Source organism: Mycobacterium sp. D16Q16 (assembly GCF_002013745.1).
In the GTDB taxonomy this organism is placed as follows: Bacteria; Actinomycetota; Actinomycetes; order Mycobacteriales; family Mycobacteriaceae; genus Mycobacterium.
The window spans coordinates 224,777-280,094 of record NZ_MAEY01000013.1; the positions used below are offsets into that span (position 1 = coordinate 224,777).

A 55,318-nucleotide genomic window follows, 5' to 3' on the forward strand; every position below is an offset into this window, starting at 1 on the left:
GGGCTGCAATCCGCCGGCACAAGGATCAACCAACCCATGACCACTCATTCTTTGCTATCGCTCGTCGAATGGCCGTCTGCCCGCATCACTGGGAGGCGTCACGGCCACAACGCCGAGGTGCTCCCACAGCGCCTGACTAGGTACCGCGGGGGCACCTATTCGTCCACCGTGGACGAGGTCGTGTTCACTGACGGCACTTCGGCTCGCACAGATTTAATTCGCCTCAACCCCACCATCGCGGCGTACTCGCTGGATATCGCGGGGATCGCACCCAACCTGCCGTCGGGCTACGCGGTGGCGGACTGGCTGTCGGTGGCGAACCTGCGGGCTCGCACCCGCGAATCGCAGGTCGCCTGGATCTTGGCCAACTCGTTCCCTGCGTTGTCGACGGCGCAGCTGAGTCGCCGGTTGCGCGCGGCCGGATACCTGAGTGAGGCCAATATCAAGGACCACGAGGCCATCGCCGGAACGCAGGCGGCCATCTGGTTCCTCACCAACGGCGTGGAGCTGGACACCGTGGCGCGCAACGTGCCCACAGCGACCCGAAAGTCGCCGTCCTTCATCGAGTTTGAATTCAAGGAACGCCCGCAGCTGGGCGGCCTCACAGTGCGTACCGGTGTGGGGCAGAAGTCGGCCAGCGTTCGGCTGCACGCATCTGTCAATGGCGCTGTATGGCGTGAGGTGTCCTCCTCGGAGTTGAGCTTCGCTCAAGGTGAGGCGCGATACGTCAAGACATTGGGCGTGGGTGCAACGGTCGCCGAAACTCAGCATGGTGCACCGGATCTCGGCTATCGCTTCTATCGCCTGTATGTGCAGGGCGGCACCGATGACGTCGAGGGTGTCGAGTTCTGGCTGCATGATGCGCGCAACCACCGCAACGCCGACCGTGTCGTGCAGCTGTACCAGTACCTATTGGAGCAGTCGCTGATCGCCGCCGGTCAGGTGGGCCATCCCCCCGTGATCGATGACTCGCAGGCGGTCATGGCCGCGGGCCTCATGGGTCCGTTTGTGGTGGATTCGCAGCGCCCGGTTCTGCTTTCACTCTCCGAGGGCGCCAAGGCAATGGACATCTCCGGGGCCGAGCTCACGGGACTGGTGGACTCAGGTACGCGCTTCTATGTGCGTCCCGCGGAGTGCGTTGCCGCGGTGACGGTCTCGGTGGTTGACCCGGTAGCGAGCGCCCGCGTACTCACCGGAGTGGCTGCGGGGCCGTTGACACCGCTGGCATTGGTGCTCCCGGATGCGCGGGAGGTCGTCGAGCTCACCGTCGAGTGGGCCGAAGCAGCACAACTTTCGCGGGTGAGCTAGCGCCAGGCGCGCGCGAATTCAAGGAATGCGTCGTTCTCCTCGGGCGCCCCAATGGTTACCCGTACACCGTCGGTTCCGAAAGGGCGCACGATGATTCGAGCCTCTGCGGAGGCCTGCGCGAACTCTGTCGAGCGTTCGGCCAGCGGTAACCATACGAAGTTCGCCTGCGATGGTGGCACGTCGTACCCTGCCTCCCGGAGTGCACTGGTTACCCGGATACGCTCGGCGACAACATCATTGGTCCGGGTGAGGAGCTCTTCCGCGGCACCGAGCGAGGCCACGGCGGCGGCCTGAGCGAGGCTGGATGCGCTGAACGGTACGTACACCTTGCCCAGCGTGGCGATCACGTCAGGATCGCCGATCGCATAGCCCACGCGCAGACCCGCCAGGCCATAGGCCTTTGAGAAGGTGCGCAACACAACCACATTGGGGTGATCGCGCACCAGTGCGATGCCATCGGTGAAGTCCTCGCGTACGTACTCGATGTAGGCCTCGTCGATCGCGATGAGGATATGAGCCGGCACCGTCTCGACGAACCGCCGCAGATCGGCGGGCGGCACCACGGTGCCGGTCGGGTTGTTCGGGTTGCAGACGAAGATCAGCCGCGTGGCGTCTGTCACGGCGGCGGCCATGGCATCAAGGTCGTAGGTGTAGTCGGTCAGCGGCACCTGGACCGGGGTGGCGCCGGCCACACGCACCACCAGGGGGTACGTCTCGAAGGAGCGCCAGCCGAACAGCACCTCATCGCCGACCGTCGCGGTGATTTGTACAAGCTGCTGGCACAGGCTCACAGATCCGCATCCCACCGCGATGTGTTCGGGCGCCATGTCCACGTGCTTGGCCAGGTGCGAGCGCAGCTCGGCGTACCCGTTGTCGGGGTACCGGTTGATCCGTGCGGTGGCCTCGACGATGGCTGCCCGGACGCTGGGAAGCGGTCCCTGCACGGTCTCGTTACTGGCCAGCTTGATGGCGCCGGGGACGGTGCGGCCCGGGGTGTACGCCGGCAGCTCGGTCAGCTCGGGGCGTAGTCGCGCGGGGACCGATGAGCCGCGTGCGCGACGAGGATCAGACACGGCCATCAGACTATCGGTGCATGTTGGACCGGACGACGACCGACGGCTTTGCCTTCCGGCCGCGCGGGCCTGTACTCTGTGCCCTCGGCGGTTCCGAATCCATTTATGGGTTCGGAGTACCGCTCGGGAAGTTCAGGAGGCGTGCCAGAGCGGCCGAATGGGACTCACTGCTAATGAGTTGTCCCCTTTACGGGGGACCGGAGGTTCAAATCCTCTCGCCTCCGCGTCGGTCTGCAGGCCAAACCTGTTGACCTGCAACAATTGAATAGCACGCGCCCGTAGCTCAACGGATAGAGCATCTGACTACGGATCAGAAGGTTAGGGGTTCGAATCCCTTCGGGCGCACCAGGACTTCTTCTCGAGTGAGTGAGAAGCTATGACACAGGTTCAACGGTATTTCCCGCACCCTCCCCATGATGTGTGGTCGGCTCTCGTCGATCCGGCATCGTGGTGGGGCAAACCTGACACCCCGCCGGTGGACGTCACCGTGGGGAGCACGTTCACGATGACCACCGTTCAGGTGGTGGGAACTCGGTTCACCGGTGTATTCGAGGTCGAGTTTCTCGACGCCGTCCCCTACGAGCATTTGACCCTGGGGCTTCACGCCCACGCCGGCACGGGGCAGTCGGCCCGGTGGACACGTCACGTGGCCTTTCGTGAGCACGAGGGCGGCACGCTGCTGACGGTGACAAACAGAGGTGTCAATCTCGACGACGTCGATGAACGGATTCTGCTTCGGGTCGTCAAAGAGATCCAGGAGACCGAGTTGTACGGCATTGCCAAACTGCTGGATCAGCCGCGCCCGTGATCCCGTGGGCGCGGTGCAGGGGTTCGCTGCGCCTCGCAAGACGGGGCGCTACCTGCGCCGATAGACTTACAGCATGACGGCGGCGCGTACGACGGAGTTAGCTACGTTTGGCGCGAGTCTTCGCGATCAGTTCGATGTGTTCCTCGATGAGCACAGGTCCTTGCTCCACGATTGTCTCGATGGTTTGACCGAGGAGGAGGCCCGGCGCTCGCTGGTTCCTTCCCGCACCACGCTCCTCGGTTTGGTCAAGCATGTGACGTTTGTGGAGGGGGTGTGGTTCAACGAGGCGATCACATGTCGCTCCCGCGCTGATCTGAGACTTCCCTTGACTCCCGACGAGTCGTTTGTTCTGGAACCCGCAGATGACATCCTGTCTGTCCAGCGCCGATACCGCGATGCTTGTGCCGCGTCGAAGCAACGGGTCGCTCCACTTGCCCTGGACGATCTGGTCATGGGCAACAGGCGAGGTCCATTGCCCTTGCGCTGGGTGTACTTGCATGTGCTCAGGGAGTTGGCACAGCATTGCGGCCACGCCGACATCTTGCGAGAGCAGATCATCACGCAGCGGTAGTCCGGTCCCCCCGGCCCGTCATCATGTGACCCATTCCTAGGCCCCAGGCGTCGATAGCCCGCCGCGCAGCTGTCGGAAGCCCTGTCGGACAATCTCTTCGGGTTCTCCCTGCAGTCCCGTATCGGTGCTTGCCAACTGGATGATCGTCGAAAGCACAGCGTAGGCGGCATTGCAGACCAGGCGCGGATACAGGTCGAGGTCGCGGTCCAGGCCGGTGCGCCGCGCGACTTCGGCAAGCACGGAGCCGTCCTCGTTGCTTGGTTCTGCCGCGGCGTGGGCGGCCAATCCGGGGCTCAGCTTGGCGAGGCGCGTGACCGCGACAACGGTATCGATGGCCTCGGAGGTGACCAGGCCCAACATGGTTGCCTCGAGTGAATCGATGATCGGTTCCTCGTCGGGGCGTGAGCACAGCAGCTCCACTCCGGTGTCGCCGTACTGGCGCATCAAGAACAGTACGGCGTCTTCCTTGCTGGTGAAGTAGTTGCGAAAGGTACGCGACGAGACGCGCGCAGCGTCCGCGATCTCGTCGACCGTGACCGCCGCAAGGTCGCCCCGGTCCAGTGCCAGTTCCAGGGCGGCGCGGCTCAGCGCCAGCTTGGTCTCGGACTTTTTCTGCTCGCGCAGGCCGCTGGTCGGTGGCATGTGGCCATAGTAACAAACCTTCCATTTAGGGAAACTTTTCCAAAAAAGGAAACGTTCTAAGGGTAGATCCGGCGTCAGGGTGAGGCCGGGAGCATGAAGAAGAGGCAACTGACATGCGGAAACTACTGGCCTCAGTGGGTATCGCCGCCGTGCTGGCGGCCGGGGGCGTCGCGCTGGCAGGTCCGGCCGCGGCGGCTCCGTGCGGAAACGTTGTGGTGTGGGGTAACGGTGGCGGCGTCTGCGAGTCGGACTACGCGCCCGACGGCAGTTTCACGCGCTGCGACACCGTGTATGTGCTCGGCATCGGCGGGACGAACTGTTACCGGGTGTACCCGTAGACGCCTGCGGGTAACCGTGGCGGTCGCACCTGGGACGTCCCGTACCAGAAGCTTCCCGGCGCGGTGTCCAGTCCGCTACCGTCCCCCACATGGTTGAGGACTTGGCAGCTGACTACGTCATCGTGGGCGCGGGATCGGCGGGGGCGCCGCTGGCCACCCGGCTCTCCGAACGCACCAACGATCAGGTGCTGGTGTTGGAAGCGGGCCCCAAGGACAAGGACATGGGAATTCACATTCCCGCCGCATTCTCGAAGCTGTTCCGCAGCGATGTCGACTGGGACTATCTCACCGAGCCGCAGCCCCAGCTGAACAACCGCCAGATCTATTGGCCGCGAGGAAAAACGCTGGGCGGCTCGTCCTCCATGAACGCGATGATGTGGGTGCGTGGATTCGCGGCCGACTATGACGACTGGGCAGCTGTCGCCGGCGATCAATGGTCGTTCGCGAATGTCGCGCCCTACTTCAAGCGCATCGAGACGGTGGAGGGCGCGACCGAAAGTGACGAGGGCACCGAGGGCGCGCTGAAGATCTCCAAACAGCGCAGCCCCCGCTCCAGCACCGCGGCGTGGCTGGAGGCCGTCAAAGAGGCCGGATTTGATGTCGAGCGGGCCAATACTCCTGAACCCAAGGGGTTCTCGGAAACCATGGTGTGCCAGAGCGGCGGCCGCCGGTGGAGCACCGCGGACGGTTACCTCAAACCCGGCCTGCGGCGGCGCAACCTGAATGTGGTCACGGAGGCCCAGGTACGCCGGGTGCTGTTCGATGGCGCCAGAGCCATCGGTGTCGAGTATGTACGTGACGGCATCACCCATACCGTGCGAGCCCGGCGCGAGGTGATTCTGAGCGGCGGTGCCATCAATTCCCCTCAGCTGCTGATGCTTTCGGGGATCGGTGATGCCCAGCGCCTTGCCGAGCTTGGTATCGACGTGATTGTCGATGCCCCGCAGGTCGGCCAGAATCTGCTCGATCACCTGTGTTGCCCGGTGGGCTATGCGGTGGAATCCGACTCGCTCTACGGCGCGGAAAAACCGCTGCAGCTCGCCAACTACTTCCTGCGCCATCGCGGCATGCTCACCTCAAATGTCGGGGAAGCATACGGATTCCTGCGCAGCCGGGCCGATCTCGCGCTACCCGACCTGGAGCTGATCTTCGCGCCCGCACCGTTCTTCGACGAAGGCCTGGGTGAGGCCACCGAGCACGCCATCGTGATGGGCCCGATTCTGCTCAAACCGGAGAGCAGCGGCGCGATCACCCTGACCTCACCGGACCCGCTGGCCAAGCCGCGCATCGATCCGCGCTACCTGAGCGATGCCGCCGGACAGGACCGCGCCGCCATGATGTTCGGACTGCGGACCACCGCCCGCATCGCCGAGACGCCGTCGATGCGGGCGATACTCGGCAAGATCCTGCGACCGAGAAATCCCAGCGACAACCTGGAGGAGACACTCGTGGCCGCGCTGGAGAACAACTCACACACGCTGTATCACCCTGTCGCTACCTGCCGGATGGGGACGGACGAGGCCAGCGTGGTTGCTCCGGATCTCACCGTGCGTGGTGTGCGGGGACTGCGGGTGGTCGATGCGTCGGTGATTCCGAGCCTCATCCGTGGTCACACGCATGCTCCCTCGGTGTTGCTCGGCGAGAAGGCTGCCGATTTGATTCTTTCTCCACAAGCATGAAACCGATCCGCGTCTCCGAACGTCTGACTGGATAGAGTCATCGATGAGGAGTTAGCGGAGGGAAATCATGAGCGACGAGTTCGGTGTCCGGACCGAGGAACTCGCGGCCATTTCCAAGACGTGGCTGGGTGAGACGCTGCACATCAACGACATGCCGTGGACCTCATTTCAGGACGCTTCGGGTTCGGGAAGTGAAGTGCTGGCCGCCATCCGCGATACCGCATCCCCCGGAATCAAGGCGATGTCCTCGATTGCCCGCCGATTCTCGGATATGGCCGGGCTTGTCGATACCTTCGCCACCAATGTGACGGCGCAAGACGAGAAGACCGCCACGTCGTTCGACGCGCTCAAGCCACGCTGATGCGCCCGACGATCAGTGCACTCCGGGGCTGGAATCTTGACGCGCTCAGCAAGGCTGCTGACATCGCTCGCGACAACGCCCAGACGCTGGACGCGTCGTTGGACTCGTGCGACCGTGTGTTCAACGATGCCTCGGGCTGGTTTGGCAAGACGCACGATGCGGCGCGGTCCAAGGTCGACCAGGAGCTGGACCACGGTCGGGAGGTCCGGAATGTCCTGAACCGGTTATCCGATGATGCCGAGGATGCGGGACGAACACTCAAGCACGCCAAGGAGTACACGCTTCAGGACGTGGACGCCGCTGTCGCCGAGGGATTCACGGTTACCGATACCGGAGAGGTCAGCCACCCGGATTCGACGAAGGCACAGGCCGCCGCCGACCACCAGCGCAGGATTCAGGCGGGTCTGGACGAGGTGGCTCGGCTGGACGAGATGTACGGCAGGAAGCTGCGGGAAGCCGTCAACGATCTGGACGCCATGCGCGACGGGCAGCAGGACGTCACGTTGCCGACGGGGGAGAAGATCGATCCCGACGCGCTCGTCGACCGGGTGCGTGGCATGTCCGAGGAAGAGCGTCGTGCGTTCCTGGAAGGGCTGCCCCCCGAGACGGTGCATCAGATGGTCATCGCCGACCCCGAGTTCATGGGGAACACCAACGGGGTGCCCTTCGATGTTCGTGCGGACGCCAATGAGATCAATATCAGGAGCGCACTCATCGACGAACTGCAGAGGCCCACGCCCGATCAGGCGCGGGTCGATCAGCTCAGGGCGATGCTCGCTCCCATGGATGACCCGTTCGCGACGGTTCCTGCCGGAGGTTCCCCCGCCGACTTCAAGGTCGATCGCAAGTTCGTCATGTTCTCCACGGAGGGCAACGGCCGGATGATCGAACAGATCGGCGACCTCAAACCTGGGGCGCCGGGTGTCGGGGTCTATGTCCCTGGCACCAATACCAACCTCAACGGCAGTAGAAACAACCACGATTCGGCCGTCAATCTGGCGAAACAGAGCGGGTCGCCGGTCTTCCTCTATATGGAGAACGATTTTCCACAGGGGCTGGACAAGGCGACCGACCCGTCGTACGGATTGGCGATGGCACCGCAGCTCGTCTCGTTCGGCAAGGAGCTCGACGCGGAGGTCGCCCGGCAGGCGCCCGGTACGCCCACTACCTACATTGGGCACTCGTACGGCGGATCCGTTGTCGGCACAGCAGAACAGATGGGACTACGCGCCGACCGCGTGTTGTACGCATCGTCCGCGGGCACAGGCATCCTCAGCACCGAGTGGCACAACCCCAATCCAAATGTCCAGCGGTTCTCCATGACCGCGCCCGGCGACCTCATCGGTGCCGCACAACTTGCGCCACGAGACAGCGATATCCCCACTCGATTCTCTCCGTTTCCCGGGGTCAATCTGGACCTTCCGCCGGTGATTCCGCGGGCTCCGGACGGCGATATCGGTAACCCGCATGCGGGTAATCCGCTTGGCGGAGACCCAGATTCGATTCCCGGAGTCACCCGTCTCGATACCGGCTACTACAGCGACGAGAACAAGAATCATCCCGGTCAGGTGGTGTTCGGCCCGAATGGGCACGGTAGCTACTGGGATGATCCGAAGTCCGATGCGTTCCAGAACATGGCGAATGTGATCAAGGGCGGCGAGGTGACCTCCTATGTCGAACGCGGCATTGAGTCGAACAATGTCGACATCAACCTCGGGGACGACAGCAGCTTGAACGAGTCGGTGAAGGACATCGCCAAGGCGTACGGCGATCAGTGGCTGTCCGGGGCCAAGATCGGCCCATTCACGCTGCCGACCAATCCCAAATGGGAAGACCCTTACGGCAATCCGCATGTTACGGACAATCCGGGCCTTGGCCGGAAGGTGCAGGTTCGATGAGGCGCGCATGGACGGCCGCAGTGGCGGGATTGACGATGCTGGTTGCGGTTTCGTGCAATTTCGGTGCGGACAGTGAGCAAGGAGGCAGTAAGAGCATGGAACCCACGTCGGTAAAGATGTCCGAAGCGCTGCGGGTCACGGCCGAGAATCTGGCGTTCGTCACGGCGGAGAAGGTGCAGCCGGGCGTCAACGACGTCGAGCGGATGGGCTGCCGGACGAGCTACAACTCGGCCCTCCCGGAGGGCCCGCCGTGGTGGTTGCGTCTGCAGCGCGATTTCGCAGACCCCACTCCGGAGCTGATCTCTGGCGTGCTGGATCGCCTCGAATCACTGTCGGGCAAGGGATTTCGCCGCCAAGAAAGCAAGCGGCCGGAGCCCGAGCCGCACAACAGCCGGACCTATCGTGATGATGCCGGCTACATCGTGAGCGCACGTGAAGACGTGCGCGGCAATGGGGTCCACGTGTATGTGGTCACCGCGTCGTCCCCCTGCGCCAACGAGGACTAGCGGTAGGTCACCAAATCCCGGTTGCCGCCATCGCCGATCAGATGGGTGTGGTCGTTGAAGGCGAGCAGGCTCACGCCGCGCTTGCCGTTGACCAGCGAGGTGATCGACGAGTTGATGACAACACGTTGTGCGGTAAGCCAATTCGATACGCGCCCGCCGCTATCTGTGGCCCAGAGGTCCGCGACGATCATCCCGATGACTCCGGCGGACGTGGCCACCACGGTGTCACCGTCGCGCTTGGCGGCATCGGCCATGGCGGCCAGCACGCGCTGCTGGAAGCGGGTGTAGCTCTCTGCGTAGCCACCGGATGAATCGGTGCTTGCCCATTTCGCCAGGCCGTCTTCCAGAATGGCCTGGGTGTCACCTTTGGCCAGGCTCTTGACGGTGTTGACCGACGCGAGGCGGCGCATCCGCGAGTTGCCGACAATCTCCTTGTAGTCGTACTCATCCCAACGCTCGTCCTGTTGCGGCTCGGATCCCAGAGCGACCGCGATGGCCTCACCGGTCTGCCGTTGCCGCTTCATCCCGCCATGCAGGAGCCGGGCGCCACTGAGGCCGCGGCGAGCCAGCTCGGCCGCCACGGCGTCGGCCTGTCGCTGTCCGGCGCCGGTCAACGGGCTATCGGGGCTGCTGGAGTAGTTGGCAGCCTGGCCATGCCGGACCAGGTAGATGACGCCCATACAGGGAATCGTATCGACTAGCCGCCGTCGAGGAGTCGCCGCTTCTCTGACTCGAACTCCGCATCGGTCAACGCGCCGGAATCACGCAGGGCAGCAAGAGATTTGAGTTGCTCAATGCGAATTCCATCATCAGTGGGTTCATAGGATGTGCCCGGCTGTGCGGTTACCGGGGGTGATGGGCGGACAGTCCGTGATCTCGTCAGCAGATAGGCGATCCAGCCCAGCGCCGCGGCCCCGAACAATCCGGCGAAGCCCCAGGTGAGAGGCCAATACGGGCTGCCGTGGCCGAAGGCGAGGCGTGGATTGACGAACCCGTTGACCTCGCCCTCGACCTGCACGTCGTACGTACCGGCGGCGGAGATCTGCGCGACCCACACCCGGCGGTGGGCATCGCCGTTCACCGTTGTCGAGCTGCCAATGCTCTCGCGGACCTGGGGTTCTGCCACCCCGTCGGGAGGAAAGATGGACAGGCCAAGCTGGGGGATGAGCAGCCCGTTGTCGCCGGACACCCAGGAGCGGAAGCTGATGGTCACCTCGCCGGCCGGCAGTTCCAGCCGCGTGTTGCCCGGGATCTTCACCTCGCCGTAGGCGTCGTACTCATCGAACACGAACACGTTCAGGATGAGGGACACGATGATGCCGATAACCCCGCCGATGGTCATCGTGGTGAGAGTCAGTACCGAGGCCCGGCGCATGCTCATGTGCCGAAGTCTGTCACGTGCCGCGCCAACCGCCCTAGCATCGGACAGATGGACTTCGCCCCCTCTGCCCGCGCCGCTGAACTGACCGCCGCCGTCCGGGAGTTCATCGACACGGAGATCATGCCGGTGGAGCGCGCGGTGCTGGCCCATCATGACCGGCTGCTGGGTGCGCGCGCCGGCACGACGGCTGAGCTCTGGGCTGTCCCTCCGGAGCTGGACGCGTTGAAAGCGAAGGCGCGCGCGGCGGGGCTGTGGAACCTCTTCCTGCCAGATCCGGAGTTGGGTGGCGGGCTGTCCAACTCCGAGTACGCGCCGCTGGCCGAGCAGATGGGCCGATCGCTCTTCGCGCCCACCGTATTCAACTGCAACGCACCAGATTCCGGGAACATGGAAGTGCTACACCGATACGGTAGCCAGGAGCAGAAGGAGGTCTGGCTCGAACCGCTGCTGGAGGGCGATATCCGGTCTGCCTTCTGCATGACCGAGCCCGATGTCGCGTCCTCCGATGCCACGAACATGGCGGCTACCGCCGTCGTCGACGGTGACGAGGTGGTGATCAACGGCCGCAAGTGGTGGAGCACCGGCGTCGGTCATCCTGATTGCAAGGTGATCATCTTCATGGGGCTGACGGACCCCGCCGCGCATCGGTACGCGCGCCACTCGATGGTGCTGGTCCCGATGGACACCCCGGGCGTCACCATCGAACGGATGCTGCCGACGATGGGGTTCTACGACGAGCCGGGTGGCCACGGCGTGGTGTCCTTCGAGAATGTGCGGCTGCCCGTGGATGCCTTCATCGCGGGACCGGGCAAGGGATTCGAGATCGCCCAGGGACGGCTGGGACCGGGCCGGGTGCATCATGCGATGCGCCTGATCGGCCTGGCCGAGGTGGCGCTGGAGCACGCGTGCCGGCGCGGACTGGACCGCACCGCGTTCGGAAAACCGTTGGTGAACCTGGGCGGAAACCGCGAGCGCATCGCCGACGCCCGGATCGCGATCAACCAGACCCGGTTGCTGGTACTGCACGCCGCCTGGCTGCTGGACACCGTGGGCATCATGGGTGCGTTGTCGGCAGTCTCGGAGATCAAGGTGGCCGCACCGAATATGGCTCAACAAATCATCGACATGGCGATCCAAATCCATGGCGGCGGGGGGCTTTCCCATGATTTCCCGTTGGCGGCGGCCTGGGTGAACGCCCGTGCGCTACGGCTTGCCGACGGTCCCGACGAGGTGCATCGCGGTGTGGTGGCCCGGATCGAACTGGCCAAATTCGCTACCGACTGATGGTGAGCGCGTAACGCATACCGCGGTGCAGGCTCGCTCCTACCAAGAGTCCCAGTGCGATCGAGAAGATCGCCATGCAGGTGTCGAGCAGCGCGGTGAGGTTGGCATGTCCGGTGGCAGCGACCTCGCTGACATTCACGAAGCTCAACGCGCCTGGCACCAGGCACCAGAAAGCGGCCAGTAGCAACACGATTGCGGAAGGCGCGCCCTTGAATCGCGCCGCGAACAGGGCGAAGGGAACGACGGCGACCGCCCCGATGAAGCCGGTCATCGCCGGTGCCAGGAACAGGCCGCCGAGTCGCTGTCCCAACATGGCGACGCCGATCGCCATAATCAGCCAGATGAGCGATCCGCGCGGTGCGGACTTGTACAGGTAGAACCCCACCGCGATCACCGGTACCGCCAGCGCGATCGTCCAGCTGCCCAGCGGCGGCCCCAGTGAAGAGGGCTCCAGGGGCCCAGCCACTTTCACACCGATGACCACGCCGAACGCCAACAGCATCAGCTGTGCGATGCCGTACACGATGCGGGTGGACCCGGCCATCAGCTGGGTACTCGTTAGCTCTAACGCTCCGATGGTGAGGGTCACTCCGGGGAGCACGGCGATCAGAGCCGGCGCCACCACTCGGGCAAGACCCTCGCTGGGCACATTCGCGACGATGAAGGTGCTGATCACCGTCACCACAAAGGCGGCCACGGCGGGCATCGTGGCGGCCAGGGTGGGCATGGGATTGGTCGCCAACATCAGCACGCCGACGATCAGTCCCAGTACCAGGTAGGCGGGCAGTGCCGAGGAGGTCGGCGCCAGCGCGAGTCCGAAGCCGAGGGTCAGAATGGTGTGCCCGACGACGGTGAGGATGGTCCCGAAACGTGGTTTCAAACAGCGGATCTCGTAGATTCTTGCGATGGCCTCCGCTGGTGCGATCGCCCCGGCGGAGGCCATGTCGGCGATGGTGTCGATATGGCCGGCCTGGTCCAACTGTGCTGTGCTGCGGGTGGATTCCTCCACTTCCAGCTGCCCGGTCACGCCGTCGATCTGGATGATCAGCACCGTGGGCAGGACGACGGCGCGTAGCTCCTTATCGGTGTATTGCGGTGCGATATCGTGCAATTTGGCCAACACCAGGTTTGTGGGCTGACCGACCTCGAGCATCGCGATGCCGAGCATCCGCAGCATCGTGACAACCTCGGCGTCGTCGAAATGCTTCGCGTCAGCCAGTGGTATGGGCTTGTCCTTGAGAGCTTTCCGGACAAGCGCGGAGAACGTGGCCACGGCCATATTGTCCAGGCAGACGTTCATCAACGTTGGGTGAAACGGCCTAATCGTCCAACTCGCGTACCTGGCTTTCAAACACAGCAGAGCATTCATCGATCGCCGCGAGCATCCAGGGAAGGGCGTGATAGTCCGCGCGGGCGCGGTTCAGCCAGTCGTGTACCTGCTCGTCCTCGTGGTCGTCATAGCTGCTGGGGTAGCGACAGGCCAGTGAGCCGGGCGGCGTCCAGGCCATCCCATGCTCTTCGAGAAACAAGTCGACGCTGGCAAGTTCGTGTATCTCTGTGCTGAGCTCGGGAATATGGCCTGCATAAATCTGCCCGGCCGCAGGGTCGGTGAAGACGCTTGTGAATTGTGCTTCGGTGGGTCGTTCTGGTCCTTTGTGATGCGCTGAAATCGCATCCCACACGGGTTGAGCGATCAGTGCATGCACGACGAAATCATCATCGAGCAATGTGGATGGTTTATGCCCGCCACCGTTGGGCCCGTAAGAGGTGTTCACTTCAGAGCATGTTGTGGTGCGCTCGATGACGTCGATAAGTGACTGGATGTTGTCTCGTGTGGGTGGCAGCCGGTACTCGGGACGCGTGGTGTCATCCGCGGCGAGGAAGGTTCCGTCTTCAAACCGGTCGATGAAGTAGTTCAGGACCAGTTTGGTATTCAGATCCTCCTTTGCGCTGACCGCACCCGCCATATTGTAGGAGCCGCGGAGGCCCAACGTGATTGGTGTGAAGCGCTTACCGGCTCGCCTCAGGATCACCAACACGGCATCCTGATACAGCAGACTGACTCCAGAGACCTGACAGTTGCAGTCGTAGAGGCCCAACCGGCTCTTAGGCCTTCAGGTTCTTCTTCGCCGCGCGCCGCAGCTGGATGATTCGCACCCCACCGACCAGGGCGGTGAGCGCTGCACCGGTGATGGCCGCGAATAACACGGTGATGCCCAGAGGCATCTGGATCTCCCACGCGAGGAAGTGGGTAGTCGTGTCCGTCAGGTTCTGCAGGATGAACACCAGCAGCAGAATCAGGATCAACAGGCCGAGGATGACGCCTGTCCAGGTCGCCGCCGCGCGGGTCCGCTTGACCGCGTCTTCCTTCTTGGTGGGCTTCGTGGAGGGCAGCGGTGGCTGTTCTCCGACGGGGATGTCGATCGATGTGTCGGCAACCGGAGAGTCCGGAGTCGTACCGGGGTCGCTGGTCATGAGTTCATCATTTGCTACATGGGCGCTGATTGCAAGCGCCCCGGGTCGGCCTTTCGCGGAAAAGATCGCGTGGATACCGCGAAAGGCCGACGCTCGGCGCAGGTCAGGCGCGGATAGTGCCTTGGCCCGCGATCAACGGCAAATCTAGTGGCGTCAGGAAGCCCGGTTTAGCGCCGATAACCGCTGGTATCGCGTTGATGGCGCGCATCCCGGTAGCGAGGCAGCCGCCGATCGCGCCGTCACCGGTGCGTTCGTCACGGAATACGGTCTCCTGGGTGATGTTGGGGCTGCCTTTGATCTCGATGCGGTAGGCGTCATTGTCGACCGACTGCGCTCGCGGCCAGTGCGGCGCGGTGTCGTTGGTGATCCGGTTGACGTGCTCGATGACGATCTTCGGCTGGCCGCCTACCCAGCCGCGGATCTCGAATCGCACCGCGGCGCAATGCCCGGCCTCGATGGTGCCGGTGTTGGGCTCGGCGCCGTAGGCGATGGCGGTGGGGGTGGCCCACTTTTCGTAGACGGTGTCGATCTTGTCGAGTTTCACCCCGACGGCGTCGGCGATCATCGGAATGGTGTGGCCCCAAGCCAGGATCAGCACCTCGGGGATCTCCAGCACCGCCGGCTGATCCATGGGCGCACCCAGTCCCATCGGCATGCTGAAATCACCGTTGTAGTACTGATAGTCCAGAAGCTCTTGCACCAGTACCGAATCCACCCGCCCGCCCACGCCGAGCAGGGTCATCGGGAACAGATCGTTCGCGAAGCCGGGGTCAATACCGGTGGTGAAACAGGAGGTCTGACCATCCTCACAGGCCTGCTTGATATCGGTCAGCATCTCGGGCGGGCACACCTGCGGGTACACCCACGGCGTCATCGCGGTCGAGACGACGTTGTGTCCACTGCGCAGCGCCCGGGACATGTTGTCGATGTTTTCCAGCGCGTACTGCGCAGTCGGCCCGAAGTAGGCGACGGTGCCCTCGGTGCCCAGCGCGGTGTCGATATCGGTGGTGGCCGCCAGTCCGATCGGGTGGCTGCCGACCAGGGTCCCCACGTCCACACCGTCCTTGGCCGGATCGTGCACCAGGACGGCGGCCAGCTCGAATACCGGATGGTCCAACAGCTCGCGGATCACCAGCTTGCCGACAACCCCTGTGCCCCAGACGATGACGGGATACTTATCACTCATGCGAAGAACTCTCCTGCGTTGACGAATAGGGTCTGCCCGGTCACCATGCGTGCCCGATCAGATGCGAAGAACACCACCGCGTCGGCGACGTCTTCATCGGCGGGCATCTCGCCCAGGGGGAACTTGGCCGTCAGTTCCGCCAGCACGTCCGCTTCGGTGATGCCGCGCTGCTGGGCAACCAGACCGATGTACAGCTGGATGGGTGGCCCGTACATCCATGTCGGCACGACCATGTTGAGCCGAATCTTGTGCGGCCCGAGCTCCTTCGCCAGCTGATACATGGCGTTCTGTAGGGCTCCCTTGGACGTCGCATATGCGGCCTGGGGCAGCTGTGGATGGAACGCCGATTGTGAACCGATGAAGACCACCGACCCGCCGTTCTTCTTCAGCTCCGGTACGGCCACCTGAACGAGTTGGAGTGTGCCGACGACGTTCGTGCTGAGCATCGCTTGCCACTGCGCCAGATCCGCGCCCTCGATACCGCCGAACACGTCCTCCTTGGCCGCGACGTTCACCAATGCGTCCACCGCGCCGAACCTCTCGACGGCGGTGTCGATGAGGCCCTGGCACGCTTGTGCATCGTTGATGTCGGTGACCGCCCAGGCGGCGGTGCCTCCGGTGTCGTCGAGTTCGGCCGCGAGGCTCGTAAGGTTTTCCCGGGTCCGCGCGCCGAGCACCACATTCGCGCCGTCCTGGTGCGCCTTGAGCGCGACCTCCCGGCCCAACCCGGTGCCCACTCCGGATATCACCACCGTTTTTCCGGAAAGAAGTCCTGTCATCGGCTGCCCTTCTGTCTGTGACCCACGCCACCAACCTTCTTAATACGTAACATGGTGTACCGTTATTTGCAATGACTACTGACGAGTTACCCGTGGGCAGGGGTCGCCGCCGCAGTTCCGATATCGACACCAAGGCGCTTGCTGCCGCGCGTGAGCTCCTGGTGGAGCAGGGGTGGGATGCCACCACCATGGTTGCGATCGCCGAGCGGGCCGGTGTAGGCAAGCCGGCGCTGTACCGCCGCTGGCCCTCGCGCGCGCACCTGGTGTTCGAGGCGGTTTTCGGTTGGACCGCTCCCACCCGGGAGATGAGTGCTGCCGCGGGAGTTGGCGACTGGGTCCGGGAATCCTGCTCGTACACAGCCGAACTCTTCGAACGGCCGGATGTCATCGCGGCCGCCCCCGCCCTTCTCGGCCAGATGCGGACCGATCCCGAATTAGGGCAGGCGCTGTGGGCGAGCTTCGGTGAGACGGGTGCCGAACTCCTGTCGCAGGTGATGCGCGCACAGCGTCCGGAGATCGGGCAGCACGAGGCGCGGGATCGGGCCAACGCCACGATGTTGATGATCATCGGAGCGAATGTGCTCGCGCGTCAGCTGCTTCCCGATGAGCAGGCGGAGGCGGTTATCAAATATTTGCCAGAGCTCTTGGCCGGGCCGGGTGGAAGTCCGGAAACCACGGCGCCTACGGGTTAGCCACCGGAATCTTCGTGACGGTAAAGCCGGGCGAGGTGACGGTTGCCCGGTTACTGTCGGAGGATGCGCAGGGCCGCACGACTCCTCGCCACCGTCATGGCCGCGGTTGTCTTCAGCGGCTGCGGTAGTGCCAATCCCCTGGGCGGAGGGCCGCTTTCGGGCGATCTTAATACGCTGATCGTCGGCTCCGCCGACTTCCCCGAATCGAAGATCGTGGCCGAGCTGTATGCACAGATATTGCAGACCAACGGCTTTCACATCACCAAACAGCTGGGCATCGGTAGCCGCGAGACGTACATCCCGGCGGTCAAGGACCATTCGATCGATCTCATCGCCGATTACACCGGAAATCTGCTGCGCTACTTCGATCCGGATGCCACCGCCACCAAGCCCGACGACGTCGAGCTGGCGCTGCTGCGCAAGCTCGACGGCGATCTGGACATTCTGTCGCCCTCGCCGGCCTCGGACGCGGACACGCTCTGCGTCACCAGGGCCACCGCCGACGCCTGGAATCTGCACTCCATCGCCGACCTCGCGGCCCACTCGGAGGAGGTAAAGGTCGGTGCGCCCTCGGAGTTCCTGCACCGCAGCGTCGGCCTGGCCGGACTCAAGGCCAACTACGGTCTGGATATCCCGGAGTCGCGGTTCGTGGCCATCAGCGATGGTGGCGGACCGGCGACGGTCAGGGCGTTGTTGGACGGAACGATCACCGCGGCCAACATATTCAGCACATCGCCGGCCATCGCCGAGCATGATCTGGTGGTGTTGGACGACCCCAAGTTCACTTTTCCGGCCGGCAATCTGGTGCCGCTGGTCAACGCGCAGAAGAAATCCGAGAAGTTGAAGAAGGTGCTCGACGCACTGTCCGCACGCTTGACCACCGAGGATCTTACCCGGCTCAACGCTGCGGTATCCGGCAACGACGGCGTCGACCCCAAGGAGGCTGCGCAGAAGTGGTTGACGGACAAGGGTTTCGACAAACCGATAGGGAACTGATCGCGTGATCACCTTCGAGAATGTCACCAAGAAGTACCCCGACGGGACTACCGCGGTCGACGATCTCACCATGCACGTCGACGAGGGGTCATTCACGGTGTTCGTGGGGCCGTCGGGATGCGGCAAGACCACCTCGATGCGGATGATCAACAGGATGACCGACCTCACTTCCGGTGTGCTGATCGTCGACGGAGAAGATGTCAGGACGGTGGATCCGGTCAAACTGCGGCTGGGTATCGGGTATGTCATCCAGAACGCCGGCCTGATGCCGCATCAGCGTGTGGTCGACAACGTTGCGACAGTGCCGGTGTTGCGCGGCGAATCCCGGCGTGCCGCACGCAAGGCGGCTCTCGACGTTTTGGAACGGGTGGGGCTCGATCCAAAACTGGCCAGCCGGTACCCGGCACAGCTCTCAGGCGGGCAGCAACAACGTGTCGGAGTGGCGCGTGCACTTGCCGCTGATCCGCCGATCCTGCTGATGGATGAACCCTTCAGCGCCGTCGACCCGAATGTGCGCGATGACCTGCAGGCCGAGATGCAACGCCTCCAGGCCGAGCTCAACAAGACCATCGTCTTTGTCACGCACGATATCGACGAGGCCGTCAAGCTTGGGGACAGGGTCGCAGTCTTCGGGCCCGGCGGGGTGTTGCAGCAGTATGACGAGCCTGAGCGGGTGTTATCCAACCCGGCAAGCGATTTCGTCGCCGGGTTCATCGGGCGTGATCGGGGCTATCGAAGCTTGCAGTTCCGCGAGGCGGGTGAGTTGCCGCTGTACGAGATCAGGCAGATCTTTGAAACAGACGTCCCCGACCTCATCATCGCCCCGCGCAGCTGGGTGCTTGTCTGCAATCCCGATGGCACACCATTCGGCTGGATGGACGATGCCGGGGCGGAGGTCTACCGGTCGGGAAAGTCGTTATACGACAGCGTGATAGCGGGCGGATCATTATTCGGTCCGGACGGGACATTGCGGCAGGCTCTCGATGCCGCACTGTCCTCGCCATCGGGGCTGGGTGTGGCCACCGATGAGGACGGCCGCGTCCGCGGGGGCGTCCGCGGGGATGACGTCCTCATCGCGCTGGATCGGCAACGCCGTACCGGGCAGCGGTGAGATGCGTTATCTCTTCACCCATCTCGGCGACGCCTGGCAGCTCTCGCTGATCCACATGCGGCTGTCACTGGTACCCATCCTCATCGGGTTGGCCATCGCGATTCCTTGTGGCGCACTGATTCACCGGCACCGGACCGCGCGGCGGATCACCACGGTGATAGCCAGCATCGTGTTCACCATCCCGTCGCTGGCTCTGTTCGTGGCGTTACCCCTCATCATTCCCACCCGGATACTCGACGAGGCCAATGTGATGGTCGCGCTGACGCTGTACACCACCGCGCTGCTGATCCGTGCTGTGCCCGAGGCGCTCGACGCCATTGCCCCACAGGTGCGTGATGCGGCCACCGCCGTGGGATATCGGCCGTTGGCCCGCCTCGTCCGGGTTGAGTTGCCGCTATCCATACCGGTGTTGGTGGCGGGCCTGAGAGTCGTTGCCGTCACCAATATCTCGATGGTCTCGGTGGGATCGGTGATCGGCATTGGCGGCCTGGGTACCTGGTTCACTGAGGGTTACCAGGCCAACAAGAGCAGCCAGATCGTTGCCGGGATCATCGCCATCTTTCTGCTTGCCGTCGTCGTGGATTCGCTCCTGGTGGTTCTCGGCCGCGCGGCGACGCCATGGACCAGAGCAACGAAAGCCGTTGGTGCAGTGTGAACTTCCTCTCCGATGCGCTCGGCTACATATTCACCGCGTCCCATTGGACGGGCAACAGCGGGCTGGGCACGCGGATTGGTGAGCACTTGCAGTACACCGCGATCGCCCTGCTGGCCGCGGTGCTCATCGCGGTGCCGATAGGTCTGATCATCGGGCACACCGGCCGCGGCACGTTTCTCGTAGTCAGCGCGGTAAATGCGCTGCGCGCACTGCCGACGCTGGGTGTGCTGCTGTTGGGTGTGCTGCTGTGGGGTCTGGGTCTGGTTCCGCCGACGGTCGCATTGCTGCTGCTCGGGGTGCCGCCGCTGCTGGCCGGAACCTATTCAGGGATCGCGAACGTGGACCGCACGGTGGTGGAGGCGGCGCGTGCCATGGGGATGACAGAACGCCAGGTGCTGCTCGGTGTCGAGATACCGAACGCGTTACCGCTCATCCTGTCGGGCTTGCGGACAGCGACGCTGCAGATCGTCGCGACCGCGACCGTCGCCGCCTACGCCAGTCTCGGCGGGCTGGGCCGGTACCTCATCGACGGCATCAAGGTCCGGCAGTTTCACTTGGCGTTGGTCGGCGCCCTCCTGGTGACCGCGCTGGCCCTGCTGCTGGACTCGGTTCTTGCCTTTGCGGTGTGGCTGTCGGCCCCGGGCACCGGAAGGCTGCGCCCGGCTCCGCGCGATCTCACCGGGGACTCAGGGCCGGGGGACACCGGCGTAGAGGGGCGGGTCGAACCAGGCCGGCAGCCCGCGGCACAACCCTGATGGCCCGTTGAAGGCCACCTCGCCCGAGCGCAACGCATCCGACCATGAGGCGTCACCGCGCCACACTCGTGTAAGGCTGCGCAACTGGGCCGTCACGCCGATGTTCACGTCGAAGCCGGGGTCGGCATCGCAGAGGTCGGCTGCCTCGGGCGTGATGATCAGCCACCAGTGCCGCTTATCGACCGTGACATCGCCGAAGTGGAAATGCAGCACCGTACGGCCCTCGGGGACCGCGCTGCCGATGACGTGGCGGCGCATATCCCAGAGCAGCAGCTTGGGGTCCAGATCCTCGTCCCCGATCTCGCCGATCCACCGGATTCCCCACTGGCTCAGCATCTCGACCACGGGCCGCAGCTCACGACCGGCGTCCGTGGGTACGTAGCGGTTGTCGTGGCGCTCGGCGATTCCGGCACGCACCAACCGATCCAGCCTCTTGGACAACAATGTCGGAGACATGCGCGGCACTCCACGCCGAATATCGTTGAAATGCTCACTGCCGAACAGTAATTCACGCACGATCAGCAGCGTCCAGCGCTCGTCGAGCAGCTCCATCGCCTTGGCGACGGGGCAGAATTGGTAGTACGACGCACCCATGGATGAACGGTAGGCCGCCGACGTCGCGGTGAACAGCCCCAGTACAGATCTTGTACTAGCCCCCGGGGCGGTGATCCTTCTAGCGTATGTACATGAACGCAGAGACAGGCCAAAGAGTTTCGTTGTGGGCCCTGGGCAACTACGCCGCGGTGGCTTCCGAGGTGATTGCGTCGCTCGGCCCGGTCCTCGTCAAGGAATCCGGCGTTGTCCCCGGTGCCCGGGTATTGGATGTCGCGGCCGGATCCGGGAACGTGGCGATCCCAGCCGCGGGGGCCGGCGCGCACGTGGTGGCCTCCGATCTCACTCCCGAGCTGCTGGAGGCGGGGCGCGCCGTGGCCGCCGCGGCCGGTGCAGACATTGATTGGCAGGTCGCGGACGCGCAGGCGCTCCCGTTTGGCGACGACGAGTTCGATGTCGTGGTGTCCTGTGTCGGGGTGATGTTCGCTCCGCGGCACCAGGACAGCGCGGATGAACTGATCCGTGTGTGTCGGCCGGGTGGAACCATCGGCCTGATCAACTGGACACCGCAGGGATTCATCGGCCAGATGTTCGCGACCATGAAACCGTTCGCGGCCGCTCCACCGCCTGGCGCGCAACCGCCTCCGTTGTGGGGAGACGCGGCCCATGTGCGAACACTCCTTGCGGACCGGGTCATCGAAGTCACCGTGGAGCGGCGGATGCTGACGGTGGACCGGTTCGCCACCGCGCAGGAGTTCCGCGACTTCTTCAAGGCCTGTTACGGGCCGACGATCGCCGTCTACGCGGCAATCGCGGATGACGCGGGCAAGACCGCCGAACTCGATGACGCGCTTGTCGAGCTGGCACGACGACACGATCGCGGCGACGGACGACTGCTGATGGACTGGGAGTACCTGCTCTACGTCGCACGCAAGCGGGGGTGATTGGAGGCAGAAAGGGCTCACGGGGGCTCAATTTGCGCGGTCGCCTACGGTAGACGGGTGAGTAACCCCAGTCAGACTGACGCGGCGACCGGTCCTGCCGTGCTGACCTGGCGCGCCCATGACGCGTCGCGTATGGAATCCACCCGGGTCCAACTGTCGGGCCGGCGCATCCGTGCGCATGGCCGTTTCGTGGCCGGCGCGTCCGACGCTCATCCCGCTTTCAGTGCCTCATACGACTTGGTGACCGACGAGACGGGCTCCACCAACCGCCTGTCGCTGTCGACCACCGTTGCCGAAAGGGAACGGCAGCTGTCCATCGCCCGGGACGAAGAGGGCATGTGGACCGTGCAGAACCATGAGGGCGCGACGCGTTCCTCCTTCGACGGGGCTCTGGACGTCGACGTGGTGTTCAGCCCCTTCTTCAACGCGCTGCCAATCCGCCGGACCGGCCTTTACCAGCAGGAAGGCAGCGCGGTGCTGCCCGTTGTCTACGTGACCCTCCCGGATTTGGTCGTCAGCCCGGCCACCATTAGCTACCGCAACGACGGCAAGGGCATCAAGGTGGTTTCGCCGGTCGCCGACACCACCGTCACCGTCGATGACGAGGGATTCCTGCTGGAATACCCCGGTTTGGCTCTCCGGATCTAGGGCACGGTCCGCAGCACACCGCCCTGCCGCCCGGCCTCGGCCAGTTGCTCGCGCCAAGGAGGGTCCTCCCGGCTGATGCCGGTGATGTCGAATCGTTCGTGTGCCTCATACCGCTGCCGTGCGGCGTGGCCGGCCTCTACCAGCAGCTCCACGGAGCTCTCCGCGTTCAGGGTGTTCCACGTCGCCGCGAGTAGCGCCATGGCCTCTTCCAGGGCCGGCAGCACACCATGCGGATTGGATTCGCACATGGCGCGCACCAGCGACGGATCGGTGGCGGCCACCCGGGTGCCGTCCCGGAACGATCCGGCGGCCAGGGAGTACGCCAGGGGGATCCCGTCGGCGGTGACGGCCAGGGCCTCGGCGAGCAGGTGGGGCAGATGCGAGATGGCCGCGGCGGCGGCGTCGTGCTCGTCCGAGCGTGCCGGGACGACGACGGATCCGCAGTCCAGGGCCAGCCGCGTTACTTGAGCGAACACCAGTGGATCGACCTCGTCGTCGACACTGACGACCCAGGTCGCGTCGCGGAAGAGCTTGGCGTCCCCGGCGTCCCACCCTGACTCCGTGGTGCCCGCCATGGGATGGCCACCGACGAATCGTTGCGCCAGTCCGTGCTGGGACACCTGTTGTAGGACAGCTGATTTCACGCTGGTGACGTCGGTGAGCGGGCATTCGGGGGCCAGCTCCGCGATGCGCGTCAGGAGCGCGGGCAGGGCTGGGACCGGTACCGCGAGCACGATGAGGGCCCGGGCGTTGCGGGCGCGCCGCAACGCCAGATCCAGGTCGGCGGTGGCGTCGAAACCGGCCGCCCGTGCGGCGTCTGTGCCCTCCGCGGAACGGTTGTATCCCCAGACGTGCCGCCCTGCGGCGGTGGCCGCGCGGACCAGAGAGCCGCCGATGAGCCCGAGGCCAAGTACGCAGATCGGGGGGCGTTGGTGGTCGTGTTCGGCGGCGTTCATCCCATCAGGTTGGCACACGTGACCAAGTTGTTTGTGGTCACAACACGGGGTGGGGCACTACCGTATTGCCCATGGACGCACAACGTGCCAAGGCCGCAGGGCCCAGCGCCGAAAGCCTGGAGGGCTTCGGCGTGGCCGTCGTTCGTGAAGAGGGCCGCTGGCGGGTGACATCGTTGAAGGCTGGAGCGCTCACCGATTTGGCGGCAGCCGAAACCGAGCTACGCGAATTGCGCAGCGCTGGTGCCGTGTTCGGCCTGCTGGATGTGGATGAGGAGTTCTTCATCATTATCCGCCCGGCACCTGCGGGAACGCATCTGCTGCTTTCCGACGCCACGGCGGCCATCGACTACGACATCGCCGCCGAGGTGTTAGAGCGGCTGAATATTCCTGTCCCGGAGCTCGATTCCGATGAGCTGGACGAGGTCGATCCGTGGGAGGAAGGCGATCTGGGCCTGCTCTCCGATATCGGGCTGCCCGAGCCGGTACTCAGCGTGATCCTCAGTGAGACGGATCTCTATCCCGATGAGCAACTCGGGATGATCGCGGCGCGCATGGGCTTCGCCGACGAGTTCGGTGCGGTGCTCGACAAGCTAGATCGGTGACGTTTCCGGATGACGAGGCGCTGATTCGCGCGGCGCTGGTGGCCGCCGGGGAGGCTGGTGCCGACGACGTGCCGATCGGTGCGGTGATCTATGCCGCAGACGGAACAGAGCTGGCCCGCACCGCCAATGCTCGTGAACGCCTGGGTGATCCGACGGCACATGCCGAAGTTCTCGCGTTGCGCGAGGCCGCCGCGAAGCATGGTGACGGCTGGCGGCTGGAGGGGACGACGCTGGCGGTGACCGTCGAGCCATGCACCATGTGCGCCGGTGCGTTAGTGCTTGCGCGGGTTGGCCGGGTGGTCTTCGGGGCCTGGGAACCCAAGACCGGAGCGGTGGGATCGCTGTGGGATGTGGTGCGGGACCGTCGGCAGGTGCACCGCCCGGAGGTGCGCGGCGGCGTGCTTGCCGACGAGTGTGCAGCCCTGCTCGAGAGCTTCTTCGCGGCGAAAAGGTAAGTGGCCCGCCCGGCGCTGATGAGTCGGGGTCGCACGCCGGACGGGCCGATTCAGGAGGTTTAGCGGTGCCAGTCGTTGCCGGGTCCACGGTCGGGACCGCGATCGGGTCCACGGTCGGGTCCGCGGTTGTCACCCGGGCCGGGGCCGTTGTTGCGCCAGCGGCCGTCGTCGCCGCGCCAGTCGCCAGGACGGTCGCGGTCGAGGATGCCGTCGGCGTGGCATTCGCCCCAGTTCATGTTGAAGCCCCAGATCGGGTTCCAGAACTCGCCGGGACACCAGTGATACGTGGGCGCCGGAAGCTCTGGAGCCGGGGCGGCATTGGCGGTGGCGGCGAGGCCGAGCCCGCCTGCGGCTATGGCTGCGGAAGCGGCAAGTCCAACGAGAATTTTCATAAAGAAAGCAAAGCATTCTTTGCTGGCAATCAACGTGCGCTATGCGTACAGTGAGCTGTAAACCTGCTGTCAGTCAAGATATTTCGTATGGATCTTATTGCCCACCCATTGCGTTGTGGCGGTGCAAGGCAAACAACCCCACCCACTGGAGCGAGTCCGGCGGGCGGGGTTGCTTCTCGATGACGTTGGGCTAGGGCCTCCAGTCGCGATCGTGGCCATGCCCCCAGTCGCCGCGGTCATGGTCATGCCAGTCGCCACGATCGCCGCGCCAGTCGCGGTCGTGCCAGTCTCCGTCGCGGTCGCGATGCCAGTCGTCGTGGCATTCGCCGAATTCCCAGTTGAATCCCCAGATCGGATTCCAGAACTCGCCCGGGCACCAGTGGTAGTTGGGGGCTGGGAGCGCCGGTGCCGCGTCGGCCGTCGCCGCGAGGCCGAGCGTGCTCGCGGCGATGGCCGCGGATGCTGCGATTCCTACAAGAATTTTCATTGGTCAGGGCCTTCCCATCGTGATGGTGTCGATCTCCTCGTGCCGGTCTCGCTGATGGCCCGGCGGCGTCCGCCCGCCCCGAGAGGCGGATATCGCGATGCCAACGAGAACCTGCACAAGCAAGATGGAAGGCCACTTTCCTTGGAGCCACGCCGCTGATTTCGTACAGCACGCTGGGAGTTTCCTGCCAGCCATGCGACTTCACGCATATGGCTGGCGCGTTGCTAACGCCGCCGGGTGATAACGCGATATAGCGCTTTCGCTTGCGGCGGCAGCCGCGCCTGTCGCCGGTGGCCGGGTCAACCGATTGGGGGATCGGGCCGGCCTGCCTGTAGTCTCTTCGGCGGTGGCGTGTCCGAGCGGCCTAAGGAGCACGCCTCGAAAGCGTGTGACGGGTAACCCCCGTCCGAGGGTTCAAATCCCTCCGCCACCGCCATTACCCTCTGACTGTTGACGCAGTTTGGGGGTATTTTCTTGCTCGCCGCGTGGAGCCGCTTGACCGGCGGCGGTGCCCTTGCCCGGTATCCGGTAGCGGTCCGCCAGCCGTTCACCGAGCAGGTGTGCGGATCGCGCCGTGCTCTCGGTCACGATGCGCATCAGTACCTTCTCGGAGTGATCGTTGATGTCGACCCCTTCCAGATACGTCGTGAGAGTGGTCGCGCCATTCTCGGCGGTGAGGCGGTGGCTGATGGTCCAGCGGGCGGGTTCGCCTTCTCGTACCGCGCCGACGAACTGCACAGAGAGCAGCGCACCCGGATCCGCGGCGACGACTGTGCAGTCGCCGGTGCCGAGTAGCCGAGTGCCCAGGATGGCTGGGTGGGTGATGCGGTACTCGCAACCGACCTCGGGCCGAAACCCGGTGGTGTGTAGCGACCACAGATCGGGATCGACCATCACACCCCACACGTGCAGCGGTGTATAGGCGAAAGACCGCTCGAACAAGATCATTTCAGCGCCCTCACCGAGGCAGCTTAGACGCGATCAGGCCGCGAGGACTCCTAGGCGATGGGGCAACCGCGTTCAGTCTCGGCGCAACGTGAAGAAGTACGGCTGCTCCATGTCCCGCAGGTCCATGATGCCCAGCAGCGTGGCGTCGTCGACCTTGCGGAAGTGGTCGATGATCGCCTTGTGGTCGTAGACCATGGCCGCACTGACGGCGCCGCGGAACTCGATGTTGCGCAGCCGCGCGCGGTGCTTGTTGGTCCTGATCAGTGGCTTGAGCGCGGACAACGCTGTCGGCGAGGTCCGCTTGACCATCGGGGACTCGGTCAGGCCGCTGATCCGGCCCGCGAGCCCCATCGGTGCCAGCATCGGATCCACCGCGAAGATGTCGCCACCACCATCGCTGAACAGCAGCGGATGCACGTGGTCCAGGTCGTCGAACTGCTTGCCGTACCAGCCCGACACGGTCAGGATGCCGTCCATCGAATGCCCAGTGGGCACCTCACCGCCATGCCAGCGCTGGCCGATCAATTCCTCTGATCGCACGGGTGCCAGATTGTCGAAGAAAGCCAGGGCTTCTGGGGTGGTGGTGCCATGCTCCAGCGCGAGAAGATCCGACGTCGTTGTCATGGCCTTGAGCCTACGACCCAGGGGTACGACCCGCCCAGGGCAAAATAACCCCCGATGACTGATCAGTACTTCTCCGTCGACGCCACCCTGCCCGGAACCGCGGGCCGGGCCGGGGTGATCCACACCCCGCACGGTGACATCCAGACCCCGGCCTTCATTGCCGTCGGAACCAAGGCCACGGTCAAGGCGGTGCTGCCGGAAACCATGGCCGCACTCGGAGCCCAGGCCGTGCTCGCCAACGCCTACCACCTGTACCTGCAGCCTGGCCCCGACATCGTGGACGAGGCCGGGGGGCTTGGGGCGTTCATGAACTGGCCGGGCCCGACGTTCACGGACAGCGGCGGGTTTCAGGTGCTCTCGCTCGGGTCGGGGGCGCGCAAGGTCATGGCGATGGACGTCGACCGGGCCCGCTCCGACGATGTCCTGGGTGCCCTGGGCACCGGGGCGAAGAAGGACAAGCTCGCGCATGTCGATGACGACGGTGTCACGTTCACGTCGCACCTGGACGGGTCCGCGCATAGGTTCACCCCCGAGGTGTCCATGCAGATTCAGCATCAGTTGGGTGCCGACATCATCTTTGCCTTCGACGAGCTCACCACGCTGATCAACACCCGTGAATATCAAGAAGATTCGGTACAGCGCACCCACGAGTGGGCGCAGCGGTGCCTGGACGAACACGAGAAGCTGACGCGCGAGCGTGCCGACAAGCCCTACCAGGCATTGTTCGGCGTGGTGCAGGGCGCACAGTACGAGGATCTGCGGCGTCAGGCCGCACGTGGGTTGGAATCGCTTGTCAGCGAAGAAGGCCGAGGCTTCGATGGCTACGGGATCGGTGGCGCGCTGGAGAAGCAGAATCTCGGCACCATCGTCAGCTGGGTGACATCCGAACTGCCCGAACACAAACCGCGTCACCTGCTCGGAATCAGCGAGCCCGACGATCTCTTCGCCGCGGTGGCCGCGGGGGCGGACACCTTCGACTGTGTGTCTCCGTCACGCGTCGCGCGTAACGCCGCCGTCTATACCCGCGACGGCCGGGTGAACATCACCGGGGCCAGGTACCGCCGGGACTTCACCCCGATCGACGCCGAGTGCGACTGCTACACCTGTACGCACTACACACGGGCCTATATGCACCACCTGTTCAAGGCCAGGGAGATGTTGGGCTCCACCTTGGCCACCATCCACAATGAGCGATTCACCATCGGACTGGTGGACCGCATCCGCGCCAGCATCGTGGACGGCCGATTCGCCGAGCTGCGCGAAGAGACCCTGGGCCGCTACTACAGCTGAGCCAAAAAGCTCAGGCACATCTCAGAATTCCGGCGCACACTGGACACATGCCTACTACGACTGACCCGGGCACCCTGTTGCTTCAGGTGCTCGACCCGGCCAATCGTGCGAATCCCTACCCGGTCTACAGCCAGCTGGTCGAGCAGACGCAGGCCGGTCCGGTGCACCCGCCGGGTATGGACGTCAGTGTGCTGGCCACCTTCGCGGACTGCAATGCCGTGCTGCGCCACCCACAGGCGTCCTCGGATCGTCGCAAGTCGAAGATCGTCCAGCGACAGCTTGCACAGAATCCCAACCTGATCGCCAGGCCCTCGTTCCTGGGGCTGGATGCCCCCGACCACACCCGGTTGCGCAAGCTGGCGTCGAAGGCATTCGCACCCAAGGTGATCAACGCGATGGCCGACGATATCCAGGCCCTCGTGGACCGGCTTCTGGACGACATCGCTCTGTGTGGCACCTTCAACCTGGTCACGGATTTCGCCTATCCGCTGCCTGTCGCGGTAATCTGCCGAATGCTCGGGGTGCCGATCGAAGACGAGCCTGAATTCGGCAGGGCCTCAGCGCTGCTCGCACAGGGGTTGGACCCGGTTTTCGCGTTGACCGGTCAGGCGCCTGCCAATATGGACGCACGATTCCAGGCGGCCCATTGGATGTGGGATTACTTCGCCCGCCTCATCGCGGCCCGCCGGCGCAACCTCGGTGACGATCTGCTGTCCGCGCTGATCCAGGTGGAGGAGGCCGGCGATCAGCTCACCGAGGAAGAAATCATCTCCACCTGCACGCTGCTGCTCATCGCCGGACACGAGACCACGGTCAACCTGATCGCCAACGCGTCATTGGCCATGCTGCAGACGCCGACACAGTGGAAACTGCTGGGGCAGAACGCTGATCGAGCGCCTGCGGTCATCGAGGAGACGCTGCGCTATGACCCGCCCGTGCATATGGTGGCGCGGGTCGCCGACGGCGACATGACCATTCGCGACTTCACCTTGCCCGACGGCGAGTGGGTGTTGTTGATGCTTGCTGCCGCGCAACGCGATCCGGAGATCGGCCCGGATCTGGATGTCTTCGATCCCGATCGCGCGGAGATCAAGCACCTTGCGTTCGGACACGGACCACACTTCTGCTTGGGTGCTCCGCTGGCCCGATTGGAGGCCAAGCTGGCGTTGAGCTCGATCACGGCGCGGTTCCCTGATGCGTGGTTGATCGGTGAACCCAGCTACAAGCCCCATGTCACGCTGCGCGGGCTCGCCGATCTTCCGGTGCGTATCGCCTAGCGCGCAACCGACTTGGCCAAGCGTTCCTCCAGCCTGTCCTGTACCACCGACATCGCCATGCAGACGATCCAGTAGTAGACGCCGGCGGTGACGTAGAGCGTGAAGAACTGAAAGGTCGGCGCGGCGGCGACCTGTGCCGTGCGCATGACGTCGGTCACCAGAATCGCCGACGCCAGTGAGGTGTCCTTCACCAGCGAGATCAACGTGTTGGACAACGGGGGTACCGCGACACGATTGGCTTGCGGAATGACGATGCGCCACAACGTGGTGCTGTAACTCATGCCCAGGCTTGAGGCGGCCTCCCACTGTCCACGGGGGATGCTCAGGATGGACGAGCGGATGATTTCGGCGGCATAGCCGCCGACGTTGAGGCTGAACGCGATGACCGCGGCCGGAAATGGACTGATCTTCAGTCCGAATTCGGGCAGGGCGAAGAAGATCAGAAACAGCTGAAGCAGCAGTGGTGTGCCACGGATGATCGAGATGTAGAGCCGGGCCAGGCTGGAGAGCACGCGCCGATGGGACATACGGGCCAGCGCCACTCCGAGTGCGATGACCAGCCCAATCGTGAAGCTGATGGCGGTCAGCGGAAGGGTGACCGTGAGCATGGCGCGGGCCATCGGCCACAGATTGTCCAGAACCAGCCGGGTGTTGGACCTTCCCGGGCCGGAATTCCCCTGGCCCGCTTGTGGTTTCTGGGCGCCGCTGGCATCGGCCTTGAGGTACTTCTCGGAGATGCGGGTCAACGTGCCGTCGGCCGACAGCTGATCCAGCGCCTTGTCCAGCTCGGGCAGCAGACCGCTGTTCTTCCGGGCCGCGAACCCCTGCTCACTGCGTTCACCGGTGGTCCCCGCGATTTTCACCGCCGGGTCTCCGGTGCTGGCCAAGTAGGCGTAGACGGCGATGCTGTCGTTGATGACGACATCGACCCTGCCCTGGCTCAGCAGCGTGATGGATTGAGTAAAGCCCTCGACGGTCTCCACGCGGGCTCCGGCGTCGCGGGCGATCTGCGACCAGTTGCTTGTCGCATTCTCGGCGGCCACCTTGCCGCGGACATCTGCCAGCGTGTGAATGGTGTGGTCGTCGGCCCGGGTGACGATCACGCCCTCGCCCACCGCATACGGCGTGGAAAGGTCGTACTTGGCCTTACGCTCCGGGGTGATCGTCACCTGGTTGGCGACGACGTCGAATCGCTCGGCGTCCAATCCGGCAAAGATCGCGTCCCACGGGATCTCGACGAACTCCACCGGACGGCCCAGTTTCTCGCCGACAGCGCGAGCCACATCCACGTCATATCCGGTCAGCTCTCCGGTGCGCTCATCATGGAAACTGAAGGGCGCATAAACCCCCTCGGTGCCAACCCGCAGCGTTTCCTGTGCCGGGCCCCCGCAACCGGCTACTGCCAGTAGTGCCAGAAGTGCGAGCGCGACGGCACGAAACACCGCGGGAGGCTAACACGAATTCGTGCCAACCAGGCTGCTTCGGATCAGCCCGGGTATATCCACGGGTCGCGCGGGATGCGCTCCGCGCCGAACTGGCCCAGCAGGTCGGCGGCGTCCGCGGCCGCGTATCCGAGCGATTCGCATATCAAGCCGAATGCCCGCTGGGCACCCAGATCGGCGATGGTCACCGCACCATCGCGTTTGGCCAGTCGTGCGCCCGCCGTGTTGAGAACCAGCGGGACATGGGCGTACGTGGGCACCGGGTAACCCAGCAGCGCGCCAAGGTAGGCCTGTCTGGGCGCGGAGGCCAGTAGATCGTCGCCGCGTACCACCTGGTCGACGCCCTGTGCGTGATCGTCGACCACCACTGCGACGTTGTAGGCGGTCACACCGTCACCGCGGCGCACTACGAAATCGTCGACCAGGCCGGCGTATTCACCGTGCAATGTGTCCGACACGGTGACGGTGGAGTTCTCCGTTCGCAGCCGCAGCGCGGGCGGGCGTTCGGCACGGCGCTGCGCGCGCTGCGACTCCGACAGTTCTCGGCAGGTGCCCGGATAAGCACCCGGCGGTCCATGCGGCGCCGTCGGCGCTTGGGCGATATCTTTTCTGCTGCAATAGCATTCGTAGAGCAGGCCGCGAGAGTCCAGCGAGTCGAGAACCTCGCGGTAGGCACTGGTCCGATTGGTCTGCCACACCACGGGTGCATCCCACTCCAGGCCGATCGCGGCGAGGTCGGCCAGCTGGCGTTCCGCTACGACGGTGCTGGTGCGAGTATCCAGGTCTTCCACCCGCATGAGGAACCTGCGGCCGGTCGAGCGTGCCATCAGCCATGCCAACAACGCGGTGCGCAGGTTGCCTATGTGCAGGTCACCCGATGGACTCGGCGCGAATCGCCCGGCACCGGTCACACCAGGCCCGGAACAATATTGTTGAGGCTGAACGCGATTGGCCGTTCGAGTTGGTCGTAGGTGCAGGAATGTGGATCGCGATCCGGGCGCCAGCGATTGAATTGCGCGGTGTGGCGAAACCGCACACCCTCCATATGGTCGTAGCGGACCTCCACTACCCGCTCCGGACGTAACGCCACAAACGACAGGTCCTTGCCGGCATTCCAGCGAGAGCCCGCGTTCTTCTGCGGAGTGCGTTCACCGGCCTGGTGAGCCGCCCAGTTCCAGGGGTGATCCTCGAGGGAGGTGACCAGCGGTTGCAGCTCCTGGAAGAGTCGCTTGCGCTCGGCCATGGGGAACGCGCCGATCACGCCGACCGAAGCCAACGCACCATCGTGCTGATACAGGCCGAGCAGCAGTGACCCAATGGCATCATCGCCCGACTTATGCACCCGATACCCGGCCACGACGCAATCGGCGGTCCGCTCGGGTTTGATCTTGAACATCACGCGCTTGTCGGGCTGGTACGCGATGGTCAGCGGCTTCGCGATGAGACCGTCGGTACCGGCACCCTCGAACTCCTCGAACCAGCGTTGTGCCAGGACCTGGTCGGTGGTGGCGGGGGTGAGATGAACGGACGTCCCGGCCCCAGACAGTGCCTGCGTCAGGGCCGAACGGCGCTCGCTGAAAGGTCGCCCGGTGTAGTCCTCGTCGCCCAGCGCGAGCAGATCGAAAGCGATGAAGGAGGCGGGCGTCTGCTCGGCCAGCAGCCGCACCCGGGAATCCGCGGGGTGAATCCGCTGCTGGAGCGCCTCGAAGTCCAGCCCGGACTCGGTGGCGATCACGATCTCGCCGTCGACCACGCAGCGCTCGGGCAGCTCAGCCAGTACCGCCGTCACCAGTTCGGGGAAGTACCGGGTCAGCGGCTTTTCGTTGCGACTGCCCAGTTCCACCTCGTTGCCATCACGAAAGACGATCGACCTAAACCCGTCCCACTTGGGCTCGTACGACGCGTCGCCCGGGATTTTTGCGACAGGTTTGGCAAGCATTGGGGCGATTGGAGGCATGACGGGCAGGTCCATTCCCATATGATGACGGTAATGCCCACGCCCGCCGAGGAACTGGATGTCGACGGTATCGCCGTCCGGCTGAGCAACCCTGACAAGGTGTATTTCCCCCAGTTGGGCCCCGATGGCGGCACCAAGCGTCACCTCGCCGAGTACTACCGGACCGTGGCACTCGTCCCGATGATGAACGCGGTGCGCGACCGCCCCACCCACCTGCAGCGTTTTCCCGACGGCATCGACGGCGAGGAGATCTACCAAAAGCGGCTGCCCAAGCACTATCCCGATTATTTGGACAGCTGCGAGGTGACTTTTCCCTCGGGTCGCACCGCCGAGGTCCTGCGGGTGACCAAGCCCGCCGCGATCGTGTGGGCAGCGCAGATGGGCACAGTGACGCTGCATCCGTGGCAGGTGCGATATCCCGATCTGGATCACCCCGATGAGCTGCGCATCGATCTGGACCCGCAGCCGGGGACCGGATTCGACGAAGCCAAGTCGGTGGCACTCGACGTGCTGCGCCCACTGCTTGACGAGCTGGGGTTCGTTGCCTACCCGAAGACCTCCGGGGGCCGCGGCATCCACATCTATCTGCGCATCGAAACCCAATGGGATTTCATCGAGGTGCGTCGTGCCGGTATCGCGCTGGCCCGCGAGGTGGAACGTCGTGCACCCAAGCAGGTGACCACGTCGTGGTGGAAGGAAGAACGCGGCGAGCGCATCTTCATCGATTTCAATCAGAACGCGCGCGATCGCACCATGGCATCGGCCTATTCGGTGCGGCGAACGCCGATCGCCACCGTTTCCACCCCGTTGACGTGGGAAGAGCTGGTCGACGCCGAGCCCGACGACTTCACCATCGCGACCGTGCCCAATTTGCTCCGGAAACGTCCAGACCCCATGGCCGATATGGACGATGCGCCGCAATCGATCGAGCCGCTGCTTGAGATGGTAGAACGGGACGAGGCGGATGGACTCGGCGATATGCCCTATCCGCCGAACTACCCGAAGATGCCGGGCGAGCCGAAACGCGTTCAGCCATCCCGGGATACCGATAGGAAGCAGTAGTGACGGTCCGCAGTATGTCGTGGCGGGCAGCCGGCGCATGGCTCGCGGCCGGGGTCGTGGCCGTGCTGGTGCAGCATTGGCTCATTCCGCTGAATGCCCCCAACAGCTTCGGATTATTCAGCAACGGTGGCGATCTGATGACCTACCGGTTCGGCGGTCTGCGGGTTCTGCACGGTGAGCCGTTGTATGCCACGGAGATTCCGGACGCGGGGTGGTTCACGTATACGCCCTTCGCGGGGTTGCTTTTCGCCCCATTGGGTTTCGTTCCGCTGGGGGTGGCCAAGGTCATCTGGTTCCTGGTGAATCTGGGAGCGCTCTTCGCCATTATCTGGCGATGCTGGCGGGTTTCCGGATTCTCGGCGGATGGTCGCCTGGTCGTCGCGTGTGTGGGAATGAACTTGGTGGCCTGGGATATTCAGCCGATCCATGGAACGTTATGGCAGGGGCAGGTCAATCTCGTGCTGGCCGCGCTCATCATCTGGGACCTCACCCGGCCCGAGGGCGCACGGTGGCGCGGCTGGTCGGTGGGTGTTGCTTCGGGGGTCAAACTCACGGCGATCATCTTCGTTCCGTACCTGGTGATTTCCCGTCAGTGGCGGGCCGCGGTGACGGCGATGGTGACGGCGGTGGGCACCGTGGCGCTGGGATGGATTCTGCTGCCCTCTGATTCGTCCGACTACTGGCTGGGTGCCGTGCGTACCACCGGACATATCGGCTCACTGGACCATCCGGCCAACGCGTCGATCGGTGGCGCGTTATCGAATATCTATGCACCACAACCCATGCCAACGTGGCTGTGGGTTCTTCTCGCGGGTGGGGCCGCGCTGCTGGGGATGGCCGCCGCACGGCGGGCCCACCGGAATGGCCGGGAGCTGCTGGCGGTCACCGTGGTGGGAATGGTCGGCTGTGTTGTCTCCCCGCTGGCGTGGGGACATCACTGGGTGTGGACGGTGCCGCTGATGGTGTTGTTGGTCAACCAGGTTCTGATCACTCGTGGTGCTCAGCGGGGGCAGTGGATCGCGATGACGGCCATCGCCGCAGTGACCGTGTCCATGTGGTGGTACTGGGTGCTGTACGTCCGCGCTATGCGGATAGACCCCGATTTCGGCTCCTACATCACCGCGTGGGACGCCGTGATCGCGCAGATGTTGCGTGCGGAAAGGGTCTTCGACTCGGCCATCTATCCGTTGCTGTTCTTTGCGGTGGCGATCTGGATACTCGCAACCACATCGCGGCGTGCCGGTACCGTGCAGGAATGAAGCGGTGGGCGGCGACCTGTGTCATTGCGCTGCTCGCGGTGGGCGGCTGCTCGTCATGGAACGAGCCCGATTCCACCCAGGCCTCCTACACGCCGCAAAAGACCGGAGCATCGCCAATTCGCTACGACTCCGGACCGTTGGAGCAGCGATTCTCCAAGCTCCCGAAACCGGTGACCGGTGAATGGGTGCAGGGCTTCTTCGGTGACCAGCCCCTGCCCGGTCCGAATACCACGTACTGGGTCGACGCGATCATCGAAATGCCGCCGCAACAGCTGTCCGCGTACATCGCGCCCTTCCGCTCCAGCATGGTGCTCGCTACCAGACCGCGTCTGTGGAAGACACTCGATACGGGTGTGCCCTCCTCCGCGCAGTTCGAACGCAGCGACGAACTCGACCGGATGCTGTCCACCAATACCGCGAAGGGCGGGTGGGATGTCAAGGCCTTCGCGCCCAAGGACGGTTCGGTGCTTGTCTTGTCCGCTCAGGGTAAGGACGTGACCTAGGACTTGCGGGTGCGACGGTTCCGCAGGCCGCGCGCCGGCTCGAGGGATTCGTTGTCCTCGATGTCTGGGGCGGCTTTGGTGTCCTCTGCGGTTTCATCGACAGGCGGCTCCACTGCCTCGGACTCCTCAGACTCCTCGATCAGGGTCTCGTCGGCTGCCTTGGTCTCGTCGGTGCCTGTGCTGGGTTCCGCGACCTCGGTGGCTTTTTTCTTGGCGGGACGAGGCGTGCGTTCCTTTTCTGGGGCCTCGGCCACGAATGCCAGGTGATACGCCGCGAAGGCCAGTATTCCGATGGCCGCTGCCGCGCCGTATACCCCGAATTCCCAGATGCCGAATCGGTCCAGGTTCAGCCAGACCTCGGCGATCGCCGTTCCTACGATGAGGGCGCCGGCAAGGAAATGGCCGGTGAAGGCGGCCGCGCGCAGCGTGAGCGCCAGCTGTGGCGTCGCGAACTCGGGCTGACGAGTCCGCCGCCAGGAGAGCAGGGCCGGGACACCGGCCGCCGCCAGCAGTAGGCCCGTGAGGATGCGCAGCCCGGTACCGAAGGCGTGGCTGGTGGCCCCGTTCAGTTCGGGCCAGCGGGGCAGCACGAAGAAGAAAAAAAGCAGTCCCGCGATCAAGGAGAGAGCGGCATGGCTGCTGGTCAGAACGATGGTCGCCGTCCGGCGTCCGGCAGCCATTGCCCTCCTTGATGCGGTCCTGCAGTGGCGGAGGATAGGGGATTTGAACCCCTGAGGGCTATTAACCCAACCCGCGTTCCAGGCGAGCGCCATAGGCCACTAGGCGAATCCTCCGTCGGTCATGGTAGCGGACTGAGCTGAGTGCTCTGGCCCCGCTACCAGCGGCCGTGCGGATACGGGTGCTGCGGAGGGCCGGGATGCGGCGGTGATTCGGGTCGGCGCCGCGACGCGGTGACGATCAAGACGATGATTCCGGCGACGACCAGACACACGCCGCCGATCGGCCCCGCGATCGTCGCGGTGATTGCCGCGGTGCCAGCTCTGGGGCCCACCCCGTAGTACCTATCCGCCGGTCCGGCACAGCTGATGGTGTAGTTCCCCGCTTCCTGTGCGGTAACTACATAGAGGGCGTTCCATCGGTTGATCGACATGCTGCCCCCGTAGCGTCGGAGCGTCGCGTCACGATTGTTCTCGTCGCGGGCCGCGCAACGCGTATGCGCTGCTACCGATGTGCCGACCTTGACGTCGGCGACATAGATGATCTGCGAAGTGCCTGCCGCGAAAGGGACTGTGGCCGAAGTATTTCCGTCGAATTCGTGGGTTGGTCCCTGAACAACGGAGACGATGCCCGCGATGAACAGTGCGATCCCGCCGATCACACCGGTCGCGATCAGTGCCGCGCCGATGCCATACCAATAGCGGGGAAGCGGCCGCCGCGGTGCCGGCATGCTCATGCGAGGTAGCCTACGACGCCCTGAGCTGCGCGAACGGCGATTGAGTTCTTAGATCTCGAGGGAACTTACCGTCGCCTTGACCGGCCCCGATGCACGCCGCGTGGTGGCCACCAGGGCCGCGCCGCCGATCAGCGCGACCACCAGCACGCCCAGCAGCGGCCGGAAACCGAGGGCATGCGCGAGGTAGGGCGCAGAGCTGGCGCCGAGGAAAACGGTGAACCCGTACAGGGCGGTACCGGCACCGCGCCGGGGAGCCGCCCGATCGCCGAACATGGTGACCATCGCCGTCGACGCGACGGCGATACCGGCGACGAAGATATTGCTGCCGACGACGATGACAGGAACCGAATCGGCGCCCAGGGCCTCGACCGCCAACCCCGCCGCCGCCAGCACGTACCCCACCAGCGCCCCGGTCTCGGTGCCGACCTTGCCCACCCACGATCCGACGAACGGTGCCACCAACATTCCGGGAATGCCCGCTAGCCGGATCGTTGTGACGGTGGACTCCGGCAGCCGCAGCTCGTCGACCAGCTGATTCGCCAGGCTCGTGTACATCGCGACGAACGACAGCATCAGGACGAACACCGCGGCCAGCGGCACCGCGATATCCCGGCGGGTGAGCAGGCGGGCCTGGGCGGCGAAACCGGAAACCACTCGCGCCGAGGGATCCCCGCCGCGCTCCTCGCGCATGACGAGCGCCAGCAGCCCCACATTGAGTGCGAGCCCGGCGGCGCTCACCCAGAACAGCCACTGCCATCCCCATGCCTGGGTGATGAGGGAGGCCAGCACCTGCCCGAGCACCCCGGCCATCAGATACGCGGTGGACACCGCGCCAATCGCCGTCGTCGCCGTCCGGCGGGGCAGCGCCTCCCCGAGATAGCTCAGCGCGGACGGTGAGAACGCTCCGCCGGCGAAGCCCTGAAGAACTCGCAGCAATCCGAACAGCGCGGGTGTGAGGGCAAAGGGCACCAGCAAGGTCAGGACGGCCATCACCGATACCCCGGCGATCAGCACATGCCGACGACCGAAACGATCGGTGATCGGACCGAATAGCAGGAACCCCGCGGCGTAGCCGAACAGCGCCGAGGACAGCGCGGGTGTCATGTTCTGTCCGCCGTAGGACGCCGATACGGCGGCGTGAATCGGAATCCACACATAGAGCTGCATGGTGACCTGCAGTGCACACAGCACGATCAGGACAACCCGCGTCATTTCTGCACTATTGGCCGGGCGCGGGGCCACCGGCAACCGCCGGCGTCGTTGTCCGTCACCTCTCGGGGCAGTGATGACCCAAACAGGCCGATTCCCAGCGATTCTCCAGAATGCACGGAACCTCCTTACAGGAATCCCACGGACAATCAGGGCGTGCCGCCGTCGGGGACCTGGGTACTGGCCGAGCTGCCTGCTTACGCGCGGAACAATCCGCTGTACGCCGGCCCTTCGCTCATCCATGGCTGGCTCCCGGTGACGATTCAAGTCCTGGCCGCGCTGGCGTTGGTGGCCGGTCTCTACCGCAGACCCCGGAGCTGGCTGCGGGTGTGGGTGCCCAGTGCCGCTGTCTGCGGTATGAGTGTGGGTGCGCTGGCGTACTGGTACATCACCTCGCAAGGAATGGCGGACAACCCGCCACCGCTCATGCTGTGGATCTGGATCGGTTTTGCCGCAGTGGCATTGGTTGTCTTGATAGCCGGCTGGATGCGGACAGCATGGATGCGTCGCGGTGCGATGGTCCTGGCGGTGCCGCTATGCCTCGTGGCGGCGCTGACTGTGCTCAATCAGTGGATCGACTACTACGACACGCTGCGTCTGGCGTGGGCCGCGGTGACCGCCGGGCCACTACCCGACGAGGCGGAGCTGGCGGAGGTACGCGATCTGAAGGGCCAGGGTGCCACGGCAACTGGACGTGTGGTTCCCGTCGAGATCCCGGCTGACGTCTCTGGATTCCAGCACCGAACCGAGTACGTGTATCTGCCGCCCGCCTGGTTCGCGCGGCCCGCACCCCCGAAACTTCCCGTGGTCGTGATGATTTCCGGGGCGTGGTCGACTCCCGCCGACTGGGTACGTCAGGGCAACGCGGCTGCGGCCATGGACCGTTTCGCGCAATCGCATGATGGCGTCACTCCGGTGCTGGTCTTCGTCGACACCGGCGGGACCTTCAACAACGACACCGAATGCGTGGATGGTCCGCGCGGAAATGTCGCCGCGCATGTCACCAAAGAGGTTATCCCATACGTCAATTCGGAGTTCGGGACGAGTTCGAGCCCCGCCAATTGGGGTATCGTCGGCTGGTCGATGGGTGGAACGTGCGCGGCGGATTTTGCCATCACCCACCCGGAACTGTTCCATACCTTCGTCGACATGGCCGGCGACCTCACTCCCAATGCGGGCACTAAGGAACAGACGGTGGAGCGACTCTACGGCGGTGATGAGAAGCAATGGGCGCTGTTCGACACGCTCTCGGTGATACATGGCCATCGTCGATACCAGGACGTGGCGGGTTGGCTGGACGTATCGACGACCGCGAAAATCAGGGCGGGTCAGGAGCAGCTCACCGGTCCGATCGCGGCGCGTCGACTGTGTGAGGCGGCGTTGCCCGCGGGCATCGACTGCGCGGTGGTGCGGCGCGGTGGCAACCATGACTGGGCGTACGCGCAGGAGGCGTTCGCACAGGCCTTTCCCTGGGTCGCCGGCAGACTCGGTACGCCCGGGGTGCCGAGCACGCCGCTGCCCAGCAGCGGGTCGTGAATTGCAAGCATTGGCAACGTAATCCGTCACGTTGTGGGTGCGGCGGCCATACCGCAAGATGTGCGTATGCGCGCCGCCTATATCGAGCAGCGGGGACCCGCTGAAAACATCCAGTACGGCACGCTTCCCGAACCCGTGGCGTCGCCCGGTGAAGTGCTCGTCCAGGTCGACGCGGTGGCGGTCAACCCGGTGGATACCTTTGTGCGTTCGGGCTCGTACGCCACCGCGATTCCGCTGCCGTTTGTGGTGGGGCGTGACCTGGTCGGGACAGTTGTCCAGGCATCCGAGGGATTCCGCACCGGTGAGCGGGTCTGGTGCACCAGTCTTGGCTACGACGGAAGACAAGGTGCCACAGCAGAATTCGCTGCGGTTCCGGCTGAGAGGTTGTATGAACTGCCGCCGGATGTGGATCCGGAGGTCGCTGTCGCGGTGGCTCACCCCGCCTCGACCGCCTATCTGGCGACCGTCGAGTACGGGGACATCAGAGCCGGGGAAACGGTGCTGATCGTCGGGGCCGGTGGAAACGTCGGGTCGGCCGCGGTCTCCCTGGCGGCGGGTGCCGGCGCGCGGGTGATCGCCGTGGCATCGCAGCGCAGCCTGGATCGATGCGTGCAACTCGGGGCCTACGAGGTGTACGACTACACCTCCGATTGGGTGCCGCTGGTCAGTAAGAAGCACCCCGGTGCCGTCGATGTCTACTTGGACACCTCGGGCGTCAACGATGTCATGACGGCGGTGGATCTGCTTGCACCACACGGTCGGATCGTCCTGATATCCGGCGATGGAACCCCGGAGACCCAGCGGCCGGTGCCCCTTGGTCCGTTGTATCGCAAGAGTGGGTCCATTCGCGGATTTGTCATGTCCAGGGCGTCCACCCGCCAGCTCGCCGATGCGGCCCAGCGCACGGCGGTTCTGCTTGCCGGCGGTGATATTGTTCCGAATTCTATTGATTTGATGCAGTTTTCAGAGACAGCGCGGGCGCACCGACGCATCGAGACGGAAGTTATGGGCGGCACCCGGCTGGTGCTGCTTCCCGCGTGATTTCCGGCCGCAACCTGGTGTCTACTCCGCACCGGCGCACCGACTTGACGGACCCGAAAACCAACTTGACGGACCTTCTCCGGATACATCGCTGCTCCCTGTCGCCGGTGCCAGCCTTTGATGCGTGAGCCTCTTCGAAATCGAAACCAGCGCCTTCTGCACCTCATCGCCTGACGACCTGTACGCATTGGTCAGCGACCTCCCCGAGAGTGGTCGATGGAGCCCTGAATGCATTGGTGGACAATGGATATCCGGTGAACCCGGACAGGTTGGCGCGGTGTTCCGCGGCAACAACAATCGCGCGACCGATGTCGTCGCATGGGCGCCGGTGGTGCGCGGAGGCTGGCAGACCGAAAGTGAGATCGTGGCCGCCGAAGCTCCGAGGCAGTTCAGCTGGTCCATCCTGAACCGTTCGGGAGAGCGGCAGGAGAGTGTCTGGAGCTACTTCGTGGACGCTGCCGAGGGTGGGTCGATCCTGCGTCACCACTACCGGATGGGCAAGCCCACGGAGGGCATCACCGAAATCATGTCGCATCTCGACGCAGAAGGTAAGGAGCGGTTCGTCCGTGAATGGGGCGACAAACTCCGCGCCGATATGCAGGCCACCGTGGACTCCATCTCGCGCATCACCGAGGAAGCCCATGCTACCCAGAAAGCTGGAATACCCCAATGATTCTGCAGCGCATTGGAAATCGCGGCATCAAGCTCGGCTCACTCTTCGAACGCGCGGCGCGTAGACACCCTTCCAACACGCTAACCCTGGACCATCGGCCGTCGTTGGCTCCGCAGCTGGAAGGTACGTCGACCATCGTCGATGTGGCCGCGGCCGTTGACGATATCGCGCGGCGGCTGCGGGCCGCCGGTGTCGCGCCCGGAGACAAACTGGTTATTCACAAGTCCGACGGATTTGACATTACTCTGGCGGCCTGTGCCGCAGCCCGAGTCGGCGCGGTTCCAGTGCTGTTGTCCCCCAAGTTAGATGGCGCGACAGTGGCGACACTCATTGGGCGGGTGGGCAACCCGGCCTTGCTGACGGACGCCGCGAAGCTCGAGGGTGACCTCGCCGGAGAGCCGATCGCGGAAATCACCTCGCGAATCCTGCTCGCCGAAGGCGAGCACCCGGAGGCCGTGACGCTGTCGGCGCTCACTCCCGCCGCGCCCGCGCCCGCCTTTATCCCCAGCCCGCACGATCCGGCACTCATCACCCACACCTCCGGTACCACCGGAGTGCCCAAGCTCGCCGTGCACACCAATTTCACCTTCGAGGCGCGGTACCGGCCGCAGGCCGCCGTCGCCGCGCTGGTTCGTCGTCGCGAGCCCGTGGTCATCCACGTGTCCTTCGTGCATTCGCGCCTGGTGACGGCATTGGCGATCGCGATGCTGCGCGGCTTCCCCGTGGTGGTGCTCGTGGACGACGAACCCGAACACGCCGCGGAGATCTTCCTGCGTGTGAAGCCGGGAATCCTTGAGGCCCACCCCAACACCTTCATCAACTGGGAAGTGCTGGCCGAAGATCCGCGGCGCCCGCTGGCCTCGGTCAAATACTTCAGCAGCACCTTCGATGCCATTCACCCACGCACCGTGCGCACCCTGCTGGCGGCGACACAACGCCGGCGCCCGCTTTTCGGGCAGCTATACGGTCAAAGTGAGGTGGGGCCGATCGTCGCGCGCGGCTTCAGCCGCCTGCGGTCCGCCGACTCCGATGGGCGGTGTGTCGGCTACGCCTTCCCCGGCATGACGGACGTCCGGATCGTTTCCCGCAACGGGCAGCCGCCGTCGTCGGAGAACCCCGGTTACATCGAGGTGCGAACCGACGGCCGGATTCGTACCTACCTGGGGGAGCAAGACCGCTACGACAATCAGCTCGACGACGGTTGGTGGCGGATGGGCGATGTCGGCTACCGCACCCGTTGGGGCTGCATTCACCTCCTTGACCGCGAAGTCGATCTCATCGAAGGCTTCGGCAGCACCCTGGCCGCCGAGGATCGCCTGTTCCTGGCGGTGGACGAGCTCACCGAGGTGATCATCGTGGCAGGCCCGAATGGTCTCGCGCAGCCGGTCGTGTGCACCAAAAACGATGTGCCGCTCAATCTGAACGCCTGGGACACCGCGGCGGCCCAGTTGCCGCCGATGGCCCCGCCGCTTCAGCTGCGCCTCGATGAGCTTCCGCAGACCGCTACCACAAAGATCAAGAGGCTGGAACTGTCGGCGCGAATCGGCTCGGGGGCCTTCTGATGAGCCGGCTCATTGTTGTCGGTGGTGGTATCGGCGGACTTGCCGTCGCGTTGAGCGCGGCGGCCTCGGGTAACGAGGTGGGTGTCCTGGAGCGGGCGCGCGAGTTCGCCGAAATCGGCGCGGGTATCCAGCTTGCCCCCAACGGATTACATGCTCTCAACGTGCTCGGCGTGGGTGACAAGATCGAGAGCATCGGCGTCCAGGTGGACTCGCTGCGGCTTTTCGACGCCACCATCGACCGGCTGATCAACACGATGAGCCTGGGTGCGGATTATCAGCACCGGTTCGACAGCCCCTACCTGGTGGTGCATCGCGCGGAACTGCACCGCATCCTGGTCGACGCCTGCGCTTCGGATAGCCGCATTGAATTATTCAGCCGCAGTGAGGTATTCGGATACCATCAGGATGCCGAGGGAGTGCGGGCGCTGCTTGCCGACGGCACCAGCGTGGACGGCGACGGCCTCATCGGTGCCGACGGCATCAACTCTTCGATCCGCCGGGTGCTGCTCGACGACGGCGAACCGCGGGTGGCCGGGATCACGGTGTACCGCACCACGGTGCCCATCGACAAGGTCGATGAGAGCCTGCAATCCAATTCGGTCACCTGGTGGACCGGGCCCGGATGCCATCTGGTGACCTACCCGATCGCGGGTGGTTCGCTGCTGAATCTTGCGGCGAGCCGCACGGACGGTGTCACCCAGGCGTTCTCCGGGGTCTCGGTGAGTGAGGCGCGTGTGCGCGGCGAGTTGGCGCCATTGCGTGGAACGGCGCGCAGCCTGCTTGAGCTAGGGCAAGACTGGAGATCCTGGTCGCTGGTGGATCGTGACCCGGTACGGCAGTGGTCGGATCGTCGAGTGGTGCTGTTGGGCGATGCGGCGCACCCCATGCTGCACTACGCCGCGCAGGGCGCCAGCCAGGCACTTGAGGACGCCGTGGTCCTCGGCGCGATCATCGGTGCCGATCCAGACCGCCTTCCGGGCCGGTTCAGCAGGTATGTCGAGGCACGTCGTGACCGCACCGCCGACGTGACGCTGGCGGCCAGGGACAGCATCGGCATCTGGCATGCGGCGGGTGACGCGGCCGTCGAGCGCAACGAGAAGCTGGGCGCGATGCGAGATTCCGATCTGCATGACGAGCTGGCGTGGATGCACGGCGACACCGATTTCGGCTTGGCCGCGGTGACGTCGGCGGTAGGGGTGCGGTAGATGTCGGACCAACAGATTTGCATCATCGGTGCGGGACCTCGCGGTCTGGCAGTGCTGGAGCGCCTGTGCGCCAATGAGCGCCACGCACCCAGCGCGGACCGAATCGTCGTGCACGTCGTCGATCCCTACTCGCCGGGCGCCGGATCGGTCTGGCGGACCAATCAGTCCTGGCATCTGTTGATGAACACCGTGGCGTCGCAAATCACCGTGTTCACTGACGACAGCGTGGCCATCGAGGGACCCATTGAACCGGGGCCGACGCTCTACGAGTGGGCGCAAAGCCTTGCGTTGCTGGGTGATCCATCGCGTAGCGGCGAGAAGGCGATCGCCGAGGCACGTACGCTGCGGTCCAACTCGTACCCGACGCGGGCCCTCTATGGGCACTACCTCAGCGACAGTTTCGCGCGCGTGGTCGGGTGGGCGCCCGATCACGTGACCGTCCTCGTCCACCGCTCCCGTGCGGTGGCATTGGCGGACACTCATGGCGATATCGATGGGCCACAGGGGGTTCGGCTGGAGAACGGGACGCGGTTGCATGATCTGAGCGCCGTCATTCTCGCCGTCGGACATGTGCCCGCAGGCCTGCGCCCCGGTGAGGCGCGCGCCGCTTCCCTGGCCCGTATCCACGGATTGACCTACGTCACCCCGGCCAACCCGGCCGATATCGATTTGTCCGCCATCGCACCGGGGGAACCGGTGGCTGTTCGGGGACTGGGGCTGAACTTCTTTGACTACATGGCTCTGTTGACGGTGGGCCGTGGCGGAAAGTTCGAACGGGAGCAAGGAACGGAAGAGGGGCGGCTGGTGTACCGACCCTCGGGGCAAGAGCCGATTCTGTACGCCAGCTCTCGACGTGGCATCCCGTACCACGCGCGCGGCGAGAATCAGAAGGGTTCCTCCGGTCGCTATTTCCCGCGTCTGCTCACCGTGGAACGCATCACCCAGCTCCGCGAGGACCTCGGTGGTCTCCTCCAGTTCCGCCGCGACCTCTGGCCGCTCATCGCTCGGGAAGTCGAATGCGTCTACTACGAAGGGCATTTGACGCAGCGCGGAGTGCCAATCCAAGAGTTCGCCGCGCGGTACCTCGCCGCGGATGAGGGCGACCTGCCGGCGATTTTGTCGGATCACAACCTGCTCGAGATCGCCTGGGAATGGGATGATCTCGACCGTCCTTGGGGTAACCGCGAGTTCAGTGGCCCTTCGGAGTTCACCGCGTGGATCCTCGAACACCTGCGCGCCGATGTGGTGATGGCACGTGAGGGCAATGTCGACGGTCCGGTGAAGGCGGCGCTGGATGTGTTGCGGGACCTGCGCAATGAGATCCGGCTGGCGGTGGACCACGGCGGGCTGGACGGTAAGTCGTACCGCGACGAGTTGGAGAGCTGGTACACGCCGTTGAATGCCTTCCTGTCCATCGGCCCGCCGGCTCAGCGGATCGAGGAGATCATCGCCCTGGTGGAAGCCGGGGTCATGCATCTGGTGGGACCACAGATGCAGGTGCGCTTCGATACTCATGACCCGGCCGTGGTCATCGAGTCGCCACTTGTGCCGGGGTCGGCCGTCAGGACGCGCAGCCTCATCGAGGCACGGCTACATGAACCAGACCTGCGCCGCAGCAGCGACCCCCTGCTGATCTTCCTGCAGGAGACCGGTCAATGCCGCCCGTATGAGATTCCTACCGATGATCACAAGGCCTACCAGACAAAGGGATTGGCAGTCACCGAACGCCCGTACCGGTTGATCGGTGCCGACGGGCGCGTTCATCCGCGCCGGTTCGCCTATGGGGTGCCCACTGAGTCGGTGCACTGGGTTACCGCGGCGGGAATCAGGCCGGGAGTGGATTCGGTGACACTGGGCGACGCGGATGCGATCGCGCGTGCCGCATTGGCCAGTGCACCCTCTCCGGTTGCAGATGTGGGTGATCACGGAGTGCTGGTGTGAGCGGTTTCCTGGAGACCGGACTCCTCTCGCCGGTCAGCGCCGGCACCGTCGCCGAGGGTGAGTTGACCGATACGGCGTGGCTGCAGGCGATGCTCGACGCGGAGGTGGCGCTAGCAGCCGCGCAGGCAGATATCGGAGTTCTGCCCAGGGCCGCCGCGGATGTCATCGCCAAGGCTGTGGCCGGACACGATATTGACGTCCGTGCGGTGGCGTTGTCGGCGCGGGAGACAGCCAATCCCGTCGTCGGCCTGATCAAAGAACTGACTCGGGTGGTGGGGGACATCGATCCGAGTGCGACCGACTACGTGCACCGCGGATCGACCAGCCAAGACATCCTGGACACCGCGGCGATGATGCTGGCCAAGCGGGTGCTGTCGCTCATCGCGACGGATTTGGGTTACGTAGCCGAGGCTCTTGCGATCCTGGCCGTCGAACACCGGGACACTGTCATGGCTGCTCGCACCCTGGCGGTTCAGGCCGTTCCGACCACGTTCGGGCTCAAGGCATCCGGCTGGCGGGAGCTGATCCTGGAGGCCCGTGCACGCGTGCTCGCAGTCGCGGGCGCACTTCCGGTCTCACTGGGTGGTGCCGCGGGCACCCTTGCCGGGTACCTCGAATATGCGGGATCGCACCGTGCAGATCCCGGGGCATTCGTCGAGACGCTGAACATCGCCTTCGCGCGGAGGACGGGCCTGGCCGCCTCGGGGCTGCCCTGGCACGCGCTACGCGCCCCGATCGCCGATATCGGCAGCACCACGGCCTTTGCGACGGGCGCATTGGGCAAGTTCGCCATCGATGTGCTGACCTTGAGCCGCACCGAGGTCGGGGAGGTACTCGAACCGGCACCACCGGGTCGCGGTGTCTCCTCGGCCATGCCGCACAAGCGAAACCCGGTGCTGGCCACGATGATCAGGTCGGCGGCGTTGCAGGTTCCGGCGCTCAGCACCATCCTGACCAACTCGTTGCTCAGCGAGGACGAGCGGTCCGCGGGTGGCTGGCACGCGGAATGGCTGGCCCTGCGCGAATGTCTGCGCCTCACCGGCGGTGCGGCGCAGACGGCCGTCGATCTGAGTCGTGGACTGCAGGTGCGCGGCCAACGCATGTCGGACAACCTCGGGTTGCTCGGCGGGCAGCCCTCGGCCGAGCGGCTTTCGTCGGCGCTGTCCGCGCAGTTGGGCAAGGCGCCGGCGAAGGCCCTCGTCTCCGCCGTCGTCGACGAGGCAGTCGCGGGCGGCGTGAGTTTGCGCGAGGCGAGTCTTGCCCGGCCGGAGGTCATCGCGTGGTTGAGCGAGGCCGAGGTCGATGAACTGTTGGACCCCGTCACGTATGTCGGAGCGGCAGGTCAGCTGGCTGAGGCGGCGGCGATGCGACAGATCTGAGGAAGTCACCTGCGCGAACTTTCGTTCAGGCTGATTCTTTGCGAACTGTTCGCGCGTAAGAGTCTTGACGCTGCCGTACCCCACATTTACCGTTGCCACGCACACACGGCAGACGGGTAGTTGGGATTGACTGACATACAGGTTGGTGGGGCCCGCGAGGGGGGGCCCACCGCGTTAGCCGTGCTGCGGCTGTTGGCGTCTGGAACGGCGCCCGATGTCTTCGAGGCCCGGCTCAGGGAGATGGCCCGCGAATCCTCGCCCCCGTGGAGCGCTGCGGATCTGCATCGCGCTCGCGGATATGCCGAGCGCATATACGGCCTTATCGAAGGGCAGAATCAGCGGGAGGCGCGACTGTCCAACCTCGTGGGTGTGGCCATCGAACTGCTTGGCTGCCGCGATATCGACGAGGCATCGACGACCTTGGTGGAACGTGCGCGGATCATGCTCGATGCCGACTTCGCGTTCATTTCGGTGCGCGATGACTCCGGGCCTGAGGTGCGGCACCACGTCCGCTACGTCGACGGGTCTACCACTGCGATCAACCGCGGTCTGTATTTCCCGATTGGTGACGACGTCGGGTTGGTCAGTCAATACCGTCCCGGCCATGGCCCGGTATGGACCACGGATTACCCGTCCGACACCAGGTTTAGCCGGGCCAGCGATGGCGACGCCGCCATGCGCTCCGAGGGTGTGCACAGCCTGATGGTCATGCCGATGGAGCATGAGGGGCAGCACTTCGGCAACCTCTATGTCGGATCCCGCACTGTGCGCAGCTTTACCGGCGCCGAGCGGGCGCTCTTCGCCAGCCTCTGCTCGTTCGCGGGCATCGCGTTGGCGCGTGCCGACGAATTCTCCAGCAATACAGCACAAATCAGCGAACTAGAGCAACGCCTCGAGCTGCGGACCAGGCTTCTCAACGCCGGGGCCGGCCCGGGTGGCATGGATAGCTTTGTCCTCACGGCAGGGGAGCACCTCGGTGTCGCGATGCGGGTCACCGGGCACGACGGCGCCGAGATTGCTTCGTTCAGATGGGAATCCGATCCGGAAGACTTCGTGACGACCGCACTCACGGTGGGCGATGACTACCACGGTGAGCTGTCGGTCGCGAGCCTGAATGACGACCCAGTCTCGGTGTACCCGTTAAAGATTCAGGATCTCACCACCACGGCTGCGGTGGTCATGTGCGGTGACAATCGAATGTCGCTGTCGGTGGCCCAGCTGCGTGACGATCTGCTCCACGACGTGCTGGATTACCGCCAGCGTGACAGTCGGTTGGTTCAGACCTACGCCCGCCGTTTGTCTTTGGACCTTAATCAACCCCATGTCGTGGTGATTCTCAGACCCGAACGTGGCGGACTGGACCGCGCGTCGCTGTGGTCGGCGTCGTTCGCCTCACGCGTGGGTGGGCTCCGGGCCACCCAGGACGAGGTGGTGGTACTGCTCGTTCCGGGATCGGACCCGGGGCGGACCGCTCAGGCGGTCTGGGACGAAACAACCACGCACCTGCGCATGCCGGTGACGGTGTCCTCTGCCGGACCGTCGGACCGTGTCGAATCCATCGAAGAGACGTACCAGGACGCGATGCGCTGCATGGACGCGATGAGTGCCCTGGGCGCCCTCGGAACCGCAGCCGCCGCAAACGAACTCGGATTTCTCGGCGTGCTGCTCTCGCGTCACCAGGACGTCGAGGGTTTCGTCAGATCCATGGTCGGGCCCGTCATCGACTATGACGAAGACCGCGATACCGATCTGCTTCAGACCCTCGACGTCTACTTTACCGTCGGCGCCAGCCCCACCCGTGCCGCGAAGATCCTGCACACCCATCCCAACACGGTGGTGCGTCGCCTCGATCGGGTGAATGAGTTACTCGGTGACGGGTGGCAGGACGCCGAGCGGCTCCTGGACACGCAGCTCGCCATCAAGTTGTGGAAAGTTCGTGGTTCGCTGCTCACTCGCCAGACCGGGTGACACCAGGCATCCCACCGCCGCGGCGATAGACACGAGAGTGGCGTGACGATGCCATCCAGTGAACGACCGACCCGCGAAGTCCTGCATGCCCATGCGGTTCGCCAGGTGCAGGTATCCCTGCTGCACGTGATCGGCCAGGGCCACCTGATGTGCCTGTGACGAGGTGGAGAACTCGGGGTCGTTGGTCAACCAGAGTTCGGTGCGCGCCCGCGAGTGGTCCAGCGGGGTCATGCCGACGAGCGTCAGCGGTGTCCGTGACCGCACTGCGGACGGGTCCGCCAGCTGAACCTTGGCGATGCTGATCAGGTGTCGGCGCCCCTGGTAGACGTACTGCTCGGTGCGCCGCGAGCCCTTGGTGGCCTGCACGATCTGCGCGGCGGGCAGGACGCGCCCCTGGTAGCCGGCGAATGCCGGGTCGACTACTTGAAGCTGCAGGTCACTGGGTACCCGCGTGGTCGCCACCTGATGGGACAGCGTTCCGAAGACCTGGGTCAGGTCCGCACCGCTGGCACCGAGCAGGTCGAAGACCACCGGTGCTTTCGAGGGACGGGCCACCTTGAGGAATTCCTGGAACGACGACAGCGCGCATCCGCTTACCGACTCCAGGGGGTAATCCTCGGGGATCGAGGTCTTGGTCTTCTTGGTGGCCGATTCCAGCCAGGGCTGCGACAGGTGCAACCGCCAGCTCACCGGTACCGCGAAACCGTCAGCGGCGAGCCACACACTGAGGGCGAGCTGGCCGTTGACCGCGCGCCCGGCGCGAGGGCAGTAGCGCCGGTCCACGCCCACGGAGTGCACGCCTGCCTTAGGAATGAGCATCGGGGTCACCACCCATGCGGCCGCGTGGTACGCGCTGGTGAGGTACGCGGTCAGGTCCCGGCGCACCGCCCACCAGTCCCAGGTGGAGCTGTTCACGAAGTGGTGCAGGTTCTGCTCGCTCACTTCGCGGCCCATCGATTGGCCCATGCTGGCCGCCATGTTCCGCGCCGACTTACGTCCGCGCACCTTCAGCAGGCCGGTGACGTAGTCCTCGCCCTTGGCGCGCTGATCGCAGCGCGGCAGGGATCGCAGCACTTCGGGGCATACATGCGAGGCCACGGAAGCCATGGCGTCGACCGAGCTGACGCGGGGCCGCGTATCGAACAGGTCGGTCGCGGCCTGTGCCTTGGTCGCAGATGTCATGTCTGAAGCACCTCAATGAGTTAGCGGATGTTCGGAGTCGACCCAAGAATGGGCCAGAGTCGCGCTGAGGGCCAGGTATTGGCACCACACAAAGTGACGGACTATGCGGGTGCCCCGCTACACCAACCATGGTGGACTAATGCGAGATGACGGATTGATGAACAACCCCGTGACCTGCAAATCATTGTTTGCAGGCTGAGTCATTAGGTGGCGCAATGGGGTACCAGGGGGGTCAACTTGACGGATTCCCTTCGAACTGACGAACTGAATTCACGATTGTTTGGTGCGTGCCGCCCCATCTCGAAGATAGAGAGGTGATTACCCGGCGGGCGTTGCTAGGAACGACATTTGCGTTGGCTGGCGCGGCGGCACTTGCTGGTTGCGGCTCGCAGGCCAGCGCGGCGGACCCGCAAGTTTCTGTGACCGGCGGCGCGATCCGTGGGGGAACCGCAGGCAAGGTGCATGTGTTCCGGGGCATCCCCTACGCGCAGCCGCCGACCGGAGAGAATCGATTCCGGTCCCCGCGGCCGCCAGTTCCCTGGCGGAATACTTTGGACACCACAAGATTTGGCTCTGACTTCATTCAGCCGGCCGGCGGGGATCCGGTGCGTCAGGAAGACGCCCTGTATGCCAATGTATGGACGCCCACGGTGGACGGGGCCGCGAAGCTGCCCGTGATCGTCTACATCCACGGCGGCGGCTGGTCCCGGGGAGCGGGCAGTCTCCCGGTCTACGACGGGGCGGCGCTCGCCGAGCGTGCCGGTGCCGTCGTCGTGAACTTCAACTACCGGCTCGGTGCCTTCGGCTTCTGCGGTCATCCCGCCCTCGAAGACCCCGACACCGGTCTGCACACCAACTGGGGCCTCCAGGACCAAATCGCGCTGCTGCGCTGGGTTAGTGAGAACGCCAAGGCGTTTGGTGGCGACCCGGGGAACATCACGCTGGTCGGGACCTCGGCGGGTGGTGCCAGCACCTGGCAGCTGTCGCTGCATCCACAGACGCGGCCGCTGCTGCGCCGAATCATCAGCATCAGTCAGGCACATGTCTGGAGCCCCTACCTGAGCCTGACGCCCGCCGACGCCACCACAGTGTTCGATGCGCTGGCCGCGGCGCAGGGGGTGCCGGTCAAGAACCTCAAAGACGTACCGGCGGACCGGATACGTGACTGGTGGGTAGCGCAGTTCGCTCTGCCGAGGTCGCAACGCATAGTCACGAGCGGTCGCCAGTACCGCGGACCCGTCCTCGACCCGGTGCTGCTCCCGGCCTTCGATGTCAATCAACCGATGCCAGACATCCCTGCCATCTCCATCTACACCAGCACAGAGGGATCGTTCTTCACCGGTCCTCATGCGCCCGACCCGCAACCGCAGCCGACCGATGCCGACTCACTGCGCGCCGCCTTCCGTGACATTCTCGAGCAGGGAGCCGCGCCCATATCGGATGAGGCTGTCGCTCATGCCGTTGCCGTGTACACAGATTCGGCTAAGCAGGATGGCCGGCCGGCGGATCCGCTCTCGCTGTGGACCGAACTGTGGGGAGATGCTCTGATTCGCCACGACATCCTCGCCTTCACCCGCCGTGCGACGGTTGAACGGCGTGCGCCGCTGTACCTCATGGAATATGCCCACCCGGTACAGCCGCCGTACTTCGGCGTGCCCCATGAGTCGACGTCACCGTTCCTCTTCGGTACCTACGCGCACCCATCCAATGTGGCCAAGTTCGGCGACGGGCCCAAGGAGCGTGAAACCTCTGCTGCCTTTATGGATGTGGTGACAGAGTTCGCGCACGGCCGTGCACCGGCGAGTTCGCGGCTTCCTCAATGGGATCCGGTTGGCCAGGACTTGCGGCAGCTTGTGCTGCGTGACGGCGCCGGAACAATCACCACTCCTGCCAAGACCACACAGCTGGGCGTTCTCGACGCAGTCCAGTGGGGCAAGTGAATCAGAAATCAATCGAATGGAGATCACGAGAATGACTGCGCCATCACTGCTGCTCACTACCGGACGCGCTGTGCAACAACCGGTCTGGGAGAACGACGTGCACCTGGAGCGTGTGCGGGCGGAGCTCAGCGAGCTGCCCGCGCTGGTCGGCGCCGACGAGATCAGGACCTTGCGTGCGCTGCTGAGCACCGTCGCTCAGGGCCGGGCCACCATCATCCAGGCGGGTGATTGCGCGGAGGATCCGCAGGAGTCGACCAATGCTCACGTGGCTCGCAAGGTAGCGCTGCTCAACGTGCTCGCCGGCACCATGCGGATGAAGACTCACCGGCCGGTACTGCGGGTGGGCCGCATCGGCGGGCAGTATGCCAAGCCGAGGTCCAAGCCCACCGAGATGATCGATGGTGTCGAACTGCCCTCTTTCCGTGGGCATCTCGTCAATGGTCCGCAGCCGCACCCGGTACATCGGCGTGCCAATCCGGATCGGATGCTGGCCGGATACTGGGCCGCGAACCGGGTGATGGGTCACCTGGGGTGGCGGGTGCCATCCTCGCTGTCGGTCATCGAACCGCCGGTGTGGACATCTCACGAGGCGCTGCTGCTCGACTACGAGGCACCGCAGTTGCGGCGCGACGGCGAGAACCGCATGGTGCTCACGTCCACGCACTGGCCCTGGATCGGCGACCGGACCCGGCATCTGGACGGCCCGCATGTTGAATTGTTCTCCCGTATCGCCAATCCGGTGGCGTGCAAGGTCGGCCCATCGATGACGACCGAGGAGCTGCTCGCGCTGTGCGACAAGCTGGATCCAGAGCATGAGAGTGGCCGGTTGACGCTGATCGCGCGATTGGGTGCTTCGGCAGTGCGTAACAAGCTGCCAGATTTAGTTGCGGAGGTGCGTGAATCCGGGCACCCCGTGATCTGGCTGTGCGACCCATTGCACGCCAACACGGTGTCCACCGACTCCGGGTACAAGACGAGGCATGTCCAGACGGCCATCGACGAGGTGCGCGGCTTCCGTGAGGTGCTCGATGCGGCGGGCGTGCACTCGGGCGGATTGCACCTGGAAGCAACGCCGGACGATGTCGTCGAGTGCGTCTTCGACGACTCCCAGAATCACGAAGTAGGTCAGCGGTATTCGACGCTGTGCGATCCGCGTCTCAACACCGCTCAGGCCGCCGAGGTGGTGTCGGCATGGTAGCGGTGGTGACGGGTGCTGGCGGGGGAGTCGGCTCTCGAGTGGTGACGACCCTGGCTCGCCGCGACGAGCGAGTTGTCGCGGTGGACGTCGACGAGGTGGCCATCAAGCAGCTCGTCGAATATGCCGCCGATGAGGGGCTGGACATCATCGGGCAGGTGCTCGACATCACCGATGACACCGCGGTGGCGGTGGGGGTGGCCGACATTGAATCTCGGATAGGCCCGATCACCTCGTTGGTGAATGGTGCGGGGGTGCTGAGAACAGGGGCGGCGGTGGAGTTCTCCGACTCCGACTGGGCTCGGACCTTTGATGTCAACGTGCGGGCGCCATTTGTGCTGAGCCGGGAGGTGGCGCGACACATGATCCCCCGCCGCGCTGGTTCAATCGTGACGATTGCCTCCAACGCAGCGTTGGTGGCCCGTAAGGGAATGACGGCGTACGCCGCGTCCAAGGCAGCCGCCAACGCCTTCACCAAGAGTCTGGGGTTGGAGCTTGCGGAGCACGGAATCCGATGCAACGTTGTCGCTCCCGGTTCTACGGACACCCCCATGTTGCGCGCCATGCTGGGAGATTCCTCCGACTCCGGACTGGTTTCCGGCAGTCTGGATGACTTCAAGCCGGGGATTCCCCTGGGGCGCGTCGCCCAACCACAACACATCGCTGACGCTGTGGCCTTCCTGCTTTCCGACCAAGCCGCCCACATCACCATGCACACGCTGGTGGTCGACGGCGGCGCGACGCTAGGGGTTTGACCCATGACCACCGTTGAACGCGGTATCCCGATCATCGCCGAATACGATCTGCCGACAGTGGACCTGCTGCCCGCCAACACGGCGACATGGCAGATCGACCCGACTCGCGCGGTGTTGCTCATCCACGATATGCAGCGCTACTTCCTTGCCCCACTGCCTGCTTCGCTGCGTGCGGAGCTGGTGAGCAACGTTGCGGCCATCCGTGACCGGTCTGTGGCCGCGGGAATCCCGATCGCCTACACCGCTCAGCCCGGCAGCATGACTCAGGAACAGCGCGGTCTGCTCAAGGACTTCTGGGGCCCCGGGATGCGGGTGGACGAGGAGCACCGCCAGATCGTCGATCCAATCGCGCCCGATCCCGGCGATTGGGTCTTCACCAAATGGCGGTACAGCGCTTTCCATCGTTCGGCACTGCTGGAGCG

Annotated in this window: 57 protein-coding genes and 4 tRNA genes (1 of these 61 only partly in view); 38 read left to right on the plus strand and 23 right to left on the minus strand. The window is 64.7% G+C overall.

From position 1 onward, the window contains the following. Positions 1–36 precede the first annotated feature (36 nt). The gene (locus tag B4394_RS14430) at positions 37–1,308 is read left to right on the plus strand and encodes a thioester domain-containing protein (protein WP_078315425.1); all 1,272 of its coding nucleotides are present in this window, start codon (positions 37–39) and stop codon (positions 1,306–1,308) included. Here B4394_RS14430 and hisC read toward each other — a convergent pair. Beyond that, positions 1,305–2,381 carry a histidinol-phosphate transaminase gene (gene hisC / locus B4394_RS14435; protein WP_286142070.1) on the minus strand — a complete coding sequence of 359 codons (1,077 nt, stop codon included), beginning with the start codon at positions 2,379–2,381 and terminating at the stop codon, positions 1,305–1,307. The genes B4394_RS14430 and hisC overlap by 4 nt on opposite strands. Positions 2,382–2,516: 135 nt before the next feature. Between hisC and B4394_RS14440 the strand changes: the two genes are divergently transcribed. The 4 genes from B4394_RS14440 (at position 2,517) to B4394_RS14455 (ending at position 3,760) form a co-directional block, all read left to right on the plus strand. Beyond that, a tRNA-Ser gene (locus B4394_RS14440) sits at positions 2,517–2,605 on the plus strand. A 48-nt stretch (positions 2,606–2,653) separates the two neighbouring features. Further along, positions 2,654–2,729: transfer RNA gene (locus B4394_RS14445), tRNA-Arg, on the plus strand. A gap of 28 nt (positions 2,730–2,757) precedes the next feature. Continuing rightward, on the plus strand, positions 2,758–3,189 hold the full coding sequence (locus B4394_RS14450; protein ID WP_078311259.1) for an SRPBCC family protein: 432 nt from the start codon (positions 2,758–2,760) through the stop codon (positions 3,187–3,189). Positions 3,190–3,262: 73 nt separating this feature from the next. Further along, positions 3,263–3,760, plus strand: a complete 498-nt coding sequence (locus B4394_RS14455) for a DinB family protein (RefSeq protein ID WP_078311258.1) — start codon at positions 3,263–3,265, stop codon at positions 3,758–3,760. Between the two features lie 36 nt (positions 3,761–3,796). Here the strand turns inward: B4394_RS14455 and B4394_RS14460 are convergent, their stop codons facing one another. Beyond that, positions 3,797–4,402 carry a TetR/AcrR family transcriptional regulator gene (locus B4394_RS14460; protein WP_078311257.1) on the minus strand — a complete coding sequence of 202 codons (606 nt, stop codon included), beginning with the start codon at positions 4,400–4,402 and terminating at the stop codon, positions 3,797–3,799. Positions 4,403–4,515: 113 nt separating this feature from the next. Between B4394_RS14460 and B4394_RS14465 the strand changes: the two genes are divergently transcribed. From B4394_RS14465 to B4394_RS14485, 5 genes are all read left to right on the plus strand, one after another. Then, positions 4,516–4,740 carry a hypothetical protein gene (locus tag B4394_RS14465; protein WP_078290653.1) on the plus strand — a complete coding sequence of 75 codons (225 nt, stop codon included), beginning with the start codon at positions 4,516–4,518 and terminating at the stop codon, positions 4,738–4,740. An 89-nt stretch (positions 4,741–4,829) separates the two neighbouring features. Beyond that, entirely contained in the window at positions 4,830–6,419 is a 1,590-nt protein-coding gene (locus tag B4394_RS14470) for a GMC family oxidoreductase (RefSeq protein ID WP_078311256.1), read from the plus strand. Positions 6,420–6,486: 67 nt separating this feature from the next. Beyond that, a complete protein-coding gene (locus B4394_RS14475; protein WP_030096068.1) occupies positions 6,487–6,780 on the plus strand; it encodes a hypothetical protein in 294 nt (97 codons plus the stop codon). Then, on the plus strand, positions 6,780–8,678 hold the full coding sequence (locus B4394_RS14480; RefSeq protein ID WP_078315429.1) for an alpha/beta hydrolase: 1,899 nt from the start codon (positions 6,780–6,782) through the stop codon (positions 8,676–8,678). The genes B4394_RS14475 and B4394_RS14480 overlap by 1 nt, the downstream gene beginning before the upstream one ends. Beyond that, positions 8,675–9,184 (plus strand): hypothetical protein, encoded by a 510-nt coding sequence (locus B4394_RS14485; protein WP_139360202.1) that lies wholly within the window; start codon positions 8,675–8,677, stop codon positions 9,182–9,184. Before B4394_RS14480 ends, B4394_RS14485 begins: the two co-directional genes overlap by 4 nt. On the opposite strand, the gene B4394_RS14490 is transcribed toward B4394_RS14485, so the two are convergent. Both B4394_RS14490 and B4394_RS14495 read right to left on the minus strand, forming a co-directional pair. Then, positions 9,181–9,864 carry a histidine phosphatase family protein gene (locus B4394_RS14490; RefSeq protein WP_078311253.1) on the minus strand — a complete coding sequence of 228 codons (684 nt, stop codon included), beginning with the start codon at positions 9,862–9,864 and terminating at the stop codon, positions 9,181–9,183. The genes B4394_RS14485 and B4394_RS14490 overlap by 4 nt on opposite strands. 17 nt (positions 9,865–9,881) lie before the next feature. Beyond that, positions 9,882–10,565, minus strand: a complete 684-nt coding sequence (locus B4394_RS14495; protein ID WP_078315431.1) for an SHOCT domain-containing protein — start codon at positions 10,563–10,565, stop codon at positions 9,882–9,884. Positions 10,566–10,613: 48 nt separating this feature from the next. On the opposite strand from B4394_RS14495, the gene B4394_RS14500 reads away from it, so the two are divergent. Beyond that, positions 10,614–11,849 (plus strand): acyl-CoA dehydrogenase family protein, encoded by a 1,236-nt coding sequence (locus tag B4394_RS14500; RefSeq protein ID WP_078315432.1) that lies wholly within the window; start codon positions 10,614–10,616, stop codon positions 11,847–11,849. On the opposite strand, the gene B4394_RS14505 is transcribed toward B4394_RS14500, so the two are convergent. The 5 genes from B4394_RS14505 to B4394_RS14525 form a co-directional block, all read right to left on the minus strand. Then, positions 11,839–13,149, minus strand: a complete 1,311-nt coding sequence (locus B4394_RS14505) for a threonine/serine exporter family protein (protein ID WP_286142071.1) — start codon at positions 13,147–13,149, stop codon at positions 11,839–11,841. The genes B4394_RS14500 and B4394_RS14505 overlap by 11 nt on opposite strands. Before the next feature lie 19 nt (positions 13,150–13,168). Further along, on the minus strand, positions 13,169–13,948 hold the full coding sequence (locus tag B4394_RS14510; protein WP_078311250.1) for a hypothetical protein: 780 nt from the start codon (positions 13,946–13,948) through the stop codon (positions 13,169–13,171). A 7-nt stretch (positions 13,949–13,955) separates the two neighbouring features. After that, positions 13,956–14,324, minus strand: a complete 369-nt coding sequence (locus B4394_RS14515; RefSeq protein ID WP_078311249.1) for a LapA family protein — start codon at positions 14,322–14,324, stop codon at positions 13,956–13,958. Between the two features lie 103 nt (positions 14,325–14,427). Then, a complete protein-coding gene (locus tag B4394_RS14520; protein ID WP_078311248.1) occupies positions 14,428–15,510 on the minus strand; it encodes an NAD(P)H-dependent amine dehydrogenase family protein in 1,083 nt (360 codons plus the stop codon). Then, entirely contained in the window at positions 15,507–16,289 is a 783-nt protein-coding gene (locus B4394_RS14525) for an SDR family oxidoreductase (RefSeq protein ID WP_078311247.1), read from the minus strand. The genes B4394_RS14520 and B4394_RS14525 overlap by 4 nt, the downstream gene beginning before the upstream one ends. A 71-nt stretch (positions 16,290–16,360) precedes the next feature. On the opposite strand from B4394_RS14525, the gene B4394_RS14530 reads away from it, so the two are divergent. From B4394_RS14530 to B4394_RS14550, 5 genes are all read left to right on the plus strand, one after another. Continuing rightward, positions 16,361–16,981, plus strand: a complete 621-nt coding sequence (locus B4394_RS14530; protein WP_078311246.1) for a TetR/AcrR family transcriptional regulator — start codon at positions 16,361–16,363, stop codon at positions 16,979–16,981. 63 nt (positions 16,982–17,044) lie between these two features. Next, complete coding sequence (locus B4394_RS14535) at positions 17,045–17,977, plus strand: ABC transporter substrate-binding protein (protein ID WP_078315434.1); 933 nt, start codon at positions 17,045–17,047, stop codon at positions 17,975–17,977. Between the two features lie 4 nt (positions 17,978–17,981). Further along, positions 17,982–19,088, plus strand: coding sequence for an ABC transporter ATP-binding protein (locus tag B4394_RS14540; RefSeq protein WP_078315436.1), 1,107 nt, complete (start codon positions 17,982–17,984; stop codon positions 19,086–19,088). Between the two features lies 1 nt (position 19,089). Then, complete coding sequence (locus tag B4394_RS14545) at positions 19,090–19,743, plus strand: ABC transporter permease (protein ID WP_078315525.1); 654 nt, start codon at positions 19,090–19,092, stop codon at positions 19,741–19,743. Next, on the plus strand, positions 19,740–20,498 hold the full coding sequence (locus B4394_RS14550; RefSeq protein WP_078315437.1) for an ABC transporter permease: 759 nt from the start codon (positions 19,740–19,742) through the stop codon (positions 20,496–20,498). The genes B4394_RS14545 and B4394_RS14550 overlap by 4 nt, the downstream gene beginning before the upstream one ends. On the opposite strand, the gene B4394_RS14555 is transcribed toward B4394_RS14550, so the two are convergent. Further along, positions 20,430–21,092 (minus strand): winged helix-turn-helix transcriptional regulator, encoded by a 663-nt coding sequence (locus tag B4394_RS14555; RefSeq protein WP_078315438.1) that lies wholly within the window; start codon positions 21,090–21,092, stop codon positions 20,430–20,432. The two genes, B4394_RS14550 and B4394_RS14555, sit on opposite strands and share 69 nt — an antisense overlap. Positions 21,093–21,184: 92 nt before the next feature. Between B4394_RS14555 and B4394_RS14560 the strand changes: the two genes are divergently transcribed. Both B4394_RS14560 and B4394_RS14565 read left to right on the plus strand, forming a co-directional pair. Beyond that, positions 21,185–21,994, plus strand: coding sequence for a class I SAM-dependent methyltransferase (locus B4394_RS14560; RefSeq protein WP_286142072.1), 810 nt, complete (start codon positions 21,185–21,187; stop codon positions 21,992–21,994). 99 nt (positions 21,995–22,093) lie between these two features. Then, on the plus strand, positions 22,094–22,642 hold the full coding sequence (locus B4394_RS14565; RefSeq protein WP_078311226.1) for a putative glycolipid-binding domain-containing protein: 549 nt from the start codon (positions 22,094–22,096) through the stop codon (positions 22,640–22,642). On the opposite strand, the gene B4394_RS14570 is transcribed toward B4394_RS14565, so the two are convergent. Next, a complete protein-coding gene (locus B4394_RS14570; RefSeq protein ID WP_078311225.1) occupies positions 22,639–23,598 on the minus strand; it encodes a prephenate dehydrogenase in 960 nt (319 codons plus the stop codon). The genes B4394_RS14565 and B4394_RS14570 overlap by 4 nt on opposite strands. 71 nt (positions 23,599–23,669) lie before the next feature. Between B4394_RS14570 and B4394_RS14575 the strand changes: the two genes are divergently transcribed. Then, on the plus strand, positions 23,670–24,200 hold the full coding sequence (locus B4394_RS14575; RefSeq protein ID WP_057967397.1) for a tRNA adenosine deaminase-associated protein: 531 nt from the start codon (positions 23,670–23,672) through the stop codon (positions 24,198–24,200). Beyond that, positions 24,197–24,655, plus strand: a complete 459-nt coding sequence (locus tag B4394_RS14580; protein WP_078311224.1) for a nucleoside deaminase — start codon at positions 24,197–24,199, stop codon at positions 24,653–24,655. Before B4394_RS14575 ends, B4394_RS14580 begins: the two co-directional genes overlap by 4 nt. Before the next feature lie 59 nt (positions 24,656–24,714). Here the strand turns inward: B4394_RS14580 and B4394_RS14585 are convergent, their stop codons facing one another. Together B4394_RS14585 and B4394_RS14590 are read right to left on the minus strand one after the other, a co-directional pair. Further along, entirely contained in the window at positions 24,715–25,047 is a 333-nt protein-coding gene (locus B4394_RS14585) for an Mtp family mycobacterial-type pilin (protein ID WP_078311223.1), read from the minus strand. A gap of 190 nt (positions 25,048–25,237) precedes the next feature. Then, positions 25,238–25,534: an Mtp family mycobacterial-type pilin gene (locus B4394_RS14590; protein WP_070951672.1), complete on the minus strand. Its 297-nt coding sequence runs from the start codon at positions 25,532–25,534 to the stop codon at positions 25,238–25,240. 345 nt (positions 25,535–25,879) lie between these two features. Here B4394_RS14590 and B4394_RS14595 point away from each other — a divergent pair. Next, positions 25,880–25,970, plus strand: a tRNA-Ser gene (locus tag B4394_RS14595). On the opposite strand, the gene B4394_RS25770 is transcribed toward B4394_RS14595, so the two are convergent. Together B4394_RS25770 and B4394_RS14605 are read right to left on the minus strand one after the other, a co-directional pair. After that, positions 25,949–26,482, minus strand: a complete 534-nt coding sequence (locus B4394_RS25770) for an SRPBCC family protein (protein ID WP_286142073.1) — start codon at positions 26,480–26,482, stop codon at positions 25,949–25,951. The genes B4394_RS14595 and B4394_RS25770 overlap by 22 nt on opposite strands. 72 nt (positions 26,483–26,554) lie before the next feature. Further along, on the minus strand, positions 26,555–27,106 hold the full coding sequence (locus tag B4394_RS14605) for a DUF4334 domain-containing protein (RefSeq protein WP_078311221.1): 552 nt from the start codon (positions 27,104–27,106) through the stop codon (positions 26,555–26,557). Positions 27,107–27,160: 54 nt separating this feature from the next. Between B4394_RS14605 and tgt the strand changes: the two genes are divergently transcribed. Both tgt and B4394_RS14615 read left to right on the plus strand, forming a co-directional pair. Continuing rightward, positions 27,161–28,396 (plus strand): tRNA guanosine(34) transglycosylase Tgt, encoded by a 1,236-nt coding sequence (gene tgt / locus B4394_RS14610; RefSeq protein WP_078315443.1) that lies wholly within the window; start codon positions 27,161–27,163, stop codon positions 28,394–28,396. 47 nt (positions 28,397–28,443) lie between these two features. Continuing rightward, positions 28,444–29,673: a cytochrome P450 gene (locus tag B4394_RS14615; protein WP_078315444.1), complete on the plus strand. Its 1,230-nt coding sequence runs from the start codon at positions 28,444–28,446 to the stop codon at positions 29,671–29,673. Here the strand turns inward: B4394_RS14615 and B4394_RS14620 are convergent. The 3 genes from B4394_RS14620 to B4394_RS14630 are packed head-to-tail and all read right to left on the minus strand — an operon-like array spanning position 29,670 to position 33,087. Further along, a complete protein-coding gene (locus B4394_RS14620) occupies positions 29,670–31,115 on the minus strand; it encodes an ABC transporter permease subunit (RefSeq protein WP_078315446.1) in 1,446 nt (481 codons plus the stop codon). The genes B4394_RS14615 and B4394_RS14620 overlap by 4 nt on opposite strands. A gap of 44 nt (positions 31,116–31,159) precedes the next feature. Then, a complete protein-coding gene (gene gluQRS / locus B4394_RS14625; protein WP_078315448.1) occupies positions 31,160–32,026 on the minus strand; it encodes a tRNA glutamyl-Q(34) synthetase GluQRS in 867 nt (288 codons plus the stop codon). Beyond that, positions 32,023–33,087 carry an ATP-dependent DNA ligase gene (locus tag B4394_RS14630; protein WP_078311216.1) on the minus strand — a complete coding sequence of 355 codons (1,065 nt, stop codon included), beginning with the start codon at positions 33,085–33,087 and terminating at the stop codon, positions 32,023–32,025. Before B4394_RS14630 ends, gluQRS begins: the two co-directional genes overlap by 4 nt. Positions 33,088–33,105: 18 nt before the next feature. Between B4394_RS14630 and ligD the strand changes: the two genes are divergently transcribed. Genes ligD through B4394_RS14645 form a run of 3 tightly spaced genes read left to right on the plus strand, consistent with a single transcriptional unit; the run spans position 33,106 to position 35,896 of the window. Beyond that, positions 33,106–34,134, plus strand: coding sequence for a non-homologous end-joining DNA ligase (gene ligD, locus B4394_RS14635; protein ID WP_078315527.1), 1,029 nt, complete (start codon positions 33,106–33,108; stop codon positions 34,132–34,134). Further along, complete coding sequence (locus tag B4394_RS14640) at positions 34,134–35,393, plus strand: glycosyltransferase 87 family protein (RefSeq protein ID WP_078315450.1); 1,260 nt, start codon at positions 34,134–34,136, stop codon at positions 35,391–35,393. Before ligD ends, B4394_RS14640 begins: the two co-directional genes overlap by 1 nt. After that, positions 35,390–35,896 carry a hypothetical protein gene (locus B4394_RS14645; RefSeq protein ID WP_078311213.1) on the plus strand — a complete coding sequence of 169 codons (507 nt, stop codon included), beginning with the start codon at positions 35,390–35,392 and terminating at the stop codon, positions 35,894–35,896. The genes B4394_RS14640 and B4394_RS14645 overlap by 4 nt, the downstream gene beginning before the upstream one ends. On the opposite strand, the gene lucA is transcribed toward B4394_RS14645, so the two are convergent. From lucA to B4394_RS14665, 4 genes are all read right to left on the minus strand, one after another. Then, positions 35,893–36,576: a lipid uptake coordinator LucA gene (lucA, locus tag B4394_RS14650; protein WP_078315452.1), complete on the minus strand. Its 684-nt coding sequence runs from the start codon at positions 36,574–36,576 to the stop codon at positions 35,893–35,895. The two genes, B4394_RS14645 and lucA, sit on opposite strands and share 4 nt — an antisense overlap. Positions 36,577–36,601: 25 nt before the next feature. Continuing rightward, positions 36,602–36,690 (minus strand) — tRNA-Ser (locus B4394_RS14655). Between the two features lie 41 nt (positions 36,691–36,731). After that, positions 36,732–37,310 (minus strand): hypothetical protein, encoded by a 579-nt coding sequence (locus tag B4394_RS14660; protein WP_286142074.1) that lies wholly within the window; start codon positions 37,308–37,310, stop codon positions 36,732–36,734. Between the two features lie 48 nt (positions 37,311–37,358). Further along, positions 37,359–38,522, minus strand: a complete 1,164-nt coding sequence (locus tag B4394_RS14665) for an MFS transporter (RefSeq protein WP_078315454.1) — start codon at positions 38,520–38,522, stop codon at positions 37,359–37,361. A 153-nt stretch (positions 38,523–38,675) separates the two neighbouring features. Between B4394_RS14665 and B4394_RS14670 the strand changes: the two genes are divergently transcribed. The 8 genes from B4394_RS14670 (at position 38,676) to B4394_RS14705 (ending at position 49,824) form a co-directional block, all read left to right on the plus strand. Continuing rightward, on the plus strand, positions 38,676–40,055 hold the full coding sequence (locus tag B4394_RS14670) for an alpha/beta hydrolase (protein ID WP_353615249.1): 1,380 nt from the start codon (positions 38,676–38,678) through the stop codon (positions 40,053–40,055). Positions 40,056–40,121: 66 nt separating this feature from the next. After that, entirely contained in the window at positions 40,122–41,096 is a 975-nt protein-coding gene (locus B4394_RS14675) for an NADPH:quinone reductase (RefSeq protein WP_078315528.1), read from the plus strand. Between the two features lie 124 nt (positions 41,097–41,220). After that, the gene (locus B4394_RS14680; RefSeq protein WP_078311210.1) at positions 41,221–41,769 is read left to right on the plus strand and encodes an SRPBCC family protein; all 549 of its coding nucleotides are present in this window, start codon (positions 41,221–41,223) and stop codon (positions 41,767–41,769) included. After that, on the plus strand, positions 41,766–43,331 hold the full coding sequence (locus B4394_RS14685; RefSeq protein WP_078315456.1) for an AMP-binding protein: 1,566 nt from the start codon (positions 41,766–41,768) through the stop codon (positions 43,329–43,331). Before B4394_RS14680 ends, B4394_RS14685 begins: the two co-directional genes overlap by 4 nt. Next, entirely contained in the window at positions 43,331–44,536 is a 1,206-nt protein-coding gene (locus B4394_RS14690) for an FAD-dependent monooxygenase (protein WP_078315458.1), read from the plus strand. The genes B4394_RS14685 and B4394_RS14690 overlap by 1 nt, the downstream gene beginning before the upstream one ends. Further along, positions 44,537–46,477 carry an FAD/NAD(P)-binding protein gene (locus tag B4394_RS14695; protein WP_078311207.1) on the plus strand — a complete coding sequence of 647 codons (1,941 nt, stop codon included), beginning with the start codon at positions 44,537–44,539 and terminating at the stop codon, positions 46,475–46,477. It abuts the gene before it with no gap. Continuing rightward, on the plus strand, positions 46,474–47,856 hold the full coding sequence (locus B4394_RS14700; protein ID WP_078315459.1) for a lyase family protein: 1,383 nt from the start codon (positions 46,474–46,476) through the stop codon (positions 47,854–47,856). The genes B4394_RS14695 and B4394_RS14700 overlap by 4 nt, the downstream gene beginning before the upstream one ends. Before the next feature lie 240 nt (positions 47,857–48,096). After that, positions 48,097–49,824, plus strand: a complete 1,728-nt coding sequence (locus tag B4394_RS14705) for a helix-turn-helix domain-containing protein (protein ID WP_078315531.1) — start codon at positions 48,097–48,099, stop codon at positions 49,822–49,824. Here the strand turns inward: B4394_RS14705 and B4394_RS14710 are convergent. Beyond that, a complete protein-coding gene (locus B4394_RS14710; RefSeq protein ID WP_078315461.1) occupies positions 49,720–51,006 on the minus strand; it encodes an IS701 family transposase in 1,287 nt (428 codons plus the stop codon). The two genes, B4394_RS14705 and B4394_RS14710, sit on opposite strands and share 105 nt — an antisense overlap. Before the next feature lie 314 nt (positions 51,007–51,320). Here B4394_RS14710 and B4394_RS14715 point away from each other — a divergent pair, with 314 nt between their 5' ends. The 4 genes in view from B4394_RS14715 to B4394_RS14730 are tightly spaced (at most 16 nt apart) and all read left to right on the plus strand, a layout consistent with a single transcriptional unit that may run on beyond the window. Next, positions 51,321–52,946 (plus strand): carboxylesterase family protein, encoded by a 1,626-nt coding sequence (locus tag B4394_RS14715; protein WP_078315463.1) that lies wholly within the window; start codon positions 51,321–51,323, stop codon positions 52,944–52,946. Positions 52,947–52,962: 16 nt separating this feature from the next. Beyond that, the gene (locus tag B4394_RS14720) at positions 52,963–54,144 is read left to right on the plus strand and encodes a 3-deoxy-7-phosphoheptulonate synthase (RefSeq protein WP_078311203.1); all 1,182 of its coding nucleotides are present in this window, start codon (positions 52,963–52,965) and stop codon (positions 54,142–54,144) included. Then, positions 54,138–54,896 (plus strand): SDR family oxidoreductase, encoded by a 759-nt coding sequence (locus tag B4394_RS14725; RefSeq protein WP_078315465.1) that lies wholly within the window; start codon positions 54,138–54,140, stop codon positions 54,894–54,896. Before B4394_RS14720 ends, B4394_RS14725 begins: the two co-directional genes overlap by 7 nt. Before the next feature lie 3 nt (positions 54,897–54,899). Further along, a protein-coding gene (locus B4394_RS14730; protein WP_078315467.1) for an isochorismatase family protein crosses the window boundary here: on the plus strand, positions 54,900–55,318 show its 5' portion. Its footprint extends 217 nt past the window's final position; only the first 419 of its 636 coding nucleotides appear in the window; the start codon lies at positions 54,900–54,902; the stop codon falls past the right edge of the window.

Excerpts from the sequence above, each read along its gene's own strand:
- B4394_RS14430 (WP_078315425.1), top strand. The coding sequence starts at position 37 with ATGACCACTCATTCTTTGCTATCGCTCGTCGAATGGCCGTCTGCCCGC.
- B4394_RS14450 (WP_078311259.1), top strand. The coding sequence starts at position 2,758 with ATGACACAGGTTCAACGGTATTTCCCGCACCCTCCCCATGATGTGTGG.
- B4394_RS14455 (WP_078311258.1), top strand. The coding sequence starts at position 3,263 with ATGACGGCGGCGCGTACGACGGAGTTAGCTACGTTTGGCGCGAGTCTT.
- B4394_RS14460 (WP_078311257.1), bottom strand. The coding sequence starts at position 4,402 with ATGCCACCGACCAGCGGCCTGCGCGAGCAGAAAAAGTCCGAGACCAAG.
- B4394_RS14465 (WP_078290653.1), top strand. The coding sequence starts at position 4,516 with ATGCGGAAACTACTGGCCTCAGTGGGTATCGCCGCCGTGCTGGCGGCC.
- B4394_RS14470 (WP_078311256.1), top strand. The coding sequence starts at position 4,830 with ATGGTTGAGGACTTGGCAGCTGACTACGTCATCGTGGGCGCGGGATCG.
- B4394_RS14475 (WP_030096068.1), top strand. The coding sequence starts at position 6,487 with ATGAGCGACGAGTTCGGTGTCCGGACCGAGGAACTCGCGGCCATTTCC.
- B4394_RS14480 (WP_078315429.1), top strand. The coding sequence starts at position 6,780 with ATGCGCCCGACGATCAGTGCACTCCGGGGCTGGAATCTTGACGCGCTC.
- B4394_RS14485 (WP_139360202.1), top strand. The coding sequence starts at position 8,675 with ATGAGGCGCGCATGGACGGCCGCAGTGGCGGGATTGACGATGCTGGTT.
- B4394_RS14490 (WP_078311253.1), bottom strand. The coding sequence starts at position 9,864 with ATGGGCGTCATCTACCTGGTCCGGCATGGCCAGGCTGCCAACTACTCC.
- B4394_RS14495 (WP_078315431.1), bottom strand. The coding sequence starts at position 10,565 with ATGAGCATGCGCCGGGCCTCGGTACTGACTCTCACCACGATGACCATC.
- B4394_RS14500 (WP_078315432.1), top strand. The coding sequence starts at position 10,614 with ATGGACTTCGCCCCCTCTGCCCGCGCCGCTGAACTGACCGCCGCCGTC.
- B4394_RS14505 (WP_286142071.1), bottom strand. The coding sequence starts at position 13,149 with ATGAACGTCTGCCTGGACAATATGGCCGTGGCCACGTTCTCCGCGCTT.
- B4394_RS14515 (WP_078311249.1), bottom strand. The coding sequence starts at position 14,324 with ATGACCAGCGACCCCGGTACGACTCCGGACTCTCCGGTTGCCGACACA.
- B4394_RS14520 (WP_078311248.1), bottom strand. The coding sequence starts at position 15,510 with ATGAGTGATAAGTATCCCGTCATCGTCTGGGGCACAGGGGTTGTCGGC.
- B4394_RS14525 (WP_078311247.1), bottom strand. The coding sequence starts at position 16,289 with ATGACAGGACTTCTTTCCGGAAAAACGGTGGTGATATCCGGAGTGGGC.
- B4394_RS14530 (WP_078311246.1), top strand. The coding sequence starts at position 16,361 with ATGACTACTGACGAGTTACCCGTGGGCAGGGGTCGCCGCCGCAGTTCC.
- B4394_RS14535 (WP_078315434.1), top strand. The coding sequence starts at position 17,045 with ATGCGCAGGGCCGCACGACTCCTCGCCACCGTCATGGCCGCGGTTGTC.
- B4394_RS14545 (WP_078315525.1), top strand. The coding sequence starts at position 19,090 with ATGCGTTATCTCTTCACCCATCTCGGCGACGCCTGGCAGCTCTCGCTG.
- B4394_RS14555 (WP_078315438.1), bottom strand. The coding sequence starts at position 21,092 with ATGGGTGCGTCGTACTACCAATTCTGCCCCGTCGCCAAGGCGATGGAG.
- B4394_RS14560 (WP_286142072.1), top strand. The coding sequence starts at position 21,185 with ATGAACGCAGAGACAGGCCAAAGAGTTTCGTTGTGGGCCCTGGGCAAC.
- B4394_RS14570 (WP_078311225.1), bottom strand. The coding sequence starts at position 23,598 with ATGAACGCCGCCGAACACGACCACCAACGCCCCCCGATCTGCGTACTT.
- B4394_RS14575 (WP_057967397.1), top strand. The coding sequence starts at position 23,670 with ATGGACGCACAACGTGCCAAGGCCGCAGGGCCCAGCGCCGAAAGCCTG.
- B4394_RS14585 (WP_078311223.1), bottom strand. The coding sequence starts at position 25,047 with ATGAAAATTCTCGTTGGACTTGCCGCTTCCGCAGCCATAGCCGCAGGC.
- B4394_RS14590 (WP_070951672.1), bottom strand. The coding sequence starts at position 25,534 with ATGAAAATTCTTGTAGGAATCGCAGCATCCGCGGCCATCGCCGCGAGC.
- B4394_RS25770 (WP_286142073.1), bottom strand. The coding sequence starts at position 26,482 with ATGATCTTGTTCGAGCGGTCTTTCGCCTATACACCGCTGCACGTGTGG.
- B4394_RS14605 (WP_078311221.1), bottom strand. The coding sequence starts at position 27,106 with ATGACAACGACGTCGGATCTTCTCGCGCTGGAGCATGGCACCACCACC.
- tgt (WP_078315443.1), top strand. The coding sequence starts at position 27,161 with ATGACTGATCAGTACTTCTCCGTCGACGCCACCCTGCCCGGAACCGCG.
- B4394_RS14615 (WP_078315444.1), top strand. The coding sequence starts at position 28,444 with ATGCCTACTACGACTGACCCGGGCACCCTGTTGCTTCAGGTGCTCGAC.
- B4394_RS14630 (WP_078311216.1), bottom strand. The coding sequence starts at position 33,087 with ATGGACCTGCCCGTCATGCCTCCAATCGCCCCAATGCTTGCCAAACCT.
- ligD (WP_078315527.1), top strand. The coding sequence starts at position 33,106 with ATGCCCACGCCCGCCGAGGAACTGGATGTCGACGGTATCGCCGTCCGG.
- B4394_RS14645 (WP_078311213.1), top strand. The coding sequence starts at position 35,390 with ATGAAGCGGTGGGCGGCGACCTGTGTCATTGCGCTGCTCGCGGTGGGC.
- lucA (WP_078315452.1), bottom strand. The coding sequence starts at position 36,576 with ATGGCTGCCGGACGCCGGACGGCGACCATCGTTCTGACCAGCAGCCAT.
- B4394_RS14660 (WP_286142074.1), bottom strand. The coding sequence starts at position 37,310 with ATGAGCATGCCGGCACCGCGGCGGCCGCTTCCCCGCTATTGGTATGGC.
- B4394_RS14665 (WP_078315454.1), bottom strand. The coding sequence starts at position 38,522 with ATGACGCGGGTTGTCCTGATCGTGCTGTGTGCACTGCAGGTCACCATG.
- B4394_RS14675 (WP_078315528.1), top strand. The coding sequence starts at position 40,122 with ATGCGCGCCGCCTATATCGAGCAGCGGGGACCCGCTGAAAACATCCAG.
- B4394_RS14685 (WP_078315456.1), top strand. The coding sequence starts at position 41,766 with ATGATTCTGCAGCGCATTGGAAATCGCGGCATCAAGCTCGGCTCACTC.
- B4394_RS14690 (WP_078315458.1), top strand. The coding sequence starts at position 43,331 with ATGAGCCGGCTCATTGTTGTCGGTGGTGGTATCGGCGGACTTGCCGTC.
- B4394_RS14695 (WP_078311207.1), top strand. The coding sequence starts at position 44,537 with ATGTCGGACCAACAGATTTGCATCATCGGTGCGGGACCTCGCGGTCTG.
- B4394_RS14705 (WP_078315531.1), top strand. The coding sequence starts at position 48,097 with ATGGCCCGCGAATCCTCGCCCCCGTGGAGCGCTGCGGATCTGCATCGC.
- B4394_RS14710 (WP_078315461.1), bottom strand. The coding sequence starts at position 51,006 with ATGACATCTGCGACCAAGGCACAGGCCGCGACCGACCTGTTCGATACG.
- B4394_RS14720 (WP_078311203.1), top strand. The coding sequence starts at position 52,963 with ATGGAGATCACGAGAATGACTGCGCCATCACTGCTGCTCACTACCGGA.
- B4394_RS14725 (WP_078315465.1), top strand. The coding sequence starts at position 54,138 with ATGGTAGCGGTGGTGACGGGTGCTGGCGGGGGAGTCGGCTCTCGAGTG.